Here is a 56,417-nt window from a genome sequence, read left to right as displayed (position 1 = left end):
ACATCAAGCAGATCCTGGCCCTGACCGGCACGCCGGCCGATCAGCTTGATGCGCAGTCCGCCCTCGTGCTGGACCTGGAGACCCGCCTGGCCCGGGCGTCACGCCCGCTGGACCAGCTGGCCAACCCGTTCAACAACTACGCACCGGTGGCGGTCAAGGACCTCAAGAAGCAGTACCGCAACCTGCAGCTGGACGATTTCCTGGAAGCCCAGGGGGTCAAGGACGACATGGTGTCCCTGGCCGACCCGGCCCTGTTCTCCCAGATCGACGGGCTGATCAAGAGTCTCTCGCCCGAAGAGTGGAAGGCCTACCTGCGCTGGCGCGTGGGCGATGCGATGGCCCCGTACCTGGCCAAGCCCTGGCGTGATGCCTCGTTTGCATTCCGTGGCCGCATCCTGGAAGGCAAGCAGGCGCCCGATCCGCGCTGGCTGCAGGTGCTGGACGCGATCAACACCGCGGCCGGCCCGATGCTTGGCCGCGAATACACCGCGCGTTACCTGCCCAAGGACAGCCGCGACAAGGCCGAGGCCATTGCCAGCGGCGTGCGCGAGGCGCTGGGCCGGGCGCTGGAGCGCAACGCGTGGATGAGCCCGCAGGCCAAGGCCGAAGCCAAGGCCAAGCTGGCCAAGCTGGACATCGAGATCGGCGCGCCCAAGCGCGACCTGGACTACAGCGTGCAGCCGATGGGGCGCGGCAGCTTCGGCGGCAACATGCTGATCGCCAGCACCTGGCGCCACCGCGAGGAGATGAAGCGCATCGGCAAGGGCAACGCCGAGCGTCGCTGGAACGTGCTGCCGCAGCAGCCCGCCCTGGCCTACGACCTGGCCCAGAACCGCCTGATCATCACCGCCGCGGTGATGCAGGCCCCGGTGTTCGACGTCAAGCGCGACACCTCGGCGCTGTACGGCGCCTTTGGTGGCCTGGTCGGGCACGAGCTCACCCGCGGCTTCGACGCCAAGGGCCGCATGATCGACGCGGCCGGAGAGCTGCGCGACTGGTGGACCCCGGCGGACCTGAGCGCCTGGAACGCACTGGGCGCACGGGTGACCAGCCAGTACAACGGCTACGCCTACCCGGGCTTGACCGCGACCAACGTCAACGGCGCCCTGACCCGCGATGAGAACCTGGCCGACCTGTCCGGCGTGGAGCTGGCCTGGGACGCCTACACCGCGTCCCAGTCGGCGCCCAACACCGGCGCCAAGCAGACCTTCTTTAACAGCTGGTCGCAGCTGTGGGGCCAGCAGGTCGCGCCGGAAGAGGCCACCATCCGCCAGGCCAGCGACACCCACGCGCCGGGCCCGGTGCGCAGCAATGGGCCGCTGCAGGATCTGCCCGCATTCGCCGAGACGTTCTCGTGCAAGGCCGGCACCCCGATGGTCCACCCGGAGGCCGACCAGATCAGCATCTGGCGCTGAACAGCGCTATCGGCAAGGCAAAAAAACGCGGCCGATGGGCCGCGTTTTCTTTCGATGACTAGAGCTTTCTAGGCTACTTCACCACCCGGAATCCCGGATTGCGGCGGCGCCCGCCGCCACGCCCGTTACGCCCGAACGGCGGCTGCCCGCGCCAGTAGCGGATCAGCAGCCAGCCGAACAGCATCCCGCCCAGGTGCACGAAATGGGCCACGCCCGGCTGGCGACCGGTGTAAGCGAAGAACAGCTCCATCGCGCCATAGATGATCACCAGGGTCTTGGCCTTGATCTCCATCGGGATGGGGAAAATGATCATCCGATGCTCGGGGAACAGCATCCCGTAGCCCAGCAGCAGGGCGAACACCGCGCCCGAGGCGCCCAGCACCGGTGCCGGGAACTGCCCCTGGTGCAGCAGCAGCGTCCCCACGATCACCTGCAGCACATTGGCTCCGATCAGGCTCACCAGGTAATAGGTGGTGAAGCGCTTCTGTCCCCATACCGCCTCCAGCGGCGAGCCGAACATCCACAGCGCAAACATGTTGAAGAAGATGTGGCCGATGTTGGCGTGCATGAAGCCGGCGGTGACCAACTGCCAGGGCATGAAGCCGCCACCCTGCACCATCTCTCCGCTACCGATCGGCCACAGCAGCATCGGGGTGGTCACCGCGTCGGGCAACACCATCTGCAGCAGGAACACCACCACGTTGGCGATCAGAAGGGCCTTGGTGGCCGGCTGCAATCGGGGAAACATCGTCGACAACCTCGTGCATGAAAATCGGGCTGCATCATACGTGCGGGCAGCCCAACGTCCTTGCAAGGCGCGGCTTTCGATCCTGTCAGGTGCGTGGGCGGGCCATTCCCCGGCCGGCGCGCGCCAGTCGCCGTCCTCGGCTCACTCCTGGCCCCAGATCTGCTCGTCGATCGACGCGGCGGCCTTCTGGCCGATCACCCGCCCCTTGACCACCTTGACCCCTTCGGCCCGCAGCCGCTGGCTTTGCTCACGGTAGCCGCGACTGCCCTCGGGAAAGGCCACCCGGCCGCTGGACAGCAGGATCCGGTACCAGGGCAGATCCGGCGCCCCGTACTTGCGCAGCACCTGCGCCACCAGCCGCGCCCGCCCCGGCAGCCCCGCCCGGCGCGCGATCTCCCCATACCCGGCCACCTGCCCGGCCGGCACGGCACGGATGGCCTTGAGGATGGCCGCGGCGCGGGCTTCGGGGGTGGAGAGGTCGGTGACCATGGATGGATTCTAGGCTGGGCTTGCTTTGTTGTTCGAGCGCATCCCGATTTGTTGGCTTAGTGCAGAAGCAACGGCTTTCGTGCGGCTTCGCCGCCCGACCTACCTTCTTTGCTTGTGCAAAGAAAGCTAGGCAAAGAGGCGCTTTTCAACAGACGCACGTCTGGTCAACACACTCCGGGCGGCACGCCTGCGCTTCGCGCAGGTTCGCTACGGGCCGATGGATTTTTGGATGGGACATCCTGTCCCGTCCAAAAACGACGTGCATCCATGCACGTCGCCCTGCGGGTCTTTGCCTCGCCCCTTCGCCGTGCCTCACGGAGGATTTCAGAGCGCAAGCAAAAGCCAGAGCCCTGGCTTTGGCTCTTTACTTTTGCCTTGCCGTTGCCGTTGCCGTTGCCGTTGCTGTTGCTGTTGCTTGAGCTTCACCTGTCTGAGCCGTAAAGCGAGCCGAGCATCGCAGAAGAAGATGGCCGCAGAGTCGCCCTGTCTGAGCGAAGCGAGTTTGGGCGACGTGCCATCTTCTTCGAGAAGCACAGGGCACCGCCGCGCAGCGGCGGCGAGTGTCCGGCGAGTGGCGGTTTTGCTTCCTTTTGCCAAGACAAAAGGAAGTCGCGCCCGCAGGGCGTGAAAGCTCTTGCCTTGCCTTGGCCCCAGCATCGCCACATCGACTGTCTAAGTCGTAAAGCATGCCGAGCATGCGAAGCGAAACAGGGCCGAAGAGTCTGAGCGAAACGAGTTTGGGCAACATCCCTCTGCAGGGAATAAATGTCATCTTCTTCGAGAAGCGCAGGGCACCGCCGCGAAGCCTCGGCGTGCGTCGTCGTTCCCTCTTGAGGAATCGGCGAGCCGCAGTTCCGCCTCCTTTTGCCAAGACAAAAGGAAGTCGCGCCCGCAGGGCGTGAAAGCGCTTGCTCCTGCCCCATCTCGAAAAAAGCCAATCCCCGAATGCAGAACGGGAAGCCCCAAGGCCTCCCGTCCCAGCAATCTGTCAGGCGACAAAAAGGCCTACGCCCACCCCATCACCTGCAACCCCTTCAACATCAGCCACGCAATGGCCCCCGCCGCCGGAATCGTCAGAATCCACGCCCACACGATGCGCTCGATCACGCTGACCTTCAGCGCCTTGGGATTCTTGGCATAGCCCACGCCCATGATCGCCGTGGAAATGCTGTGGGTGGTCGACACCGGCATGCCGAAGTGTGCGGCCGCGGTCAGGATGGTCGCCGAGCTGACCTCGGCGGCAAAGCCGTGGATCGGATGCAGCTTGACCATCTTGTGACCCAGCGTCTTGATGATCTTCCAGCCCCCCGAAGCGGTGCCTGCCGCCATCACCACCGCGCAGGTCAGCACGATCCACAAGGCGACGTCGGCGCCACTGGCCGCCGGGTCCGGATGCAGGAACGACAGCCACGACGGCAGGTCGTTCAGCACCCCGCCCTGCTGGGCGCCGAACAGGGTCAGGGCGATGATGCCCATGGTCTTCTGCGCATCGTTGTGGCCATGCGCATACCCCATGTAGGCGGCCGAAGCGATCTGTGCCTTGCCGAAGAACGCATTGACCCAGCGTGGCCGCGCCAGCCGGCGCAACATGCCGCCGGCGCGACTCATGCCGGCGATGATCGCCCACAGCAGCAGCATCATCAGCACGCCCAGGATGAAGCCGGCGATGGGCGAGGTGATCATCGGCACGAAGACCTTCCACAGCAGGCCCTTGTTCTTGAACCAGCTGCCGGCATGCTGCGACCAGATCAACGCATCCCAGTTGTTGTGTGCGGCGGCCAGCGCCGCGCCGCACAACCCTCCGATCAGGGCATGGCTGGAAGAGGAAGGCAGGCCTTTCCACCAGGTGATCAGGTTCCACACGATCCCGCCCAGCAGCGCGCACAGGATGACCTGGGAGCTGGCATCCACCACCTCGGTGTTGACGATGCCGGTGGCGATGGTGGCGGCCACCGCGGTCCCGGTCAGCGCACCGATCAGGTTCATCACCGCGGCCAGGGCGACGGCCCAGCCCGGGGCCAGCACCTTGGTAGCCACCACCGTGGCGATGGAGTTGGCCGTGTCGTGGAAGCCGTTGATGAACTCGAAGACCAACGCGGCCAGGATCACCACCAGCACGAGCGTCAGCATCGCGGCGCCTCCAGGGAGCACAGGGCGCGACCCGGGATGCCCCGGCCGCAGGGGGAAAGGAGCTGCCACATGACGATCAGGAGTTCTTCAGCACGATCTGGTACACCACCGCGCCGGCTTCCTGGCAACGGTCGATCGCCTTCTCCAGGATCTCGAAAAACTCCTTGAGCAGGAACATCTGCAGGCTGTCCAGCCGGCCCGAGTAGATGTCCCGGTACAGCTCCAGCATCAGCCGGTCGGCTTCGTTCTCCAGCGCGCGCAGCTTTTCGTAGAGCGAGGTGACCTGGTCCAGGTTCATCTTCGGCAGCACGGTGACCATCTGCTGGACCACGCCGGCGGCCTGCTCGAGCATCGCCGCGCGCGGGGCGAAGTCGATGTGCTCCAGGTGGGTCACCGCCAGCGAGTAGCGGTCGGCGAACTTCTCCACCTGCTTGGGGATCTTGTGCAGGGCCGACCCCAGCGCCTCGATGTCCTCGCGCTCGATCGGGGTGATGAAGCTGTCCACCAGCGCCTTGCCGATCTTGTCCGAAGCCTGGCGCTCGCGCTGCCTGGCCAGCTTGAAGGCGTCCAGCGCCGGCTGCCGGTTGGCGCCCTTCATCATGGTGTGCAGGGCCTTGGTGCTGTCGTGCGCGGCGTCGGCCGCCTCGTCGAGCAGGGTGTAGAACTGCTGGCCGGAGCCGAAGATGGTCTGCAGGGAAAACATGCGTCGGGGCACCTGTCGCCGGACGGGGCGACGTCGAAGCCGGCAATTATGACGGTTTGATGACCCCTCGTCACAGTCTGATCGCCTGACACCCTTGCAAGCGCTTGATTCACGTGAGGTTGCCCCACACTGGGTCCCTGACGCCCGCCTTTGCTAGACTCCTCCAGCGCCCTGAACGGGGCGCATCTTATGGACGACGACCCTTACCCCCCCGCGGCCCCCTCGCGCGCCGCCCTCGCCCGGATGACCTCCGCCCCCGCCACTGACCTGGAGGGCGCTGCGTGTTCGAGCTGTTGATCGTCGTTTTCCTGATCATCCTCAATGCCTTCTTCGCTCTGTCGGAGATGGCGCTGATGACCTCGCGCAAGCTGCGCCTGAAGCAGATGGCCATCGAGAGCCGCGGCGCGCGCGTGGCCCTGGCCCTGGCCGAGCATCCGGACAACCTGCTGTCGACCGTGCAGATCGGCATCACCCTGATCGGCGTCCTGGCCGGCGTGTTCGGCGGCGATGCCATCGGCGCGATCATTGCCGGCTGGCTGGCGGGCTGGTTCCCTGGCGCGGAGCACTACACCGTGCCCATCGGCGTCGGCACCGCGGTCACCCTGATCACCGCCGGCTCGGTGATCTTCGGCGAACTGATCCCCAAGCGCTTGGCCCTGACCAATGCCGAGAAGATCGCCGCCGTGGTGGCCATCCCGCTGGACTGGCTCTCGCGCTTCGCCCGCCCGGTGGTGGCCGTGCTCGGCGCGATCAACCGGGGCGTACTGCGTTTGTTGGGCATCAAGGACGACGCGCGCCATGCAGTGACCGAGGAAGAGATCCGCATGCTGGTGAGCGAGAGCCACGAGCAGGGCGTGATCGACGACGACGAGCGCAACATGGTCAACCGCGTCCTGCGCCTGGGCGACCGCACCGCCGACAGCCTGATGACGCCGCGCAAGCGCATCGTCTGGCTGGACGTGGCCGCCCCGTATGAGCACAACCTGCAGACCATGCGCCAGGCCCAGTATTCGCGCTTCCCGGTGTTCCGCGAGAACGACCAGGAGGTGGTGGGCGTGCTGGAGGTCAAGTCGCTGCTCGACCGCATCGCCGACCACTCGCCGGAGCTGTTCACCGAGCTGCGCGAACCGCTGTTCGTGTCCGAATCTACCCATGCGATGAAGCTGCTGGAGATCCTGCGCGAGGAGCAGCAGTCCCTGGCGCTGGTGGTGGACGAGTACGGCGAGATCCAGGGCATGGTGACCCTGGCCGACCTGATGAATGCGGTGATCGGCCGCTACCACCAAGCCGCCGAGAATCCCGATCCGGACGCCCTGGTGGTCACCCGCGAGGACGGCTCGCTGCTGATCGACGGCTCGCTGTCCAACGACGACCTGCGCGAGCTGATGGGCGGCGTGCAGCTGCCCGGCGCGGACGAGCGCGACTACCACACCGCCGCGGGCATGGTGATCGAGCAGTTCGGTCGCATCCCGCATACCGGCGAGCACTTCGAGTGGGCCGGCTGGCGCATCGAGGTGGTCGACCTGGACGGGGCGCGAGTGGACAAGCTGCTGCTGCAGAAACTGCAGGACGAAGACGATGACGACATCGTCGGGTGACGGTTCGGCCCAATCCCACCACGCCGAGACCACCCGCAGCCTGCTCGATGACATGGCGCGTGGCGATCCGGCCGAGCGGCTGCGCCTGGTCGACCTGCTGGCCGACCTGAAGCAGAGCGCCTTCGGCATGCTGCTGTTCATCGGCGTGCTGCCCTCCTTCATCCCCATTCCCGGCGTGGCCGGCGGCCTGAGCGGGCCGCTGGTGATGCTGGTCGGTGCACAGCTGCTGCTGGGCCTGCGTAAGCCCTGGCTGCCGCGCTTCATCGCCATTCGCGGCCCCCAGCGCCAATCGGTCGTGCGCTTCCGCAACGCGCTGGCCAAGCCGCTGCGCTGGTTGGAGAAGGTCGTGCGCCCGCGGTGGGCGGGCATGCTGGACAGCCGTCTGGCGGGCGCGTTCACCGGCCTGCTGCTGCTCCTGCTCGGCGTGCTGCTGGCCTTGCCGATCCCCTTCACCAACTACCTGTTCGGCCTGTTGCTGCTGGTGTATGTGTTCGCCCTGCTCGAGCGCGACGGGATGCTGATGCTGGGCGCGTGGGTCCTGGGCGCGGCGGCGGTCGTGGTGTTCGGCGTCTCGCTCAAGGAGCTGGGCCAGGTCGCGCTGCACTGGCTGCAAACCAGGATGTAGCGCCGTCCCGGCGCGGCGGTCAGACCAGCAACTGGGCGAACTCGCTGTCGTTGAGCGGATACCCCAGCCAGTAGCCCTGGGCCAGGTCGCAGCCGCGCTCGCGCAGCAGGTCGAACTGCCCCTGCTTCTCCACGCCTTCGGCGACCACCGCGATCCCCAGCGAGTGGGCCATGGCGATGATCGCCGTGGTCAGGGCCAGGTCGTCGGGATTGCGCTGCAGGTCGGTGATGAAGCTGCGGTCGATCTTGACCCCGTCCACCGGCACCCGGCGCAGGTGGCTCAGGCCGGAAAAGCCCGTGCCGAAATCGTCCAGCCAGACCTTCACCCCGGCGCGGTGCAGCTTGGCCAGCATCAGGCTGGCGTGGGCCTCGTCGCCGATCACCGCCGTCTCGGTCAGCTCCAGGTGCAGGCGGCCGGCGGACAGGCCGGTTTCCTGCAGCACGCGCGAGACCACCTCGGGCAGGTCGCCGCTGCGCAGCTGTCGGGGCGAGACGTTGACCGAGACGAACGGCAATTCGGCCCCCGACGCGCTGGGCAGGCCCCAGCGTGAGGCCGCGTCGCATGCCGCACGCAGGACCTGCGGGCCGAGCTGCTCGATCAGACCGCTCTGCTCAGCCACCTCGATGAACACCGACGGGGGGATCGCGCCCAGTTCGGGATGCTGCCAGCGCAGCAAGGCCTCGGCACCGACGATCAGGTTGTCGGCCAGTCGATAGAGCGGCTGGTAGACCAGCGAGAGCTCGCCGCGGTCCCACGCCCCGCGCAGCTCGGCCTCCATGCGCACGCGGCGCTCCACGGCCTGATCCATCGCCCGGCTGTAGAAGCGGTAGCAGTTCTTGCCCGCCATCTTGGCCTGGTACATCGCCACGTCGCCGTTCTTCATCAGCGCGGTGGCCCCGGTGGCGTCTTCCGGGAACAGGGTGATGCCCACCGAGGTGCCCAGGTAGACCTGCCGACCCTGCACGCTCAACGGCAGGCTTAGCGCCTGGACCATCTCTTCGGCCAGGGCCGAGGCCGCCTGCCGGACGTCGCCCCCCTGGATCAGGATGACGAATTCGTCGCCACCGAAGCGGGCCACCATGGCGTCGTCGCCGCCCAGACGCTGGACCGCTTCGCGGATGCGCGCGGCGAAATGCAGCAGGACCTCGTCGCCCGCCTCGTGCCCCAGCGAATCGTTGACCCGCTTGAAGTCGTCGATGTCGGCGAACAGCAGGGCCAGGTCGCGACCAGCGACGCGGCCGAGCATGATCCGGTGGTCCAGGCTTTCACGGAACGCCAGGCGATTGGTCAGGCCGGTCAGCGCGTCGGTATAGGCCATGTGCCGCACGTCGCGGTCGTGCCGGGCGATGCTGTCGCTCATTTCGGCGAAGGCGCGGACCAGTTCGCCCACCTCGTCCTGGCGGTCGCTGACCGGGCGCGGCACGTCGTAGTCGCCCACGCCGATGGCCCGTGCCGACTGCGCCAACAAGCGGATCGGCCTCACCAGACTGCGCTGCATGTAGGCCACCAGCACCACACCGACCAGCAACAGCAGGCCCAGCATCGTCGCGATCCAGCCAAAGTGGCGGCGCCCCAGCGCATCCAGCCGCGCGCGCAGCACCTCGGCGGCACGCTGCTCGCTCGTCCGTGCTTCGGCCAGCGAATAGCCCACCCGCACGCCGCCCAGGCGCGAGTCGCCCAACTCGATCACCTGCGAGACCTCCACCACCTTGTCCGACCACTGGGTCAGCAGCCCATTGCTGGCCAGGGCGCGCGCCGCCAGCGGATCCTGCATCGGCTGCCCATAGGAGGCCATGTCCCAGGAGCCGTCGGTGACCAAGTTGCCGTCGTCGTCGTAGACCAGCACGTAGGCCACGTCGGGCTGGCGGGTGGCTTCGCGCACCAGGGTGCCGATGGCGTCCAGGTCGGAGTAATACATGGGATTGGCCAGCGAATCGGCCAACTGCTGGGCCATCGCGGCACCGCGCCGGGTCAGGCCTTCGGAAGCCATCGACTGCACGGCCTGTCGACCGAGCTGGTCCACCTCTTCCTGCATGGCGCGCTGGCGCTGCAGCACCACGGCCATCAGCCCCAGGACCATGACCAGCGCCACGGACAGGCCCAGGGCCAGCTGCGCCTGCAGGCCGAAACGCGTCCGGCGCGTCATTCGATGTGCTCGCGGACGTGGGCCGCAGCCTGGCGGACCCGCTCCAGCGCGCGCAGCGACTCGGCATCCAGATCGAGGAAGCGCGTGGTACCGAAGAAGCGCTTGAGCGCGTCGCTCGCCTGGGGATCGCGCGCGGCGTCCAGCAGCACCTCATGCAGGCGCGCACGCACCTCGACGGGAAGCCCCGAGCGCACCATCTCCACCGCGCGCGGATAATCGTCGCTGCGCGCCAGCACCCGCATGTTGCGGCGGAAGCTCTCGGGCATGCGCCGCGGGTTGTCCCAGTCCAGGTTGCTCAGCGCACCGGCATCGACCATGCCCTTGTCCACCCAGGCGGCGATGTTCAGCTCCGAGCGCGCGAACACGTAGCCAACCGAATCGGCATCGGGCCGATCCTGCGGAGAGAGCAACAGCTCCATCGGCAGGCCGGCTTCCAGCGCCATCGACGCCGGGACCAGATAGGCGCTGGTCGAGCCCACGCCCTGCAGTGCCAGCGCATGGCCACGCAGGTCGGCGACGGAGGTCAGCCCCGAATCGGCGCGCGCGAAGATGATCGTGTGGTACGCGCTGGCCCCGCCGCGCTCGGTCAGCAGGAACGGCTCGGCCCCACCGCGGCGGGCCAGCTCCATGCCGGTGCCGGAGGTTTCGGTGACCCAGTCCACCCGGCCACGGCGCAGATAGCTGCTCATCTGGCGTGCGTCGCGGGCCATCAGGATGCGCCCCCCGGTGATGCCCACATCCCGCATGTGCGCCACGACGTAATCCAGCAAGGGCTTGAGTTGGGCGTAATGCGCCTTGGGGTCGTCGCTGATCCGCCCCAGGACCAGCACGTGGGGGTCGTCGCTGCCTGGCACCGGTGCCGCCATCACCGGCATCGCCATTACCGTCAACAACAGCAGGACACGGACAAACCAGGTACGCAAGGGACACATCGTGCGGCAAATGACGGGCCAGCCTAGCTGAAATGCCCGCTACCCGACAGCGTTTTTCACTCCACCTTCACCCGCGAGCCTGGCCATCCTTTGGGCGTCGGCCAGGATGCCGCGCAGCAGCCGGACCTCCTTCTCGTCCAGGTCGGCGCGCAGGTACAAACGGCGCAGCTTGCGCATGGCCGAGTCGGGCGCGCGCCCCTTGTGGAAATCGATCTGCTCCAGGGTCTCGGCCAGTTGCGCGAAGAACCCTTCAAGCTGCGCATGGGTGGCCAGGTCCGTTCGCGATTCGGGGACGGCGGGCGCAGCCAATACCGCCGGCGCCGCACCACCGCGCAGCGCCAGCCGGGTCTCGTAGGACAGCACCTGGACGGCGGCCGCCAGGTTCAGCGAGCTGTAGTCCGGGTTGGCGTCGATGTGGACCGCCGCGTGGCACAGCTGCAGTTCCTCGTTGGTCAGGCCCGTGCGCTCGCGGCCGAACAGCAGCGCCACCGGCGCCTCGGCCGCCACGTGGGCCAGCCGGCTCGCGGCCTGGCGCGGCGTGTGCTCCTCCAACTGCACGCGGCGACTGCGCGCGGTGCACCCCAGCACCAGGCGGCAGTCCGCCACCGCCGCGGCCAGATCATGGGTGACCACCGCGTCGGCCAGCAGATCGTCGGCGCCGGCGGCGCGACGGTAGGCCTCGTCACTGGGGAAGTCTTCCGGCTGGACCAAAATCAGCTGGGACAGGCCCATGGTCTTGAGCGCGCGCGCGGCCGCGCCGATGTTGCCGGGATGCTGGGTGCCGACCAGCACGAAACGAATGCGTGCGGCGGCGATCGGGTCGATGGAATCCATGGGCGGCAATTCTAGGGGCTGGCGTCCGCCGGCGCGTCCCTGCCCCAGGCGCCAATGCGGCGCCGGACGGCCCGGACCCGGCCGAAATGCTAGAATGCGCGGTCCGGCCGCCGCGCCGGTACTCGCTCTTTCCACCCGCCGCGTCCCGCGCCCTGCCTGTCCTCGAGGTTGTTTCGCATGTTGAATCCCGTCGTCACCGTCATGACCAAGGCCGCACGCATCGGGGGCAACGTGTTGCTGCGGAGCATCAACAAGCTCGACGCGCTCAACGTGGTCCAGAAGGGCCGCATGGACTACGCCAGCGAGGTCGATGCCGACGCGGAAAAGGCGATCATCAAGGAACTGCGCCGCGCCTACCCCGATTACGGCGTGATCGGCGAGGAAGGCGGCGTGGTGCCCGGCAAGAACCCGCGCTACCACTGGGTCATCGACCCGCTGGACGGCACCAGCAATTACCTGCACGGCTTTGGCCACTACTGCGTCTCCATCGCCCTGGTGGACAACGGCGAGCCGACCGACGCGGTGATCTTCGACCCGTTGCGCAACGAGCTGTTCACCGCCAGCCGCGGCGCCGGCGCCCAGCTCAACGAGCGCAAGATCCGCGTGGCCGACCGCAAGGACCTGGGCGCCACGATGATCCACACCGGCTTCCCGCCGCGCGAGCGGGCCCGCGTCGGCGCGCACCTGGAGTGCGTGCGCGAACTGCTCAACCACGCCGAGGATATCCGCCGCACCGGCTCGGCGGCGCTGGACCTGGCCTACGTGGCCTGCGGCCGCGCCGACGCCTACTTCGAGGCGGGCGTGAAGGCCTGGGACATCGCCGCCGGCGTGCTGCTGGTGCGCGAGGCCGGTGGCAAGGTCAGCGACTTCCGCGGCCGCACCCTGGCCCGTATGGACGACGGCACCCAGGCCGAAGGCCGCCAGGTCGTGGCCGGCAACCTGCGCGTGTCCGAGGCGTTGCAGAAGGCGGTGATGCAGTCGGGGTATGCGGCGGCGTTTGCTTGATGGGGGTTGCACGGGGCGCCTGGGCGCATCTGTTCCGGGTTGTTGATCGCGTCAAAGCAAGAGCTTTCGTGCCGCTGCGCAGCCCGACCTACTTTCTTTGCTCGCGCAAAGAAAGGTAGGCAAAGAAACACGCCCCGGGCGGCACGCCTGCGCTGCGCGCAGGTCCGCTGCGGGCCGAGGGATTTTTCGAAGGAACATCCTGTCCCCTCGAAAAACGCCGCACATCCATGTGCGGCGCCCTGCGGGTCTTATCCTCGTCCCTCCGCCGTGCCCTACGGCGGACCTGGAAGCACGAGCAAAAGCGAGGAGCGAAGACCAAAGTCCATGGATGACCAGACATTCGTCTGTTGTAGAGCAACTCCCGCTTTTGCGGGAATGACGATTTGAAAGGGTTGCTGTTGCTGTTGCTGTTGCTCAAGAGCTTCTGCTTTTGAGCCTCGCTTGACCTGTCTGAGCCGTAAAGCGAGCTGAGCATCGCAGGAAGGCGGGGCCGAAGAGGCGCCCTGTTTGAGCGAAGCGAGTTTGGGCGCCGTGCCCCGTCTTCCGAGAAGCGCAGGGCACCGCCGCGCAGCGGCGGCTCGCGTCCCGGCGAGAAGCGGTTTTGGCTACTTTTGCCGCGTCAAAAGTAGCTCGCGCCCGCAGGCGCGAAAGCTTTGCTTCTGCTTCAAAGCTTCTGATTCGGCCTTTGCTCGAAAGCCTTTGCTGCAGAGCCCTTGCCTGAAGGCCTCCAAGCGCCCAACGCGGCGCGACGCCTCAAGCCACGCCCAACCCAGGAATCGCCACGATCGCCTCCGGATCAAACCCCGCGATCCGCGCGAAATCCTTGCCGCGCTCCACGTAGTCCCGGTACATACCGAAGCTCGGCGCACCCGGCGACAGCAGCACCACGCCCTGCCCGCCCAGCATCGCCTCGGCCTGGTGCATCGCCATCGCAAGGTCAGGCGCGGACGCCAGGGCACAACCACCCTCGCCCGCAACCTGCTCCAGCAAGGCGTGGATGCGCGGCCCGTTGGCGCCCATGGTCACGATGCCAAGCGGTGCCTGCGTACGCATCGCATCGGCAAAGCCGTGCCAGTCCAGGCCGCGATCATGGCCGCCGACCAGCAGCGCGATGCGCTGCCCGGCGAAGCACTCCAGCGCCGCCAACGTGGCGTGCGGCGTGGTGCTGATCGAATCGTTGACGTAGGTGACGCCAGCGCGCGCGCCGAGCGTCTGGAGGCGGTTGGGCAGCGGTTGGAAGCTCACCGCCGAAGTCGCCAGCGACGTGGCCTCGATATCCAGCGCCTCGATCGCCGCCAGCACCGCGCACAGGTTGCCGCGGTTGTGGCGGCCGGGCAGCGGCACCGCGCGGGTGTCGAACACCTCGGCATCACCGCGGAACAGCACATCCCCACGCAGATGCCAGCCATCCTCGCGGTTGAACCAGACGATGCGGCTGTCGGGCAGGTCGAGCCGCGCCAGCACCGGATCACGCGCGTTGAGCACGGCCGTGCGCGGCGCCGCGCGCGTCACCAGCGCCAGCTTGTCCTCGATGTAGCGCTGCTCGCTGCCGTGCCAGTCCAGGTGTTCGGGGAACAGGTTCAGCACCACGGCGACTTCCGGCCGCACGCCGCCATCGGCGACCGCGCCGGTCTGGTAACTGGACAGCTCGATCGCCCACAGCTCCGGTGCGGGCTGCGGGTCCATCACCTCCAGCAGCGGCAGGCCGATATTGCCGGCCAGCGCGGTGCGATGGCCACCAGCGCGCAGCAGGTGGGCCAGCAACGCGGTGGTGGTGCTCTTGCCCTTGGTGCCGGTCACGCACACGGTGCGCGCGTCGGGATGCTCTGCGAACCACAGCGCCGTGCCGCCCAGCAGGTGCGCACCGGCGGCCTGCGCCTCCAGGGCTTGGGGCGAATACGGGCTGATGCCCGGCGACTTGATCACCACATCGAAGCCGCCAAGCGCCGCGCCGCTGACGTCAGACCGCGGAAACAGCAGCGCGTCATCCAGCGCTGCGGCCTGCTCGGCTTCGGCGGCGCTGCAGAACAGCGTCAGCGGCTGGGCGGGCAGCCGGCTGCGCAGCAGGGCATGGGCGGCGCGACCTTCGCGCCCCCAGCCCCACAGCGCGATGCGCTGGCCCTCAAGCTGCGAAATTCGCACGCAGTTGGTCCCACAGCGCAGGCGGGATGCGGTGCTCGCCTTCGGGCTGCAGCAGCGGGGCGATCTGCAGTTCGGCCGCGTCCAGCTGCGGGGCGATCTGACGATTGAAGCGCGCCACCAGCGCGTCTTCGCGCCACTCCGGTCGCTGGCCCAGCGCGGCCATCGCCGCGCGCGATTCGCGCCCTTCGCCCACGCACTCGAACGGCTTGTGGTCCTGGTATTCCAGCAGCGCGTCGAAACCGGCCGTCTGCGCCACATCGTCCAGCAGATTGCGGCCGAAGATGTTCAGCAGGCGCGGCTTGGGCATGAAGTTGCTCAGCGCCAGGAACACGAAATGGCACTTGGGACACATGCCGCACCAGCGATTGACCGGACGCTCGCCGAGGATGTGGAAGTTGCGATTGCAGCTGGAGAAATGCGCGTCGTAATGATCGGTCTTGGCGAACTGCCGCGCCACCGCCAGCTCGGACAGCGGCCGCAGCAGCGAGTAGTACGCCAGGTTGGCGGCCACATGACGCTGCACGTGCGCACCGAATAGAGACTCGAACGCCCAGCCCTTGGACCACTGGTGGTTCACCTCGCCCGTGCCGGGGATCAGGCTGCCGTAGCTGGCCGAGCGCTCGTTGGAAAACACCACCTGGTCCACCCCACGCAGCAGCGCGGCCACCACCAGGATCGCCGAGTTGATCGCGGTGACCGGGATGTGGCCGTTGTAGGCGCCCTGACGATTGAGCTCGAACAGTGCCGGCGCCAGCGCGCGGGTGATGTTGAGCGTCGGCAGGCCGGTGCGTGCGGCGCAGGCGGCGATCAGCTGCGAACCGCCGACCCAGCTGACGGTCTGGGCCACGCCCGCCTGGCGCAGCGCCTCGATCGTCACCAGCGAATCCTTGCCGCCGCCGATGGCCACCAGCGCATGCGACGCCAGCCCCAGGGCGGGCGCTGGCACGGTGTCGGCGGCCTCGCTGGCCGGAAAGCGGATGCGCCCGTGCAGGTCCAGCCCGTTGCGGTAGGCGAACTCACCCAGGCCGTGGGTGTAGATGTCCTCCATCATCGCCGCGGTCTCCGCGCCGATGGGCTCGCCTTCGATCACCAGCTCCGGCGGCACGGCCGCCTTGTAGTAGCTGACGCCGGCGATCAGGTGCAGCAGGCGCAGCGCCCGCTGCACGGCGCGCGCGCGCGCGTCGTCCAGCGCGAACGGCGCGCCGGGAAAACGCACTGTTTCCACTAGCTCCGGCCCTTGGTCGAAGGCGTAGCGCAGCCGTGCCTCGCCCGTGGCCGCATCGAAGTCGCAGCCGACGAAACGGAACTGTTTGACGCTCTCGCGCTGGAAGGTCCACTCAGACATCAATGATTGCTTCCTTGGGCAGCTCGCGCTGGTTGTAGGTACTGGCCATGCTGTAGCCGTAGGCGCCGGCATCGGCGATGAGCATGACATCGCCCGGCGCGGTCGCCACCGGCAGCGCGCGACGGCGGCCGAACACGTCGGAGGACTCGCAGATCGGCCCGACCACGTCGAAGGTCGTCGTGTCGGCCTCGTCCAGGCGGCTGAGGTTGAGGATGTCGTGCCAGGCGTCGTACAGCGCCGGGCGGATCAGCGCATTCATGCCCGCGTCCAGGCCCACGCGGCGTACGCCGTCCTTCTCGATCACCTGCGTGGCGCTGGCCAGCAGGACGCCCGACTCGGCCACCAGGTAGCGGCCCGGTTCGATGGCCAGGCGGAACGCCGGATGCACGGCCTTGACCTCTTCCAGACCGCGCGACCAGGCGTCCAGGTCGAAGGGCTCGTCATCGGCGTGGTACGGGATCGGCAAGCCGCCACCGATGTCGATCACCTCGATGGTGCCGATGCGGCGGGCAAAGCCGGCCAGCTCGTCGCACATCAGGCGCCAGTGGCCCTCGGCCTCCACGCCGCTGCCCAGGTGTGCATGCAGGCCGGTGATGGTGATCCCCAGCGTCTGCGCCAGTGCGACGAACTCGTCGATGCGCGCGGCGGACAGGCCGAACTTGGACGCCTTGCCGCCGGTGTTGACCTTCTCGTGGTGGCCATCGCCATGGCCCAGGTCCACGCGCAACCACAGCGTGCGGCCTCGAAAGATCTCTGGCCAGCGCTGCAGGGCCTCGACATTGTCGAGCGTGACATTGACGCCGAGGGCGAAGGCGGCCTCGTACTCGTGCCTGGGCGCGAAGCTCGGGGTGAACAGCACGCGCTTGGGATCCAGCTCCGGCACCGAGGCGAACACCAGCTTCAGCTCGCCGTGCGAAACGCACTCCAGGCCGAAGCCTTCCTCGACCAGCGTGCGCAGGATCGCCGGGTGCGAATTGGCCTTGATCGCGTAGTAGCGATGATCGATCTGCGGCATCGCGGCCAGCGCGCGGGCGCGCGCGCGCACGGTCGGCAGATGGTAGGCGTAGGTCGGCGTGCCGGCCGGGGCCAGCCCCAGCAGCGCCTCGCGCTGATCGCGCCACCACGGCGTCGGGCGCGGACGCACCGCGCCGTTGAGCTCGCGCCAGCGCAGGCCGAACACGCTGGTCTCCTCCACCGGCATGGCGCCGCTGTCGATCAGTTCGCCATGCAGGATCGGCAGCAGGCCGTCGGCATCGGCCTCGTCGATGACGAAGGTCAGGTTCAAGTCGTTGGACGACTGCGAGATCAGGTGCACGCGCTCCTTGCCGAACGTTGCCCAGACATCGGACAGCTTGTGCAGCAGCGAGCGCATGCCGCGCCCGACCAGGGTGATGGCCGCGCACGGCGCGATCACCTTGACCCGACAGATCTCGGCCAGGTCCGAGGACAACGCGGCCAGCACGTCGGTGCTGACCAGGTTCTCGGACGGGTCCAGCGACACGGTGACGTTGGTCTCCGACGAACCGATCAGGTCCACCGACAGCCCATGCTTGCGGAAGCGGTCGAACACGTCGGCCAGGAAGCCCACCTGCTGCCACATGCCGATGCCTTCCATCGACACCAGCACGATGCCGTTGCGGCGGCTGATCGCCTTGACGCCCGGCACGGTCAGCGCCTCGCCGTCGATGCTGGTCCCGGGCAGCTCGGGGCGCTCGGTGTCCAGGATCGCCATCGGCACGCCGGCGTCGCGGCACGGCTTGATCGAGCGCGGATGCAGCACCTTGGCGCCGGTGGTGGCGATTTCCTGGGCCTCGAAGTAATCCAGGCGGGTGAGCAGGCGCGCGTCCGGCACTTCCTTGGGATTGGCGCTGAACATGCCCGGCACGTCGGTCCAGATCTCCACCCGCCGGGCCTTGAGCAGGGCGCCGAAGTAAGCGGCCGAGGTATCCGAGCCACCGCGGCCCAGCACGGCCGTGCCGCCGTCGCCGTGGCGGGCGATGAAGCCCTGGCTGATTAGCAGCCGCGTGGGCTGGGTGTGGAAGCGCGCGCGCCAGTCGTCGCTGCCGCGCGGATCGCACGACACCGACAGGCGCTGCGCCCAGGCGCTCTGGTTGGGGATGGCCATGGCGTCGAGCCAGTCGCGCGCATCGCACCAGCCGATATCCAGGCCGCTGGCCGCCAGGTAGGCGGCACCAATCGTGGAGGACAGCAGTTCGCCCTGGCCCAGCACCTCGGCCTGCCAATCCAGCGCACGCGCGGCCGCGCGCGGATCGACCGCCAGCGCGCGCAACGCGGCCAGGCGCTGCCCCAGCACCGCCTCGGCATCCAGTTCCAACTCTGCCAGGAACTCGCGATGGCGCAGCTCCAGCGCGGCCACCCGCGCCTCGGTATCGGCGGCGCCGTCGGCGATCGCGGTGAGCTCGTTGGTCACCCCGGACAGGGCCGAGACTACCACCAACACCCGCGCGTCATGCTCCTGCGCCCGTTTTTTCGCCAGCATCCCGATGGTGTCCCAGCGATGACGACGCGACACCGAGGTGCCGCCGAACTTGAGCACGATCCAGCGATCGTTCGGGGGGGAAGCTGACATGGGGTGAGTGGGGTTCACGATTGGGGAGGAAAACCCGCCCGCGTGGGCGGAACCCCCGATTCTAATGGAACCTCCCGACCGGGGCGTGCTATCAACCACCACAGGGCGTTCCGCGCGCCCGACCTTCCCGCTCCGCCGACAGGATCCACCGCATGATCCAACGCCGCTACCTGCAACTGGATGTCTTCGCCGACCGCCCCGGCGCCGGCAATCCGCTCGGCGTGGTGGTCGATGCGCATGGATTGGACACCGCCGGCATGCAGGCCCTGGCCGCCTGGCTGAACCTGTCCGAGACGGTTTTCTTCCAGCCGCGCGGTGGCTATGGCGCGGACTATCACGTGCGCATCTTCACCCCGAAGGGCGAGTTGCCCTTCGCCGGACACCCCAGCGTGGGCGCGGCCTGGGCCGCGCTGGAACTGGACCTGGTCAACCCACAGAATCGTCAGCCCGGCGCGACCACGGTGGATCTTGTGCAGCAATGCGGTGCCGGCCTGCTGCCGGTCCGGGTGTCGGTCGTTGATGGGAGGCGCCAGATCGCCGTGCGCACGCCGCGCGCGGTGCATCGGCGCGATGTCCCCACGCCGGCCTGGCTGCTGGCATCGACGATGTTCGGCGCCGAGCGTGGGTCGCTGGCGCCGGTGCTCTACAACAACGGGCCGAACTGGTGGCTGCTGGAACTGGCCAGCGAAGCGGCACTGCGCGCCCTTGAACCCGATCTGGCCCGCATCGCCCAGTTGCCCGGCAAGGGCAAGCTGGCGCTCTTCGCCCGCTGCCAGGACCAGCCCTACGCGCTGGCCGTTCGCGCCTTCGCGCCTGGGGTGGGGGTGGCCGAGGATCCGGTCACCGGCAGCGCCAATGGCGCCATTGCCGCCTATCTGCACGCTTCCGGCAGCCTCCCGGGCCAGGAGGGTCGCTATGTGGCCAGCCAGGGACGCGAGTTGGGACGCGACGGCGTTGTGCAGTTGCACGTCGATCATGAGGACGAGGTCTGGATCGGCGGCCAGGTGCAACCGGTGATCCAGGGCCAGTTGGTGTGGTGACCGCCGCGCCGCGATCGCGACGCTACCTCCAGCTGGGTGTCTTCGCCGACCGGCCAGGCGCGGGAAATGCCCTGGGCGTGGTGGTGGATGCCGAAGGTCTGGAGACGGCCGACATGCAGGCCATCGCCGCGTGGCTGGCCCTGCCGGAAACCGTGTTCTTCCTGCCGCCAGGCGCGGATGCGGACTACCACATCCGTATCTTCACCCCAGGCTGCGAACTGCCCTTCGCCGGGCACCCCAGTGTCGGCTCGGCCTGGGCCGCCCTGGAACTGGGGCTGGCACACGACCGCGCAGGCGCCCTGGTCCAGCGCTGCGCCAAGGGTCTGCTGCCGGTCCGCGTGCAGCGCGAGGGCGACACCCGACGCCTGCACGTGCGCGCACCCCGCGCGTTCCAGCGCCGAACGGGAGCCGAGCACGTCGCTGCGCTGGCCCGCATGCAGCAGGCATGGCCTGCGTCGGCACATCCGCCGGCCCTGTGGGACAACGGCCCGGGCTGGTGGCTGGTGGAGCTGGCCGACGCCGCCGCGCTGCGCGCCCTGCAGCCGGACCTGGCCGCCATCGGCGCCCTCTCGCGCGACAGCGATGCCACCGGCCTGGCGTTCTACGCGCTGGAACCGGACGACGACCATGACATGGTCGTTCGCGCGTTCTGCCCGCTCGACGCGCCGGGCACGCCGGAAGACCCGGTCACCGGCAGCGCCAACGCCTGTATCGCCGCACGCTTGCATGCCGAAGGCCGCCTGCCGGGCCATGCAGGCCGCTATCGCGCCAGCCAGGGCCGCGAGGTCGGGCGCGACGGCCGCGTGGACGTCCAGATCGACGACCAAGGCGAAGCCTGGATCGGCGGTCAGGTGCTATCGGTCCTTCAGGCCCGGCTGACTTGGTAGACCGCCCGGGTGCGTCCGGCTTGCTACCCTGCACGCCCGTTCCAAACCGATCATCCCCCCGATGCCTCTGCACCGTTTTCTCCAGGTCGATGTGTTCTCGCCGCGCGCGGGCTGCGGCAATCCCCTGGCCGTGGTGCTCGATGCCGAGGGGCTGGACGAGGCCGCCATGCAGGCCATCGCCCGCTGGACCAAGCTGCCGGAAACGACCTTCGTGTTCCCCGCATCCGACGACGGCGCCAGCTATCGGCTGCGCATGTTTGCCCCACAGAAGGAAGTCCCCTTCGCCGGGCATCCCAGCGTCGGCACCGCGCATGCCGCGCTGGCCGCGGGTATCGCCCAGGTGCGGGACGGAATGCTGGTGCAGGACGGCATCGCCGGGCGCTTGCCCTTGCGGGTCGACACGATCGACGGCATCCAACGCATCGCCATCCGCGTGCCACGCGCCTCGGTGGCGGAAATCGTCGATACGGGCGACGTGCGTCTGGCCCCGGCCATCGCCGGCTGGCCGCTGGGTACGCTGCCGCCCGCGCTGATGGACGGCGGCCGCAAGTGGTGGGTCGTGGAACTGGCCGACGAGACCACCCTGCGCGGCCTGGCGCCGGACTGGGACGCCATCGCCACGCTGGCCGAGTCCACTGGCGCGATGGGCGTGTTCGCCTACGCCCGCGCCCCCGGCAACGCCGACTATCAGCTGGCGGTGCGCGCCTTCGTCGGCAATGGCCGGCGCTTCGAGGATGCGGCCTCCGGCGCGGCCAACGCGGTGCTGGCCGCGTGGCTAGACAGCCGCGGCGCGCTGCCCGGGCGCGATGGCCGCTACGTGGCCAGTCAGGGTCGTGAGGTGGGCTTCGATGCCTTGTTGGAGCTGCACATCGACGGCGACGGCGAGGTCTGGTCCGGCGGCCAGGTGCAGACCGTCGTCAGCGGCCACCTGGACTGGTAACCCGCCGCGCAGTGCCCCTCCTGCATGCCCGATCCGACGGCCACGATGCCGAAGACGCATCGCCAACACCCGACGATTTCGCCCACAATGCGCACCGCCCCATGACCCGCGGGCGCCCCCTTCACTGCCCCACATCGGCCGATCGGCCAGGATGACCGGCGACATGAGTGATCACCCGCGCAAGGCGACCGGCACCATCGAGCGTGCGCTGGACGTGCTGGAGGCCATCGGCACCTCGCCCAAGGGTGTCACCTTCGCCGAGATCGCCCAGCAGGTGCAGCTGCCGCGCACCACCGCCTACCGCATGCTCAGTGGCCTGATCGAGCGCAACCTGGTCCGGCGCGAGTCTTCGCGCCGCGCCTACCGGCTGGGTTTCGGCGCATTGCAACTCAGCCGCGAGTCGCATCCGGCGCCGCAGCTGGTGGTGGCCGCCAACATCGAACTGAACTACCTACGCGCCATCACTGGCGAAACGACCTGCCTGTGGGTGCGCGATGGCGTGGAAGTCATCGCGCTGGAGCGCACCCCGGGCGCGCACCGCTCGCAGGGCGACACCCACGTCGGCCAGGGCCGGCTGCTGCACGTCACCGCCGCCGGCAAGGCCTTGCTGGCCGCCATGCGCAACGGCGAGCGCAACCCACTGCTGACGCGCCTGGACATGACTCCGTTCACGCCTAACAGCGCCACCAGCCGCGACCAGGTCGCCGCGATGATCGCCAAGGTCAAGGACGCCGGCTACGCCATCGACGACGAGGAGAGTCGCCTGGGCGCCCGCTGCGTGGCCACTGTCGTGCGCGACATGCAGGGCCAGGTGCGCGGCGCGCTGAGCCTGTCCGGGGCCACCGCGCGCTTCACGCCCGAACGCATGGCCCAGTTCGGGACCGAGCTGATGGAGGCCGCGCAGCGCATCGGCGAACGCCTGGCCGGCACAGTGGAAGTCACCTATGACGATCAGGTTCAGCGCGTCGCCGGCGCGCCGGCACGCGGGGCGGACTTCGTCACCTGGTCGGCGAGCCGCGGCTGCTGGTACTGGGTCGATGTCCACAGCGGCACCCTCCATCGCGCCGATGCCGGCGGCGACCGGATCCTGGCCTCGCTCCCGGTCCAGGCGCGCGGCCTCAATGTGACGCCGAGCGGACTGGAAGTGATCCACGGCGAAGGCATGCTGCGCCTGGACTTCGAAGGTGCGCTGGCGCAGCGCCAGCTCGAATCCCGCGGCCATGCCGCCCCCATCGCCGCGTGCGTGCAACCGGACGGACGCGAATGGCAGGTCACCCCCGATCCGGCCGGCGGCTATCGCATCGCTACCTGGCTGCATATCGGCATCGCCGTCCCCGGCTGGCGGATCGACGACCGCATCGACGCGCTGTGCTGGAATCCCGACGGCACCCGCCTGTTCGCCGCCAGCGCCACCTCCGGCACGCTCTACGAGATGCGCCCGGGCGATGCACGCATCCGCCGCCTCGCCGTCATCCCCAAGGCGTCGGGCGAAGTGCGTGGCCTGGCGGCCGACGCGCACGGCGATGTCTGGGTGGCCCTCTACGGGGGCTGGGCTGTGGCCCGGTTCTCTGCAGAGGGCGGCATGATGCAGGAAGTGGTGGGCTTGCCGATGGCGTGGCCGACCAGTCTGGCCGTGGGTGGCGATCGCCAGCTGGCCATCACCGCTGCGGCAGGACCGGACCCGGACGCGCCCGAGGAGGCCACCGGGTTATATCTGCTGACCCGCCCCGCTCCCTGAGACGGGCAAAAGCGAGGGGCCTTGCGGCCCCTTGGTACGGCAGATCCCCCGTACTTGCTGGATTTGCTCAGTCCTGCACGGCGACAACGTCCACGTGGACGCGGATGCGGTTGCCCGGGTGATAGGCGGTGCGAGTGTGGTACTGGCGGCCGGCGTATTCGTAGGTCACATCATAGCCTTCGACCTCGCCATCGCGGCGGTCGGCGACCGGCTCACAGACCCGAACCGTGCCGCGGGAGGTGTGGGTATTGTCGTAGACCGATTGCCCCGCCACGGTGCCGGCGGCAGTGCCCACGGCCGTGCCGAGCAATTGACCCGTGCCACCACCGAAGCGGCTGCCCACCACGGCGCCAACCACACCGCCGACAATGGTCGCCGCGGTTCGCCCACCCTGGGTGGGTTGGCGGTCATTACCGCCATCGTAGTAATCCCCGCCGCGCGTGTAGGTGTCGTCCGCAGGCCGGTCGTAGCACTGCTGCGAGGGCGGAGGCGGCGGCGCGATGATCGGGTCCACGCGCACCACGCGGGCATAGTCGTCGGCGCCGCTGTCACGATCGTCATACCCATCGCGCGCGTCGCCGCGTTGCGCGTCGCCGGCCGCGTAATGCTGGCTGTAGTAGTCGGCGTAGCGAGACTGGGCCGATGCCGGGCCAATGCACACCAGGCCAAGCAGGAGAACGGAACAGGTCGAGCGGATCATGGTGGAGTCTCCAGCGCCAGTTTGGCGCCGGAGCATCGTCGATCCAGCGGGGTGAAACGGTCCTGAACCGGCCAGGCCCGCGCTGCCGCATTCAACCCTGCGACAGCTGCCGGCGCCCGGCAACGTGGTTTGCCTTAGCTGGCGAACTCGGTTTCCAGGCTCATCGGCACCGCCTTGAGCGCCTTGGAAACCGGGCAGTTCTCCTTGGCGTTCTCGGCGATCTCCTTGAACTTGGCCGCATCGATGCCTGGCACCACGCCCTTCACCTTGAGCCGGATGTGCGACACCGTCGGCCCGCCTTCCATCGACAGATCGACCTCGGCACGGGTATCCAGCGAGGTCGGCGGCGAGCCTGCCTCGGTCAGCATGTTGGACAGCGCCATGGTGAAGCAGCCCGCGTGCGCTGCAGCAATCAGTTCTTCGGGATTGGTGCCCTTCTGATCACCGAAGCGGCTATTGAAGCCGTACGGGGTTGCGTCCATCAGGCCGCTCTGCGGCGTGGAGATGCTGCCCTTGCCGGACTTCAGATCGCCTTCCCAATGTGCGGTGGCCGGACGTGAAATACCCATGGCGTTACTCCTGTTTGGAACGAGAGAAAGGAGCGGCAGGCTAACGCCCAGGATGTGAGTACACCGTGCGCCACGCGTGGCATCGCACATGCGCGGCGCGATGCTCCTGGCGCGCCGCGGTCACGACCATGCACGTGCTGCGCGCGCCGGCGATTGCCCCATTAGTCGAAAAATCGCTGGAAAGACCCGAAAAAAGCCGTTTTTCCCCTTGGCGCGCGCGGACTCTTGCCCTACATTCCGCATGCCGACCGTTTCGGCCCGAATACTTCACCCAACACGGGACATCAGGACACATATGGCAAAGACCACCAAGAAGGTAGCGCCGAAGAAGGCCGCCAAGACCGCCGCCAAACCCGCCGCTCCCAAGCCCATCAAGGAAACCCTGACCAAGTCCGGCCTGGTGGCGCACATCGCCGAGACCAGCGGCGTGGCCCCGAAGGACGTCCGCGCGGTGATGAGCTCGCTGCAGGCCACCGTCCAGGGCTCGGTCAGCAAGAAGGGCGCAGGCAGCTTCACCCTGCCAGGCCTGCTGAAGATCAAGACCGTCAGCGTCCCGGCCAAGCCCAAGCGCAAGGGCATCAACCCCTTCACCAAGGAAGAGCAGTGGTTCGCCGCCAAGCCGGCCTCCACCAAGCTCAAGTGCACCTTCCTGAAGACCCTGAAGGATTCCGCCGCCTGATCCACAGGCGCGTTTCCAACAGGCTTCCAGAACGGGATGGCGCGAGCCGTCCCGTTCTTCGTTTGGGCGGCGCTACAACGGATTGATCGGGCACTCATCGTCTCTGGGCCAGGCTGTGGCGCATGTCCACCGTCTCTCACGACACCTCCCCGGCCCGACAGGCGTGGCGCGCCATTCGCCCGCTGCTGTGGATGGGCGCGCTTGGCCTGGCCGCTGCGTGGGCCTGGCGCCAGCCGTTCCTGGAGACCCCGCGCATGCTCTGGCGCATCTCGCGCATGGAACCGGCCTCGGCCCTGCCCTCCCCGGTCGATGGCGTCAGCGCCCGCCGTATCGCGGACACCTTCGGCGCGCCGCGCGGCCGCACGCGCACCCATGCCGGCGTGGACATCTTTGCCCCACGCGGGACACCGGTGCGCAGTGCGACACCCGGCGTGGTCACCTCGATCCGCGATGGCGGACTCGGTGGGCGCCAGGTCTGGGTGCTGGGGCCCGGCCGCGAGCGCTATTACCACGCGCATCTGCAGGGATGGGCCGATGGCCTGCATGAAGGACAGAGCGTCCTGCCGGGGACTTTGCTGGGTTACGTCGGCGACAGCGGCAACGCGCGCGGTACGCCGACCCACCTGCATTACGGCATCTACGGTGCCGCCGGCGCGCGCGACCCGCTGCCGGCGCTGCGTGCCGGCGCGACGCGGGAAAGGCTGGAACACTGAGTCGCGCCCCGCCCGCTCGCCGCCGGCTCTGTGGTTTCCTAACGTGGGCGCATGCCTTCACCGCCGTGAGCGACATGCACGAGCAACGCCCCCATCGCTACCGCATCACCATCACGCCCGTTCAGGACGACGGTTATCCCTGCGTCGACCGTTGCAGCATCGAGTTCGAACACCGCGCCAGCCAGGACTGGCTGCGGCTGATGCACCACTCCCAGCGCCACCGTCAGCTCAGTGCCGATGAGCGCGCCGCGACGCTGGTCGCCAGTCGCGTCCTGCGCGACCTGGCCCATGCCCATCGGAACGCGCAGGAAGATCCGTTCGACACCCTCGAACCGGTGCTCGACCGCTTCATCGCCGGGATCGACCCACGCCGTTGAACCCAGCGCGGCGGCGCCAGGCCGCTGCCGCTAGACTGCGCCGCATCGTCGCTGACGGAACTTTCGATGCGCATCGCGCTCCTCCTTGCCTTGAGCCTGTCGCTTGGCGCCTGCTCATGCAGCCGCAAGCCCGACCCGGACGCCATTCACCGCGAGGCGAGCCCACAGCCGCCAGCGGCCGCGCCGCAAGCCGTCGACGCAGCTGAACTCAAGGCGCGCCAGGCCCGGACCGAGGCCCTGCAGGCGCAACGCAGCGCGATGTCGGAAGCCGGCGATCTGATGCAGCGCTACCTCGGTGCCCTGGCGACCGGTGACACGGCGGCCGCAGACGGGCTCTGGGTGGGCGGCAAGCCGCCGCCCGTCCCGGATGATGCCGCCCTGCGCGCGCTGGGGCCGCGCTCGATGCGCATCAACACCGACGCACCGGTTCCGCTCGATCCGGACCAGGTCCCGTCCCCGTCATTCGAGGTCCCGGTGCGGCTTCGCGTCGCCGATCGCGATGGTGGCGTGCAGCAGTGGCGCGGCTGGTATCGCGTACGCCGTGCGGCGGACGCCAGCCACTGGGAAATCACCACGGCGTCCCTCCATCCGCAGCTCGATTGAGGCCCGGTTCACCGCGCGTGCTTATCGTGTCCAGCACGAATCCAAGCGCAGCCACTCGGGATACTCGCATGAAGCCATCGATCGTCACGCGCATCCGCGCCGGCGTTGTCGCCTTGGCGCTGGTGGCCGTCAGCACTGCGGCGGCCGCCTGGGCACAGGGCAAGCCTTCCCAGGATCTGGCCGTCTCGGCCGAGCAGGTGCAGGGTTACCTGCAGTCCGAGTTCCCACGGCAGTTCCAGGCCCTCGGCGGGCTGGTCTCAATGACGGCGAGCAACCCGCAGCTCACCATCCCCGCCGACGGCGATCGCGTCCAGATGCAGTTCGATGCGAGTGCCAGCGGCAATCCACTGGGCCGGGTGTGGCTGAGCAGCGGGCTGCGCTACGACGCCGACAAGATGGCCGTCTTCCTGGACGCGCCCAGTGTCGATCGCGTGGTCCCGACCCATGGCGGCGAGCTGCGAAGCCGCGACCGCCAACTGGTCAGCCTGTTCCTGCAGGACTACGCGAGCACTGAACCGCTGTATCAACTCGATCCGAAACTGCTGGCCAACTTCGGCAACCTGCGTGTGGAGTCCACGCGCGTGGAGGGCGGAAAGATCGTGGTCCATTTCAACCAGCCTGTCGGCATGCCGGAGTTGAGCGATGCGCCGTGACCGAATCCGGGGGCGTCTGGCCCTGCTTGCCGTGGGCGCGACGGCGCTGACTGCGCTTGCCGCGTGCGGCCCATCCGCCAGCACCGCCAGTCCGACATCGACGCCCGCAACGCCCGATGCGTCCGTCGCCGCGATCACCGAGCCGCAGGCCTCGCCGGTGCCGGCGGCCATCATGGACAAGGCCGAGGGCGACCTCACCGCTCCCGACCAGGATCCCAAAGCCGCAAGCATGGCCGCCACGCCCGAGGCGGCCGAGGACACGGTGCGGCGCTACTACGAGGCCATCAACGACAAGGACTACCCACTGGCCTACGCCCAATGGGGCAACGATGGCGCGGCCAGCCGCCAGAGCTATGAGGTCTTCTCCAAGGGCTATGGCAAGACCGCGTCCGTGCAGGCCCAGGTCGGCAAGGCGTTCGACCAGGAAGGCGCGGCGGGATCGCGCTATATCCGGGTGCCGGTGGAACTGGCCGCCGCCCAGACCGACGGAAGCGTGCGCCATTACCGCGGCAGCTTCACCCTGCGCGCAGTGATGGCCGATGGCGCCACGCCCGAACAGCGCCGCTGGCACCTGGACTCGGCCGAACTGGAAGGCTTCGAGCCGGACGCCGTCGCCTCGGCGGCTCCCTCGAAGGACACAGCGCAGTAGCTTCGAGCGGAGCTTGGAGCAAAGAAAAGGCGCGATCGGAAGATCGCGCCTTTTGGTCTTTGAGGGCACCGCGTTCTGGTCGGCCCCCCTATGCGGATTCAGCTCGCCAATGCGTCGGCGATCGCCTTGCTGAAAGCAGGGATATCGTCGGGATTGCGGCTGGTGATGAGCTTGCCGTCGACCACCACCTCGCTGTCCTCCCAGCGTCCGCCGGCGTTGGTCAGGTCGGTCTTCAACGACGACCACGAGGTCAGCCGGCGGCCCTTGGCCAGCCCAGTCTCGGCCAGCATCCAGGGGCCATGGCAGATCGCCGCCACCGGCTTGTCGTCGGCCGCGAATGCCTTGACGAAGGCCACGGCCGCCGCCTCGCGACGCAGGTGGTCGGGATTGATCACCCCGCCCGGCAGCACGAGCGCGTCGTAGTCGCCTGCATTGGCCTTGCCGAGCTGTCGATCGACCTTGACCGACTCGCCCCAGTCCTTCTTGTCCCAGCCGCGGATGCTGTCCTGCCCGTCCAGCGCCACCACATCGACCTTCGCGCCGAGCGCTTCCAGGCGACGCTTGGGCTCGATGAGCTCGGATTGCTCGAAGCCGTCGGTGGCCAGCATGGCGACGGTCTTGCCTGTCAGGTCGGTCATGGGAAAACTCCGGTTGAAAGAGGATCTTCATGCTGGTCCTCCCGGCATTCGATGCCCATGAACATCGGCGGCATGCGCGCAGACGCGGCCTGAACGTCTGCGCTCACCCCATGTGCCAGCCGTGGCTGACCAGGATGCTCTGCCCGGTCAGCGCATTGCTCGGAAACGCACACAGGAACTCCACCGTGGTGGCCACGTCTTCCAGCGTGGTGAACGCGCCATCGACGGTATTGCCCAGCATCACCCGCTTGACCACCTCGTCCTCGCTGATGCCAAGGCGCTGTGCCTGTTCGGGGATCTGCTTTTCCACCAGCGGGGTCCGCACGAAGCCCGGGCAGACCACGTGGCTGCGCACGCCATGCGGCCCGCCCTCCTTGGCCAGGGTCCGCGCCAGGCCCAGCAGGCCATGCTTGGCGGTGACGTAGGCCGACTTGAGCGGCGAGGCCTCGTGCGAATGCGCCGAACCCATGTAGATCACCGTGCCGCGCTTGCGTGCGTACATGCCGGGCAGCACCGCCTTGGTGGTCAGGAAGGCGCCATCCAGATGGATCGCCAGCAGCTTCTTCCATGCCTCGAAAGGAAACGCCTGGATCGGATGGACGATCTGCACACCGGCATTGGCGATGAGGATGTCCACTGGCCCCAGCGCCTGCTCGACCTGGGCCATGCCGGCGTTGACGGCCGCCTCGTCGGTCACGTCCATCGCCACGCCAAGCGCACGATCGCCATCGGCCTGGATCTGCGTGGCGGCTTGCTTCGCGCCTTCCAGGTTGAGGTCGGCGATGGCAACGGCGGCACCGGCGCGCGCCAGGGACTGCGCCAGGGCCTTGCCGATGCCGCTGGCAGCACCGGTGATGACGGCGACCTGGCCTTCGAGGGAACGGGACATGACACGACTCCAAGGAGGATTGCACGGCAGTGTCGCGCATGCGACGCCGCCCGCCTATGACAGGCGTGCCGGCCTAGAGTTCGAAGCGGTAGCTGAACTTCACCAGCAGCTGCTCGTCGTCGTGCAGCCGCAGCGCGTCGCTCAGCAGACTTCCGATGGCGTCGCTGCGATCGGTCTCGTCGTAACCACCGCGGGCATAGACCACGTACAGGTCCGACATGGGCGCCACTTCGTAGCGATAGCGCACCTGGAAGCCCAGGTTGCGCACGCTGAAATCCGACACGTCCTCGTCGCTGCGCAATGCCCGCGTTCCCACCACGCGGTAGGCACCGCTGGCGTCGGCGTCGATGGCCAGCGCCTGCAGCTTCACCCGCAGCTCCTGGCGGTTGGCCAGGTTCCAGGTCAGCCCGGCGTTGAGGTGCCACTCGCGCCCGCTGTACAGGCCGACCAGATTGTCGCGCTGCCACACAGACCAGGCCGGCGTATGGTCGGCGTAGCCCCCCAGGTACACGCTGAAATCGTCATTGATGAAATAGGTCGCCGTGTAATCCACGCTATAGCTCAAGGCGCCCGGATCGGAGATGGCACCACGCCTGGTCCACAGCTCCAGCTCATGCGCCCAGGGTCCTTTTCGCGGACGGCTGTACTCGTAGACCAGCTGGGTATTGAACGGCTGCTCGACCGAACCATGCCCGCGGGTCAGCAGGTCGTCGACGCCGGCATCGTTGAAATTGGCCTGGACGTATTCGACGCTGCCATCGCGCAGGCGCCCCTGGCGGCTGATGCGCAGCTGCTTGTTGAGCACCTCGCCGTGGTCGTTGTTGACCTGGCTGATCCGCCAGCGCCAGTCCTTGGACGAATAGCGCGAATCGGCCGGCTGGTCCGGGAAGCGCCGACGCACCTCCCAGTGCGCGTAGTTGAGGCTGTTCTGCGACAGGTAGCCCGCGTCGTTGAGCTGCAGGTCGTTGCCGAAGTGCATGGCGATCCACTGCTGTCGCCAGCCATGGTCCATCTCGTAATCGGCCCACACCGTGGCCCCGCTGTCGCGGCTGGTCGCGCCCTGCTCGTCGATCTGGCTGCCGATCAGGCGCGTGCGCACGTTCCAGCGCGCGTTGGGCCGCCAGTTGTGGTCCACGCCCAGCACCGTCGCCTTGCGATCCAGCCACGGACGATCGACCTGGGTCAGCATCAGCCCGAGGTTCTGGTCGGAGAAATCGCGCACCAGCCGCAGCGCGCGGAAACTGCGCCCTGCCTCCCCGTCCTCGTCGGCGTAGAACACGCCGTACTTGGTCGCCCCCAGGCTGCCATTGATCTTGACCGCCGCGGTGATGTCGGCCGCCCCGCGCCCATCGTCCGAGGGACCGCCGATGCGCCGGGTATAGAGCAACTGACTGAAATCCGAGGGGGTGGTGAATTCGAACAGCCCCTGGTTCTCGGTGAAGAACGGGCGCTTGTCGCTGACGTAGGTTTCGGTGGCGCCGAAGTTGACGACAAGGTCGTCACTCTCGACTTGGCCGAAGTCCGGGTTGACCGTGGCGGTCATCTGGAACTGCCCGTTGGGCTTCCAGAACACGTCAACTCCGCCGTCGAATGCGGTGTCCCCGTGCGCGCGGTCGTACAGGCCCGAGACATAGGGCGTGACCGCCAGCAGCGATTGCGCGTAGTCGGCGACCTCCACCGGGGCGAACTCGGACAGGAAGCGCGGCCGGTCGAAGCTGGCCGCCGGCCACGCCATGCGCTCGCCGGTCGCGCCGATCACCCGGTCCACGTAGAGCTTCATCCGGCGCGTATCACCGGAGGCCTTGTGCATCGGCGCGGTGTACCAGGGGATCAGCACCTCCACCGACCAACCCTGCGCGTCCTCGCTGACGGCATGACGCCAGCTACCGTCCCAGTCGTCGCTGAAGGTGTTCTCGTTGGTGATCACCGCGTCCTTGATGCCATCGGTGGAGGAGACCACGAAGTTGTAGCCGGTCCTGCCATCGCCATCGAAGTCGATCATCAGGTTGACCCGGTCGACCTGATCCTCGAAGTCGCGGCGCACCTTCTGATGGGTGCGCGGCACGCCTGGCGGCTGCACGCAGCGCACGGCCACGGCCAGGCCATCGGGGGTGGCCAGGATCCACGCCTCGGTCGGCTGGCTGCCCGGCGCGCGCGTCAGCGGCTGCACCTGGCGGAAATCGGTGACGTGGCGGGCCCCGGCCCACTCGTCCGGATCGATCCGTCCATCGATCTCCACGGCGCCGGCCTGCCAGGCCAGCGCCAGCCCGATCCCACCGGCCAACATTGCGATGCGCATGCGCGCCTCCTTCCTTTGGGCCGATGCCCGTCGGGGGAGAAGACTAGGCACCGGTCGGCAGGACGCCGACTGGCATCAGTCATTGCAACCTTTTACCGTCCCGACGCATCTGTGCGGTCACGGCAGGCCAGAGGCCGGCGCCGGATGGCGAGCAAAGTCCCTACTCAGCGCTTGGGCTGGAGCATGGTCCCGGTGCAGTTCTTGGAGCCGCAGCGACAGGCCCAGATCTTCTTCAGGCGCGCGGTGTGCGGCTCTTCCAGGGTGATGCCGTAGTTGTAGGTCAGCTCTTCGCCGGCCTTGATGTTGCGCAGCGCCTCGACCACCACCTGATCCTTGCGCCGGTCCTTGCCGTCGTGCTCGACGATCAGCGCCTCGCAGTTGGGATCGCAGCTGTGGTTGATCCAGCGTGCGCTGTTGCCGCCGCGCGCGCCGTCGATGACGTATTTATCGTTGAGCGTGAACAGGAAGGTATGGCCGCTCTCCACGTCACCGCCACTGTCGCGGTCCGCCTGTGCGTGGGTCCGCCGCTCGCCCTTGTATTCGATCAGCCGCTCTCCCTTCTTGATCGGGGCCACGGCGAACATGCCGTTGCCGTGGATGGCGGATTTGCGGGTGGCGATCTTGCGCGGCATCGAAAGGTCCGGTGGGTAAGTGACGGGGCATTGTGGCCGCGGTGCCCGCTTCGTGCCACTGGCGCCGCCCTTGGCCGATCGCAACCGTGCGCCACGTCTTGAGTTTCGAGATCCCGGCCGAGACCGCGCCCATGCAGACACGTCAGATCTTCGCTCCCATCGTGGCCCTGGCCAGCGTCCTGTGCCTGGCCGCCTGCCACGAAAGCGCCGCAACCCCCCAGCCCGACACGCAGGCCCAGGCCAGGGACCTGGCCGCACGCGGCGAATACCTGGTCCGCATCGGCGGCTGCAACGACTGCCACACTCAGGACTACGGCGCGCGTGGCGGAGACATTCCGACATCGCAATGGCTGCTGGGCAACCGCGAGGGCTTCGTCGGCCCCTGGGGCACCAGCTACGGCACCAACCTGCGTCTGACGGTGGGCCGGCTCGATGAGGCCGGATGGCTCGCCTACACCGCCACCCTGCAGGCGCGCCCGTTGATGCCGGCCTACATGCTGCGGCAGATGCATGAAGAGGACCGGCGCGCGATCTATCACTTCATCCGCGCATTGGGCCCGGCCGGGACGCCGGCGCCCGCCGCGCTTCCGCCTGGCCAGACGCCCGCCCCGCCCTATCTCCAGTTGGTGCTACCGACGCGGGAAGCGCCCGCCTCCTGAACGGGCCCGACCCCGCCGTTTGAGCCGCGCGGACCGAAAGCGTACAATTTCGGTCCAGTTTCGATCTGTCGCCCCGCGCGACCCACTCCCATGCTGCGCGTCACCAAACTCACCGATTACGCCACCGTACTGCTGACCGTCCTGGCCGGCCGTACCGGCGAAGTCCTCAGTGCCACCGAACTGGCCGAGGCGTCCGGCCTGGAAGCCACCACCGTGAGCAAGGTGCTCAAGCCGCTGGCCCAGGCAGGCCTGGTCGAAGGCCTGCGTGGCGTGCATGGCGGCTACCGGCTGGCGCATCCGGCCGTCGATATCTCCCTGGTCCAGATCATCGAGGCCATGGAAGGACCGCTGGCCATCACCGAGTGCAGCCAGCAGGACAGCCAATGCGGCATCGCCCACCAATGTGGGGCGCGCGCCAACTGGCGCCTGATCAACGACGTGGTCGCCGACGCCCTGCGCGGCATGACCCTGGCGCAGATGCTCCAGCCTGCGCCGCCCTCCCCTTCCACCGAGACACGCCGGCGCTCCATCGCCGCGCGCGTCGCCAGCTGAAACCGTAGGCAGCCCACATGGCCACCGAAGCAACCCAACTTCCCGAAGCGCCGCTGCGCAACGCCGAGATCGTCCAGCAGCTCGGCCGCCGCTATGACGCCGGCTTCATCACCGACATCGAGTCCGACTCGCTGCCCGCCGGCCTGGACGAGGACATCGTCCGTGCCCTGTCGGCCAAGAAGGACGAACCGGAGTGGATGACGCAGTGGCGCCTGGAGGCTTACCGCCACTGGCTGAAGATGCCGATGCCCGAGTGGGCCAAGCTCAAGATCGCCCCGATCGACTTCCAGGCGCTGAGCTACTACTCCGCGCCCAAGGGTCCCAAGTACAAGTCGCTGGACGAGGTGCCGCAGGAGCTGCTGGATACCTACGACAAGCTGGGCGTGCCGCTGCACGAGCGCGCCAGGCTGGCCGGCGTGGCGGTGGACGCGGTGTTCGACTCGGTCTCGGTCGGCACCACCTTCCGCAAGGAACTGGCCGAGAAGGGCGTGATCTTCTGCTCGATGTCCGAGGCGATCAAGGAACATCCCGAGCTGGTCAAGCAATATCTGGGCTCGGTGGTGCCGGTCGGCGACAACTACTTCGCCGCGCTCAATTCGGCGGTGTTCTCCGACGGCAGCTTCGTGTTCATCCCCAAGGGCGTGCGCTGCCCGATGGAGCTGAGCACCTACTTCCGCATCAACGCCGGCCACACCGGCCAGTTCGAACGCACCCTGATCATCTGCGAGGACAAGGCCTACGTGTCCTACCTGGAAGGCTGCACCGCGCCGATGCGCGACGAGAACCAGCTGCACGCCGCGGTGGTCGAGCTGGTCGCGCTGGAAGACGCCGAGATCAAGTATTCCACCGTGCAGAACTGGTATCCGGGCGACGAGGAAGGCCGTGGTGGCATCTACAACTTCGTCACCAAGCGTGCCGAATGCCGCGGCGATCGCAGCAAGGTCACCTGGACCCAGGTCGAGACCGGCTCGGCGATCACCTGGAAGTACCCATCCTGCGTGCTGCTCGGCGATGACGCCTCCGGCGAGTTCCACTCGGTGGCGCTGACCCACCACCGCCAGCAGGCCGACACCGGCACCAAGATGATCCACATCGGCAAGCGCACCAAGTCCAAGATCGTCAGCAAGGGCATCAGTGCCGGCCGCGGCCAGAACACTTACCGCGGCCTGGTCAAGGTGGACAAGGGCGCCGACGGCGCGCGCAACTACACCCAGTGCGATTCTTTGCTGATCGGCAAGCAGTGCGGCGCCCACACCTTCCCCTACATCGAGGTGAAGAACCCCGGCGCCACCGTCGAGCACGAGGCCACCACCTCCAAGATCAGCGACGACCAGCTGTTCTACTGCCGCGCGCGTGGCATCAGCGAGGAGGACGCGGTGTCGATGATCGTCGACGGCTTCTGCAAGCAGGTCTTCCGCGAGCTGCCGATGGAGTTCGCCGTCGAGGCCAAGAAGCTGCTGGAAGTCTCGCTGGAAGGCAGCGTCGGCTGACGTGTTTCCTTCTCCCTGAGGGACTCGGTGCCCTCAGGCAGAAGGTGGCGCGAGGTGAGCCTGCAATTGCAGGTTCGGGATCAGAACACGGACCAAGCCTCGTGATCCGATTCCGCCAGACTTCGCCCGCCCCCTCACCCCAACCCATCTCCCGCCGGGAGAGGGGCCAAAAGAATCAGATGGACATCATCATGCTGAAGATCGACAACCTCCACGCCGCCGTTGCCGGCAAGGACATCCTCAAGGGCCTCTCGCTGGAGGTGAAGCCGGGCGAAGTGCACGCCATCATGGGCCCCAACGGCGCGGGCAAGTCCACGCTGGGCAACATCCTGTCCGGGCGCGATGGCTATGACGTCACCCAGGGCAGCGTGCAGTTCGAAGGCGCCGACCTGCTTTCGCTGGAGCCGGAAGAACGCGCCGCGGCGGGCATCTTCCTGGCCTTCCAGTACCCGGTCGAGATTCCGGGCGTGAACAACACCTACTTCCTGCGCGCGGCGCTCAATGCCCAGCGCAAGGCGCGCGGGGAATCTGAGCTGGATTCGATGCAGTTCCTCAAGCTGGTGCGCGAGAAGCTGGCCGTGCTGCACCTGAAGGACGAGCTGCTGCACCGTGGCGTCAACGAGGGCTTCTCCGGTGGCGAGAAGAAGCGCAACGAGATCTTCCAGCTGGCCGTGCTGGAGCCGAAGCTGGCGATCCTGGACGAGACCGACTCGGGCCTGGACATCGATGCGCTCAAGGCCGTGGCCGAAGGCGTCAACGCGCTGCGCAGCGCCGGCCGCTCGTTCCTGGTCATCACCCACTACCAGCGCCTGCTGGACTACATCAAACCGGACGTGGTGCACGTGCTGGCCGACGGCCAGATCGTCCAGACCGGCGGTCCGGAACTGGCCCTGGAGCTGGAAGCCCACGGTTACGCCTGGCTGAAGGACCGCGTGACCCCGGAAACAGCCGCATGAGCGCCTTGCTGGACTCCCTGGCAGCGGCCTTCGCGGGCGATGCCGCGCGCCGTTCTGTGCTGGATGACGCTCTGGCCGCCGGCCTGCCGAGCCAGCGCGATGAAGCGTGGAAGTACACCTCGCTGCGCATGCTGGAGCGTCGCAGCTTCGCGCCGGTCGAGACAGCGCCGAAGGTGGATGCCGCGCTGCTGGCGCACATCCCCACCCCGCGCCTGGTATTCGTCAATGGCCGCCACGCCGCATCACTGTCCGACCTGTCGGGCCTGGGCGATGGCGTCAGCGTGCAGCGTTTGTCGCAGGCGCTGGCCGACGGCGGCGATGCCGCGCGCTTCCTCGCGCGCCGGTTCGAGCGCAACGACGAGATCTTCGCCCGGCTCAACGCCGCGCTGGCCGCCGAAGGCGTGCTGCTGCGGGTCGAGGCCGGGGCGCAGGTCGCCGCGCCGCTGCAGCTGGTCTTCGTGGGCGCGAGTGACACCACCGACCGCGCCTGGCACCTGCGCAACTTGATCGAACTGCGCGCCGGTGCGCGCCTGCAGGTCGTCGAGCATCACCTCGCCACCGGCGAGCACGCGCACCTGTCCAACGCGCTGACCCACGTGCATCTGGCCCAGGGTGCGCAGCTGGTCCACGCGCGCGCCCAGCACGAGGCCGAAAAGGCCACCAGCCTGCTGCGCACCGATGCGGTGCTGGCACGTGAGGCGGTCTACAAGCGCGTCGATCTGGAACTGGGCGCGACGCTGTCGCGACATGAACTCAACGTGCGCCTGGAAGGCGAAGGCGCGCGTCTGGATGCCAATGGCGTCCTGCTGGCCGGTGGTCGCCGCCACGTCGATACGCGCCTGGGTATCGACCACATCGCCCGCGACACGAGCTGTGGCCTGACCTGGCGCGGCCTGGGCGCCGGCCGCGGTCGCGCGGTGTTCCATGGCGGCATCCTGATCCGCGAAGGCGCCGACGGCACTGACGCCCGCCTGTCCAACAAGAACCTGCTGCTGTCCGACACCGCCGAGATCGACACCCAGCCGGTGCTGGAGATCCACGCCGACGAGGTCCAGGCCGCGCACGGCGCGACCGTGGGCCGGATGGATGCCAATGCGCTGTTCTACCTGCGTTCGCGCGGGCTGCCGCAGGCCGATGCCCAGCGCCTGCTGACCGCGGCCTTCTGCCGCGAGCCGCTGGCCGTGCTGGAAGATGAAGCCCTGGGCGCGCAGTTGACCGGCATCCTGGACACGGCGCTGCGCCAGGCTGGTGCCGCGTGAACATCGTGCAGCAACCCACCGCAGCCACCACGGCGCAGTCCGGGGCGCCGGACTGGAATCGCATCCGCCTGGATTTCCCGCTGCTCACCCGCGCGGTCAACGACAAGCCGCTGATCTACTTCGACAACGCGAACACCTCGCAGAAGCCGGTCGAGGTGATCGCGGCGGTCGATGGCTTCTACCGCCGCCAGAACGCCAATGTCAGCCGCGCCGTGCACGCACTGGGCACTGAGGCCACCGACGCCTACGAGGGCGCACGCAAGACGCTGGCGCGTTTCATGGGCGTGCGCGCCGACGAGCTGGTGCTGTGCAGCGGGACCACGTTCGCCATCAATCTGGTGGCCTATTCCTGGGCGCTGCCGAACCTCAAGGAAGGCGACGTCATCCTGGTCTCGCGCATGGAGCACCATGCCAATATCGTGCCGTGGCAGCTCATCGCCCAGCGCACGGGCGCTAGACTGGAGGTCGCCGAGATCCTGCCCGATGGCAGCCTGGACCTGGACGCGCTGTACAAGGCCATGACCCCGCAGGTGAAGCTGCTGGCCGTGGCCCACGTTTCCAACGTGCTGGGCACGGTCAACCCGGTGCGCGAGATCTGCCGGGCCGCGCGCAAGGCCGGCATCGTCACCGTCGTCGATGGCTCGCAGGCCGCCCCGCACATGGCGCTGGATGTGGCCGCGATTGGCTGCGACTTCTATGCGATGACCGGGCACAAGGTCTGCGGCCCCACCGGCACCGGCGCGCTGTGGGCGCGGCGCGAGCTGCTCGATGCGATGCCGCCGTTCATCGGCGGCGGCGAGATGATCAAAGAGGTGAGCTTCGAGCGCACCACCTTCAACGAGGTGCCACACAAGTTCGAGGCCGGCACGCCCAACATCGCCGGCTTCGTCGGCCTGGGCGCAGCACTGGACTACCTGAGCACCATCGGCATGGACGCGATCCGCGCGCGCGAGTCCGAGTTGCTCGCCCACCTCACCGAAGAACTGCAGCGCATCCACGGCCTGCGCATCTTTGGCACCGCGCCGGACAAGGCCGCGGTGGTGTCCTTCCTGATCGATGGCGCCCACGCCCACGACTTGGCCACTCTGCTCGACCTGGATGGCGTGGCCGTGCGCTCCGGCCAGCACTGCGCGCATCCGCTGCTGCAGTATTTCGGCGTGGCCGCCACGCTGCGCGCCTCGCTGGCCTTCTACAACACCCACGAGGAGATCGAGGGCTTCGTGACCGCACTGAAGAAGGCGCGCACACTGCTGGGCTGAGCGCAGGCGCCGTTTGCGCCTGTCGAGGAAGGCTCTCGTAGAGCGGAGCTTGCTCCGCTGGAGCTTTCTTCCTGACTTGGTCGGAGAGAAGCGGAGCGAGCTCCGCTCTACAGGCTGGGGACTTTCCTGTGACCCGGTCGGAGAGCAGCGGAGCAAGCTCCGCTCTACGGATCCGCCTGGCCTTAGGGTGTCATCGACGCAGCTGTTCGCCAGCCGGCGTTTTACAATGCGCCCATGCACATCCTGACCTTCCGCGACGCCACCGTCGCCGATATCGACGCCATCACCGCGCTGGTGACCTCCGCCTATCGTGGCGAGGCGAGTCGCGTCGGCTGGACCACCGAGGCCGACCTGCTCGACGGCAACCGCATCGACCGCGAGGTGCTGGCCCACGACCTCACCCGTCCCGACAGCCGCGTGCTGCTCGCCCATCGCGACGGCGCGCTGGTCGCCTGCGTGCATGTCGCGCGCGAGGACGGGGCCGGCTATTTCGGCATGTTCTCGGTGCGACCGGAGCTGCAGGGCGCGGGCATCGGCAAGGACGTGATGATCGAGGCCGAGCGCGTGGCGCGCGAGGAGTTCGGCGTGGACCGCATGCGCATGACCGTGATCGATGTGCGCGAGAGCCTGATCGCTTTCTACGAGCGCCGAGGCTACGTGCGCACCGGCACCTTCAAGCCCTTTCCCTACGGCGATGCACGCTTCGGCACGCCGCTGCGCGATGACTTGCGCTTCGAAGTCCTGGAAAAATCTCTTGCCTAGGAGCGGCCTGTGAGCGAGACCTGGACCTTCGTTTGTTCCACCGAAGAACTGCTGCCGGGGGAGATACGCAGCACCTTTGACGAGGTGACCGGCACGCCGATCGTGGTGTTCAACCTGGACGGGGACCTCTATGCGCTGGAGGATCGCTGCAGCCATGCCGAGTTCGAGCTGAGCGCGGCGGGCACCTTCGATGCGGAGGCCGGCAGCGTGGAGTGCGTGCTGCATGGCGCGCGCTTCGACATCCGTGATGGTGCCCCGCTGTGTGCACCGGCCTACGCGCCGGTGCCGAAGTTTCCGGTCAAGGTCGAACACGACGGCGTCTGGTCGCGCGACGACCGCGACTGAAGCGCGAAGCGAAGCAAGGCGTCGATCCACCGACACACGTCCAGACGATGCGGCACCGCCTGTACTGAGGCGTAGGCCCCTTCCACCGCGGGCGCACGCCACGCCCTTCCGGGGCGCGGTGTCTCACGTCTTGTTAACGCTAATCATTCTCATTACAATCCGGACCGGCAGCGGCGGTCGCCCGCCTGCGCCCCGGTAGACGGGAGCCCGCAGGCCACGCCCGCCCGCCATTCGTGCCACCTCGCATCCGGGCATTGCCCGGCTCGCACCGGCGCGCCGTACTCCCGTCAGCCATCGCCAATGGGGGCAATTCGAAAGAGCCATTGGACGACCACCACCCATGTCGCAGATCCGTTCCCGCAAGCACGCGCCTGACGCGCGCCCCCTTGCCGCCGCCACCCTTCTCACCAGCCTGGCCCTGTCCCTGCCAGCCGTCGCTGCCGACACGCCGTCACTGGCCGAGTCCGCACGTGATCCGCAAACCCAGCGCGAGGACGCCACCACGCTTCGCGAGGTGCAGGTCACCGCCTCCAAGGTGAAGGACTATGCGGCCCGCAACGTGTCCTCGCCCAAGTTCACCCAGCCCATCCTGGACACGCCCCAGACGCTGCAGGTGATCACCAACGACCTGTTCACCGAGCAGGGCGCGACCACGCTCACCGAAGCCCTGCGCAATTCGCCCGGCGTGGGCACCTTTTACTCTGGCGAGAACGGCAGCACCAACACCGGCGATGCGATCTACATGCGCGGGTTCGACACCTCCAGCAGCATCTTCGTGGACGGCATCCGCGACCTGGGCTCGATCTCGCGGGATGTGTTCAACATCGAGCAGATCGAGGTCGAGAAGGGTCCGGCCGGCACCGATACCGGTCGCTCGGCGCCGACCGGTTCGATCAATCTGGTCAGCAAGGAGGCCTTCCTGCGCAATGCGGCCGCTGGCACGGTCACCGGCGGCATCGACGGGCAGCGCCGCGTGACCGCCGATACCAACCTGGTCCTCGACGATGCATCCGGCACCGCGCTGCGTCTCAACGGTCTGTGGCAGGACAGCGATGTCCCCGGCCGCGACAAGGTCGTCAACAAGCGCTGGGGCTTCGCGCCCTCGCTGGTGACGGGGCTCGGTAGCGACACCCGCATGATCCTCAACCTGCTCTACGTCAAGCAGAACAACATTCCGGACGGCGGCGTGCCGACCATCGGCCTGCCCGGCTGGGAACCGCAGGCGGGGCTGGAGCAGCTCGCCGGCCATCCGGTGGATCCGGAGAACTTCTATGGAACCCGCGCCGACCATGACGACGTCACCGCGCAGATGGCCACCTTCCGCTTCGAGCATGATTTCTCCGACACGCTCAAGCTGACCAACACCGCGCGCTGGGGGCAGACCCGGCAGGACTACCTGTTGACCTCGTTCATGACCACCGGAGGGGCCACTGGCAACGTGCAGTACAGCGATGCCGACGACCTGTCCACTTACACGGTCAACCGCAGCCTGCCCACTTTCAAGGACCAGAAGAACACCATCCTCACCGACCAGCTCAACCTGCGCGCGGACATCACGACCGGCGCGGTGGTGCACAACCTCAGCACCGGGCTTGAATTCACCCGCGAGGAACAGGACCAGCGTGGCCAGGCCGTCACCAACGACAGCAGCTGGACGGCGGCCAACCTGTACGACCCGGACTGGAACGCCACCGGCCTGACCTGGGCGCACAACGGCGCCGACAGCCACGGCAAGACCACGACCAGCTCGCTCTATGTGTTCGACACGCTGAAGTTCGGCGAGCGCTTCCTGCTCACCGCCGGCCTGCGTGCCGACCATTACCGGACCGAGTTCAACAGCCTGGCGGTGTGCGGCGGCCGGCGTGGCCCGGCCTGCGGCGATGCGCCCACTGGCACGGTGGTCCCCTCCGTGGACGCCAAGGCCTCCGACACCCTGATCAACTGGAAGCTGGGGGGCGTGTACAAGGTCGGCAACGTGGTCAGCCTGTACGCGAACTACGCGCTGTCCCAGCAGCCTCCAGGCGGCAGCTCGTTCCAGCTGAGCAGCTCGGCCAGCAGCGTTGACAACCCCAACCTGGACCCGCAGAAGGCCCGCACGGCCGAAATCGGCACCAAGTGGAACCTGCTCCAGGACAAGCTGCTGCTGACCATGGCGTTGTTCCGCACCGAGGTCACCAACGAGATCAACACAACCGTCCTGGACGACCTGGGCAATCCCACCCAGACCGGCGAGAAGCGCGTGCAGGGCATCGAGCTCTCCGCGGTGGGCAAGCTGAGCGAGAACTGGGCGATCTCGGCCGGATATACCAGCATGGACACCCGCGTGGTCGAAGGCGCCAACACCGCCCAGGACGGCAGCAACAACCTGACCTATACGCCAGACGATGCCTTCACCGCCTGGAGCACCTACCGGCTGCCCTTCGGCCTGACCCTGGGCGGTGGCGTGCGCTATTCCGGGCGGATGCACCGCGGCACCGATGGCGCGGCGGGCACGCCAACGTTCACCAAGTCCTACACGGTGTGGGACACGGTGGCCACCTACTCGGTCAACGATCACCTGGACCTGCGCCTGAATGGTTACAACGTGTTCGACAAGCGCTACGTGGCGGCGATCAACAAGAGCGGCTACCGCTATACGCCCGGTGCGCCGCGCACGGTGATGCTCAGCGCGGACTTCCGCTTCTAAGCGGTGGCCCTGCCGCCAAGGTGACACCACCGCACGGGAAGGCGCGCCTTCCCGTGCCTCATTGCAACAAGGTCCATCGCGATGCTGCTGCACATTCCCCATGTTCTCGATGCCGGCCAGCTCCGGCAGATGCGACAGGCCCTGGCCGCGGCGGACTGGACCGACGGGCGCGAGACCGTCGGTGCGCAAGGGGCGCAGGTCAAGCGCAACGAACAAGTGCCCGATGCATCACCGCTGCGCGAGCAACTGGGGCAGCAGGTGCTCGACGCGGTGGGACGCAACCCCCTGTTCTTCGCCGCCGCACTGCCGCTGCGCATGCTGCCGCCGCGCTTCAACCGCTATGCCGGCGGCGGCGAATACGGCTTCCATGTGGATGGTGCGGTCATGGCCCTGGACCGTCCCGGGCAGGCACGCGTGCAGGTGCGCTCGGACCTGTCGTGCACGCTGTTTTTGTGCGAGCCGGACGAGTACGACGGCGGCGAACTGGTGGTCAGCGACACCTACGGCGAGCACGAGGTCAAGCTGGCGGCGGGCGACCTGATCCTGTATCCGTCCAGCAGCCTGCACCGGGTCACCCCGGTCACCCGCGGGGCACGGCTGGCGGCGTTCTTCTGGATCCAGTCGATGGTGCGCGACGAAGCCCAGCGGCGCCTGCTGCTGGAGATGGACACCGCCATCCAGACCCTGTCGCGCACCGGCGGCGATGCGCAGGCGGTGCTGCAACTCACCGGCGTGTATCACAACCTGCTGCGTGGGTGGGCCGAGACCTGAGCATGCGGGCATGCGCTGCCATCGGATCAATTGAGATCGATTCTCATTCGTGATGTAATCCAGATCTTGTTTTGCGCCGAGCCTTCCTCCCTCTTGTCCCAGGCTTCTTCTCCCCTGTCGGCCCAGCAGCGCCGCGGCTTCTGGCTGCGCACGCTGCACCAGTGGCACTGGATCAGTTCGGCGGTGTGCCTGATCGGAATGCTGCTGTTCGCGGCCACCGGCATCACCCTCAACCATGCGGCCAGCATCGAGACCCAGCCGGTCGTGACCCAGCGCACCACCACCATGCCGGCGGCACTGCTGAAGTCGCTGGGCCATCGCCAGGACGGCAACGCCCCCCTGCCGCGCGTACTGGCCGACTGGCTGGACAGCGAGCTGGGGATCAGCACGGTAGGGCGCAACGCCGAATGGTCGGCCGACGAGGTGTACCTGTCCCTGCCCCGTCCCGGCGGCGACGCCTGGCTGGCCCTGACCCGTGACACCGGCCAGGTGGAGTACGAATCCACCGACCGCGGCTGGATCTCCTATCTCAACGACCTGCACAAGGGCCGCAACGCCGGAACCGCGTGGAGCTGGTTTATCGACGTGTTCGCCGTGGCCTGCCTGGTGTTTTCGCTCACCGGCCTGCTGCTGTTGCAACTGCATGCGCGCCAGCGCCGCCTGACCTGGCCGATGGTCGGCCTGGGCCTGTTGTTGCCGCTGTTGCTGGCGCTGATCTTCATCCACTGATTCGACAAGGACTGGCGTGCCATGACCAAGACCGTTCCGATCACCCTGACCATCGCGCTGAGCGGTGCGCTGGCCCTTCCCGCGTATGCCGCCGAGCTGCAGGTCAAGGTGGAGATCCCCACGCTCAATGTCGCCGAGTACCACCGCCCTTACGTGGCCGTGTACGTGGAAGGCGCCGACGGCAAGGCCGCCGCCGATCTGGCGGTCTGGTATCAGACCAAGGACACCAAGGAAGGGCACGGCACCAAGTGGTTGCCGGACCTGCGCCAGTGGTGGCGCAAGTCCGGGCGTGCGCTGGACCTGCCCGTCGATGGCGTGACCGGCCCGACCCGCCCGGCCGGCGTGCAGACCCTGGACTTCGCCAGCAATGCGCCGCAGCTCAAGAACCTGACGCCTGGCCAGTACAGCCTGGTGGTGGAAGCCGCGCGCGAGGTCGGTGGACGCGAGCTGCTCAAGATCCCCTTCACCTGGCCGGCGACCGCCGCCCAGGCCGGCAAGGCCCAGGGCAAGACCGAGCTGGGCACGGTGTCGCTGGCGCTCAAGCCCTGAGCCCATCCCTTTCCCGTTCCTGCTTTCCTCTAGGAGTCATCCGCATGAAGCGTCCCCTGATCCTGGCGTTGGCCCTGGCTGCGGCCACGGCCTCGTTCTCCGCCGCCGCGCACAAGATGTGGCTGCTGCCCTCGGGCACCACCTTCGCCGGCGCCGATCCGTGGCTGTCGGTCGATGCGGCGGTGTCCAACGACCTGTTCTACTTCGACCATGTGCCGTTGCGCCTGGACGAACTGTCCATCACCGCCCCGGACGGCAGTACGGTGCAGGCGCAGAACGAGAGCACCGGCAAGTACCGCAGCGTGTTCGACGTCCCGCTCGCGCAGGAGGGCACCTACCGGGTGGCCATCGCCGGCGACGGCCTGTTCGCCACCTGGCGCGACGCCGATGGCAAGCGCAAGCGCTGGCGCGGCGACGCGGCCGGTTTCGCCACCGAAGTCCCCAAGAACGCCAAGGACCTGCAGGTCTCGGAGAACGCGATGCGGGTGGAAACCTTCGCCACCCGCGGCGCGCCCAGCGACACCGCGCTCAAGCCCAGTGGCAAGGGCCTGGAGCTGGTGCCGGTCACCCACCCCAACGACCTCTACGCCGGTGAGGCCGCAAGCTTTTCCCTGCAGATCGACGGCAAGCCGGCCGCGGGGCTGGAGGTCTCGGTAATCCGCGGTGATACGCGCTACCGCAACGCCCAGGAAGAAATGAAACTCACCACCGACGCACAGGGCCGCTTCACGGTGACCTGGCCGCAGGCAGGCATGTACTGGCTCAACGCCAGCAGTGAGGACGACAAGCCGTCCCTGAAGCAGGCCAGCCGACGTCGGCTCAACTACGTGGCCACCCTGGAAGTGCTGCCGCAGTAGAACCGCACCGCGCATGCCTGCCATCTGCTCCCCCCACGCGCCCGTCTCGAGGCCCGCCGTGCCTGCCGATGTCCGTCCCCGGGAACTGGTCCGGCTGGGGGGCCACACCATGGGCACGACCTGGTCGGTGCGCGTGGCCGTGCCGGTGGGACATGACCTGCACGCGCTGCATGCGGCGCTGCAGGTGCCGCTGGACCGGGTCATCGCGCAGATGAGCACATGGGTTTCCGACTCGGACCTGTGTCGCTTCAATCGCGCCGCGCCGGGCACCTGGCATCCGCTACCGGACGAATTCGCCAAGGTCATGCGCTGTGCGCTGCGCATCGCGCAGGCCACGGACGGCGTGTTCGATCCCGCCTGCGGGGCGCTGGTGCAGGCCTGGGGGTTCGGCGCCGGCGGCGGCATGCCGGGCGTGCCATCGCCGGCACGCCTGGCAGTCGCGCGCGCCCGGCCCGGCTGGCGACAACTGGCCTGGCAGGCAGACGACCAGGACACCCTGCTGCAACCCGGCGACGTGCAGCTCGACCTGTCGGCCATCGCCAAGGGCTACGCGGTGGACCTGGTGCTGGACACGTTGCAAGCCCGCGGCCTGCCCGACGCGCTGGTCGAGGTCGGCGGCGAACTGGCCGGCCGCGGTCGCAAGCCCGATGGCACGCCGTGGCGCGTGCTGGTGGAAACCGGCAGCGACGAGGACGCCTTGCTACCTCCGCGCGTGCTGGCCCTCGACCATGCCGCGGTCGCCACGTCTGGCGATCGCTGGCATCGCTTCGATCAGGCCGGCAGGCGCTACGCACACACGCTCGACCCGCGCCGCGCCCATCCCGTCGAGCACGCAGCCGCGGCCGTCACCGTGCTCGGCAAGAGCGCCATGGAAGCCGACGCGTGGGCCACCGCACTGACCGTGATGGGCCCGGAGGCCGGCCTGGCCTTCGCCCGAGCGCACGGGCTGGCCGCGCGTTTTGTGGTCCGCGGCCGGCAAGGGGTGGAAGAACACCTGAGTCCGGGTTTCGAAGCGGCGCTGGCCCCGTGACCCCGGCCGCGCGCGCCTCCGGCCCGTGGGCGGCGCTGGGCAATGGACTGGTGCTGCTCCTGCTCGTCGCCCTGGCCGTGGCCTTGTCGCGCTGGCAACCCGGTGCATGGTGGCAAGGACCGCCGCCGCCGAGCCGTTGGGCCTGGGCAGCGCTGGGCTTGGCGGCGTATGCCGCCTTTGCCGGCTGGACGCTCTGGCGCACGCGCCGTGCGCCACTGCCGCAGGCCGATACCATCGACGCGCAGACGCTGCTGCTCGTCCATGCCAGCCAGACCGGCTTCGCCCTGCAACTTGCCGAGCGCAGTGCGCAGGCGCTGCGCTCGGCCGGCCTGGATGTGCATGTGCAGCCGTTGTCAGTCGTGGACGCCGCAAGTCTGGGGCGCTATCGTCGTGCGCTGTTCGTGGTCAGCACCACCGGAGAAGGCGACCCGCCTGACCCGGCCCTGCGCTTCGTGCGCGAGGTCATGGGCACTGAGGTGCCGGTGCCGCACCTGGCGTACGCTGTCCTGGCGCTCGGCGACGCCAGCTATGCGCAGTATTGCGGCTTCGGGCGGCAGCTGGACCAGTGGCTGCGGGCGCAGGGCGCGACCCCGCTGTTCGACCGGGTCGAGGTCGACAACGCCGATGACGGCGCCCTGCGCCATTGGCAACACCATCTGGCGCGGCTGTCCGGCAGCGAGGAACCCGCCGACTGGCTCGCGCCCCGCTATGGTGCCTGGACGCTGTCGGCGCGCACACATCTCAATCCGGGCAGTTTGGGCGGCGCGGTGCACCACGTGGCGCTGCGCGCAGATGGCCCGTGCCCCGACTGGCAGGCCGGCGATCTGGTGGAACTCGGCCCCGAGCACCCGGCCGCCGAGGTACAGGCCTGGCTGAGTGCCCATGGCCTGGACGGCGCGCACTCCGTCCATGTCGATGGACTCACCGTGCCGCTGGCACGCGCGCTGGCCCGTCGCCAGCTCCCGGCACAGGTGCCGACCCAGGCGCCGCAGACCCTGGTCGAAGCCCTGCCGCTGATGCCGCACCGCGAATATTCGATCGCCTCGTTGCCCGCCGACGGCGAGGTCCACCTGCTGGTGCGCCGGATGCTGCGGCCCGATGGACGTCCAGGCCTGGCCAGTGGCTGGCTGTGCGAGTCCGCGCCGCTGGGCGCCAGCATCGCGCTACGCCTGCGCGCCAATCCCAATTTCCATGCGCCCGCTCCCGAGGTGCCACTCATCCTGATTGGCAACGGCACGGGCATGGCCGGACTGTTTGCCCTGCTGAAGGCGCGCATCGCCGCAGGCGCCCGGCGCAACTGGTTGCTGTTCGGCGAACGCAGCGCCACCTGTGACCTGCACTGCGGGCAGACGCTTCGGACCTGGCAGGCGGACGGCTGGATCGAACGCCTGGACCTGGCGTTCTCGCGCGACCACGATGCCCCACACCACTACGTGCAGGACGCGCTGGCGGCCTGCGCGGAGACCCTGCAGGCTTGGCTGGACGCGGGCGCGTGCGTGATGGTCTGCGGCAGCCTCAAGGGCATGGCGCCGGCGATCGATGCCTGCCTGGAACGCCTGATCGGGGCGGATGGCAGGCAGGCGCTGATCGAACAGGGACGCTACCGGCGCGACGTCTACTGATCCGCAGGAAATTCACCGACACGCGGCCGATCTGTCACAGGCAAACGGCTGGTCGCTTCACCCGCCGGCCAAGACCGCCCCGGGACCACCCCGACGCCAACTGCAGGCGCGTGGCCAGCCCATGCGTGAGCGCGTCCAGGATGCGGGCCGCCGCGCAGCGCTCGCCGCATGCGTCCGCCTCAGGCGGGCGTGCTGAACTTGATCGCGATCAGTTCCCCGCCCCCTTCCAGGGCATAGCGCACCCGGCCCGGCGTGCCGTACAGCAGCGCGGTGTCACCCGCCCACAGCGGTGGGAGGCCGGAGGCGGCATCGAAGCGCGCCTGGCCGGCCAGCAGGTGGATCGCCCAGGACGTGCACGCATCGGCGAAGAAGAACATCGACCCGACCAGTGGCCGCAGCAGCAATTCGGCGTCCACCGCTTCGGGGCGCCACATCAGGTTGAAGTCGTGCGTCGGCCCATCCACCAGTTCACCCCGCAATGGGCGCGCCCCACTGAAGCGATGGCGGTCGTGCGGAGGCAGCAATGCGACCTGCTCGCCATCGTCAAAGCACAGGCGCACGCCGTTGCCGTGCAACAGGACCAACTCGCGTTCGATACCGGGAAAGGTCGAAAATCCGGCATCCCGCTCGATCTCGGCGATGGACAGGCGCCAATCCCAGACCTCACCCGGATGCGAGGCGGCGATCTGCCGGGTCCAGCCCTGGCCGTTGCGCCAGCGCTCGCGACGGTATTCGTTGGCAGGGATCACCCGTGTGACCTGCGCGGGAAACGGCGTCTGGATCATGCCTGCCAGTGTAACGGCGGGACACAAACGCAGAACCGCCCGGGTGCGTGCGGCGCACCCGGGCGGCGTACTTCCGTGTCGGCATCCAGCCTGTCTTCCGGCATCCAGCCTCCCCTCTTCCGCCATCCAGCCGGTGGCGTCGAGGTCCTACTTCCCTGTCGGCATCCCTGCCCTGTCAGTCAGGCGTCCTGCCCCATACAGGGTGACGTCGGTGCATCCTGCTCCGGCCACCCTTGACTCGTCCGTGGATCAGCGGCGCGCCACCGGCTTGGCCGGCGTCGCCGTGGCAGCAGCGGCCGGGCGCTTGGGCGCGGCGGCCGAACGACCCACTTCAATGCGATCGCGGTTCTTCTCCACGGTCTTCAGGCCAATGCCCTTGACCATGGCCAGCTCCTCGGCGCTCTTGAACGGGCCGTTGGTCTTTCGGTAGTCGACGATGGCCTGGGCCTTGGCCGTGCCGACATTGACCAGCACGGCATCCAGCGTGGCCACATCGGCCGTATTGATGTTGACGCGGTCGGCTGCCTGCGCAGCGGTGGCCAGCAGCAGGGACAGCAACAGCGACTTGATGAGGATCGAAACGGACTTCATGGCAACACTCCTTGTAAGCGATGAGGTGATGGGACCGCAGCCGGTGGCGCTTGGCTGCGTCCCGGTGTGCACAGTCTCCTGGTCTCGCCGGGCCCACCCTATCGGCGTAGCGCGTCCACCTTTGCCGGAGGACGCCCCGTCGGGGAGTAGGAAAACTCCTACGCCGACGCATTGCCAATGTCCTGCCCAGAGGGCGGGCGTAAAATGGCCTCCTATTTCCCGCTTCAGGATTTCCCATGGACAGCGCACGCCTTGATCAGTTTGTCGACGGACTGTGGGACGAGCAGATCGTTCCGCAACTGGTCGATTACATCCGCATTCCCAACAAATCGCCGATGTTCGACGCCGACTGGGTCAAGCACGGCTACATGGACCAGGCCGTGCGCCTGATGGAATCCTGGGCCCGTGCGCAGCCGATCAAGGACCTGCAGGTCGAGGTGGTGCAACTGGAAGGGCGCACGCCATTGATCTACCTTGAGATTCCAGCCTCGGGCGCCGACACCGGCGAGGACTGCATCCTGCTCTATGGGCATCTGGACAAGCAGCCGGAGATGACCGGTTGGGACGATGACCTGGGCCCCTGGATGCCGGTGATCAAGGGGGACAAGCTCTACGGGCGCGGCGGCGCGGACGATGGCTATGCGATCTTCGGCTCGCTGGCCGCGGTCATGGCGCTGCAGGCGCAGGGCCTGCCACATGCACGCTGCGTGGTGCTGATCGAAGCCTGTGAGGAATCAGGCAGCTACGACCTGCCCGCCTATGTCGATCACCTGGCCGAGCGCATCGGCAAGCCGTCGCTGGTGGTCTGTCTGGACTCGGGCTGTGGCAACTACGAGCAGCTATGGTGCACGACCTCGCTACGTGGGCTGGCCGGCGGCAACCTCACGGTCAAGGTGCTCAGCGAAGGCGTGCACTCCGGCGATGCTTCCGGCGTGGTGCCCTCCAGCTTCCGCCTGCTGCGCCAATTGCTCTCGCGCCTGGAGGACGAAGACACCGGCCGGATCGTGATCGAAGACCTGCACGTGGAAATCCCGGCCGAGCGCCTGGAGCAGGCCGCCAAGGTGGCCGAAGTCCTGGGCGATGAAGTCTTCACCAAGTTCCCGTTCCTGCCCGGCATGTCCCCGATGAACCCGGAACGCACCGAACTGGTCCTCAACCGGACCTGGCGACCGGCCCTGTCGGTGACCGGCGTGGACGGCATGCCGCCGCTGGCCTCGGCCGGCAACGTGCTGCGCCCACATACGGCGGTCAAGCTCTCGCTGCGCCTGCCCCCGACACTGGACGGCAAGCGCGCCGGCGAAATCCTCAAGGACGTGCTGCTGCGCGACCCGCCCAACGGCGCCAAGGTGGAGCTGACCCTGGAGAAATCATCTTCGGGCTGGAACGCACCGGCGCAGGCGCCCTGGCTGAGCGAGGCTATCGAAGCCGCCTCGCAGGCGGCCTTTGGCAAGCCGGCGATGTACATGGGCGAAGGCGGCTCGATCCCGTTCATGGGCATGCTGGGCGAGAAGTTCCCCGGCGCGCAGTTCATGATCACCGGCGTGCTGGGCCCGCACTCCAACGCGCATGGCCCCAACGAATTCCTGCACATTCCCATGGGCAAGCGCGTGACCGCCTGCGTGTCGCACGTGATCCACGCCCACCACGCCGCCAGCGTGGCAGGCCTGACCACCGGTGTGGCGGCGGCGGCCAGCACCCAGGAGCGCGGGGAACACGGCTGCTGCTGAGTCCGACAGCAACCGAGGAATGACGAACACGGCCGCCGCCAGCGCGGCCGTTTTCACATCCCGCAGGCGCCGCGCTGGGCACCCTCCGCCTCGGTGACACCGGAAGGAGAACGCGACAGATGGATTCCCTCTTCGGCAGCGACAGCTGGCTCTACATCATCCTGGTGGGCTTCGTCGTTGGCCTGCTCGCGCGCGTGATCACGCCGCACAACGCCCGCATGGGCTGCCTGCTGACCATCCTGCTCGGCATCGCCGGCGCGGTGCTGGCAGGATGGTTTGGCCGCAGCATGGGCTGGTATGCGCCAGGCGAACCGGCCGGCTTTATCGGGGCGCTGATCGGCGCGGTGGTGATCCTGGGACTGACCAGCCTGTTCACCCGCCCCATCCGCACTGGCAGGCGCTGACGCAACGAGGGCGTATACACAAAGACAAAGGGGCCATCCCTGACGGATGGCCCCTCGTTCGCTTGCTTGACCGCGCGATCGCTAGTGATCGTTGTGCAGATAGGACGGGGTCTTGGGCAGGCGCAGACTGACCAGGAAGGCAATCAGCATCATCACAGTGACATAGACGAAAAACCCACTCTCGTGGCCCAGGTCCTTGAACTGCAGGCCGACATATTCGGCCGAGCCACCGAAGATCGCGTTGGCCACCGCATAGGACAGTCCCACCCCCAGCGCACGCACTTCCGGCGGGAACATCTCGGCCTTCACCAACCCGCTGATGGAGGTGTAGAAACTCACGATCGCCAGCGCCAGCACGATCAGCGCAAAGGCCACCACCGGGCTGTGGGTGCCCTTGATCACCGCCAGGATCGGATAGGTCGCCAGCGTGCCGAGCCCACCGAACAGCATCATCGAATTCCGGCGCCCGATGCGGTCGGCGATCATGCCGAACAGCGGCTGCATGCACATGTAGAGAAACAGCGCGCCGGTCATCACCAGGCTGGCGGTCTTGGCCTCCAGCCCGGTGGTGTTGACCAGGTACTTCTGCATGTAGGTGGTGAAGGTATAGAAAATCAGCGAGCCACCGGCGGTGTAACCCAGCACGGTGAAGAAGGCGCCCTTGTGATGGCGGAACAGGCTGCGCAGGGTGCCGGCCTCCTTGTTGTCGCGGTCCTCGGCGCGGCTGGTCTCGTGCAGCGAGCGGCGCAGCATCAGCGACACGACCGCGGCGATAGCGCCCACCACGAACGGCACCCGCCAGCCCCAGGCCTTCAATTCGGCCTCGCTAAGGAATTGCTCCATGATCACCACCGTCAACACCGCCAGCAGCTGGCCGCCGATGAGCGTGACGTACTGGAAGGAAGCAAAGAATCCGCGTTGGCCACGCAGAGCGACTTCGCTCATGTAGGTGGCGGTGGTGCCGTACTCGCCGCCGACCGACAGTCCCTGGAACATGCGGATGACCAGCAGCAGGATCGGCGCGGCCACCCCGATGCTTGCGTAGGTCGGCAACACCGCGATGCCCAGGGACCCGGCGCACATCATCAGCACCGAGATCAGCATCGCGCGCTTGCGGCCCAGCCGGTCGGCGATGCGCCCGAACATCCAGCCGCCAATGGGTCGCATCAGGAAGCCGATCGCGAACACGCCGGCGGTCTTGAGGTACTGCACGGTGCTGTCGCCACCGGGAAAGAACGCGCTTGCGAAGTACAGCGATGCGAAGGCGTAGACGTAGAAGTCGAACCATTCGACCAGGTTGCCGGAGGACGCGCCGATGATGGCGAAGACGCGCTTGCGCTTCTCCTCGGCCGAGTAATGCGGATGGGACGTTGCAGTCATACAGTGCCTCGTGGGGGTGTTGCAGGAAGCGACGCTCGCGGCAGCCAACGCCCGTTTTGCGCCATGCCTGGCTGAGAAATGCGCGCATGATCGAGCGCGCTGGGTGAGCGCGCCGCGACGATGGGCAGCGTAAACGTCGAAGGCCCGCCAATTGGCGGGCCTTCGACCATCAGGTGATTCGATCTTCGGAAATTCCGGGCGATGTTCGCACATCGCCACGGACATTCTTCGCGGATCAGCCCCCGGCGCGGCCGTACTGGTCCTCGAAGCGCACGATGTCGTCCTCGCCCAGGTAGCTGCCGGACTGCACTTCGATCAGCTCAAGTGGCAGGCGCCCGGGGTTCTTCAGGCGATGCGTCACGCCCAGCGGGATGTAGGTGCTTTGGTTCTCGGTCAGCAGGATGACCTCATCGCCGCGCGTCACCTCGGCGGTGCCACTGACGACGATCCAATGCTCGGCACGGTGGTGGTGCATCTGCAGGCTCAGCGTTGCACCGGGATTGACCGTGATGCGCTTGACCTGGAAGCGCGCGCCCATGTCGATCGAATCGTAGGCGCCCCAGGGACGATAGACCTTGCGATGTAGGACCGCCTGACTGCGCTGGTCATGCTTGAGCTGGGCCACGACCTTCTTGACGTCCTGCACGCGGTCCTTCTTGGCCACCAGGATGGAATCGTCGGTCTCGACCACGACCACGTCATCCAGGCCCACCAGCGCGACCAGGCTTTCGGCGTAGACATAGCTGTTGTGCGTGTCGATGGTGATGACATCGCCTTCGCAGGCGTTGCCATTGTCGTCCTTGTCGGTCACGTCCCACAGCGCCGACCAGGAGCCGACGTCGTTCCAGCCAACGTCCAGCGGGAGCACCTTGGCATCGGCGGTCTTTTCCATCACCGCGTAGTCGATCGAATCGGACGGCGAGGCAGTGAAGGCCTCCTTGTCCAGGCGGATGAAATCGCCATCGCGCTTGGCCTGCTCCAGCGAGGCCCTGACCGCGGCCACCATCTCCGGGTTGAACTTCTGCAGTTCTTCGATGTAGCGGCTGGCCTTGAACAGGAACATGCCGCTGTTCCAGTAATAGCCGCCCTCGGCCAGGTACTTGGCCGCCGTCTCTGCATCGGGTTTCTCGACGAAGCGCTGCACCGGCTGGACGCCGGTGCCACTGGCCGCCTGGATGTAACCGAAGCCGGTTTCCGGATGGCTGGGCACCACGCCGAAGGTCACCAGCGCGCCGGACTCTGCCTCAGGGGAGGCCTGCTCCACTGCATTGCGGAAGGCCTCCGGATTGGTGATCACGTGGTCCGAAGGCAGCACCAGCAGCAGCGGATCCTCGCCGTCCTCCAGCGCGCACAGCGCGGCGGCGGCGATGGCCGGTGCAGTATTGCGCCCGACCGGTTCGAGCAGGATGCGCGGCTGCGGTGCGCGGATCTCGCGCAGTTGCTCGGCCACCAGGAAGCGGTGGTCCTCGTTGGCTACCACCAACGGCGGCAGCGAGGTCAGCGGCTCCACCCGGCGCCACGTCGCTTGCACCATGGTGTCCTCGCCGCCCAGCGGCAGGAACTGTTTTGGATAGGCCTCGCGCGACAGCGGCCACAGGCGTGTACCGGAGCCGCCCGAGAGCAGCACGGGTTGAAGCTTCGTCATGTTCAGGAATCTCTCGCGTGGGGGGATGCGACTGCGCAGTGTACCCTGCGCACCCGAACCTTAATGCGACATGGCGCATGAACAACATGTCATTCCCCCCGCCAGACAGCGCGCGCCAGGCGCAGCGACTGGCCTGGGCGCGCGGTGCGCTGGATGCATCGGACGCCGGTCTGATCCGCGCCAGCATCGACGCAGGCCAGCGCAGCTACTGGCGCACCACCGGGTCCCCCACATCCCGCATCGTGATGGATTCCCCGCCGGGCCTGGAGGATGTCCGGCCATGGCTGCACTGGCACGCGGTGCTCGATGCCGGCGGCGTGCGCGTGCCGCAGATCCTCTCCCGTGACGTGGAGGCCGGTTTACTGCTGCTGGAAGACCTTGGCCAACCGACGCTGGCCCAGCGCCTGGCTGCCGATCCGGCCGATGCCGACGTGTGGTTCGACGCGGCCATCGACCAGTTGCTGCGCCTGCAGACGATCACACCGCCAGAGGGCACCGGCGTCTTTGGCGAGGCCCTTCTGCAACGGGATGCGGGACTGTTCGAGGAATGGTTCCTTGGCCGGCATCTGGGCCTCACCCTGGACTGCGCGACCAGCGATGGTCTGGAGCTGGTGCAGCGGCGCCTGATGGACAACGCGCTGTCCCAGGCCAAGGTGTTGACCCACCGCGATTTCATGCCGCGCAACCTCATGCCCGTAACGCCGGGACCGGCCGTGCTGGATTTCCAGGACTGCGTCTGGGGCCCGGTGGCCTACGACGCGGTCAGCATGCTCAAGGACGCCTTCCTGAGCTGGCCGCTGGCGCGCGCCGACGGCTGGCTGCTGCGCTACCACGCGCGCGCCGTGGAGGCCGGCGTTCCCGTGCCGGCCTCGCCGGAGGTCTTCCTGCGCGATGCGGACTGGATGGGGATCCAGCGTCATCTGAAGATCCTGGGCATCTTCTGCCGGCTGCACTATCGCGACGGCAAATCGCAGTACCTGCCGGATCTGCCACGCTTCATCGCCTACTTGGACGAAGTGCTGCCGCGACACCCCCAGCTCGCCCCGCTGCAGGCGCTGCTGGACACACAGATCCGCCCCGCCCTGGAGCGCCGTCCCGCATGAAGGCGCTGGTGTTTTCCGCCGGGCTGGGCGAACGCATGCGGCCACTGACCGACACCACGCCCAAGCCTCTGCTGCAGGTCGGGGGTCAGCCCCTGATCGCCTGGCACCTGCGCAAGCTGGCGGCGATGGGCATCACCGAGGTGGTGATCAATCTGAGCTGGCTGGCCGAGCAGTTCCCGCAGGTCCTGGGCGACGGCAGCGACTACGGCGTGCGCATCGCCTGGTCGCACGAAGGCCCGGTGCCCCTGGAAACCGGCGGCGGCATGCTGCACGCCCTTCCGCTGCTGGGCCACGCGCCCTTTCTGGCGGTCAATGGCGATGTCTGGACCGACCTGGACTTCGCCACGCTGCCGCGCGAACCGGCCGGCGAAGCGCACCTAGTGATGATCGACAACCCGCCGCACCACCCCCGCGGGGATTTCCATTTCGAAACCGGCGACCGGCTGCTGCCCCGCAGCGACGGCGCGGCGAACTTCACCTATTCCGGGATCGGGGTCTATCGTCCCAGCCTGCTGCGCGACTGGCACAAGGTCTTCGAGGCCAGCACC

53 protein-coding genes (2 of these 53 cut by a window edge) are annotated in these 56,417 nt (G+C 67.9%); 33 read left to right on the top strand and 20 right to left on the bottom strand.

What is annotated here, in order from left to right; genetic code table 11:
- Positions 1–1,415, top strand: the 3' portion of a protein-coding gene (locus tag ACORQU_RS15070; RefSeq protein WP_491641909.1) for a M13 family metallopeptidase. The gene continues 610 nt to the left of window position 1, outside the view; only the last 1,415 of its 2,025 coding nucleotides appear in the window; the start codon falls outside the window, past its left edge; it ends in the stop codon at positions 1,413–1,415.
- 73 nt (positions 1,416–1,488) lie between these two features.
- Here ACORQU_RS15070 and ACORQU_RS15065 read toward each other — a convergent pair whose 3' ends face one another.
- The 4 genes from ACORQU_RS15065 to ACORQU_RS15050 all read right to left on the bottom strand — a co-directional run bounded on the left by ACORQU_RS15065 (position 1,489) and on the right by ACORQU_RS15050 (position 5,485).
- Positions 1,489–2,163 (bottom strand): rhomboid family intramembrane serine protease, encoded by a 675-nt coding sequence (locus ACORQU_RS15065; RefSeq protein WP_491641908.1) that lies wholly within the window; start codon positions 2,161–2,163, stop codon positions 1,489–1,491.
- Between the two features lie 141 nt (positions 2,164–2,304).
- Positions 2,305–2,652: an MGMT family protein gene (locus tag ACORQU_RS15060; RefSeq protein WP_491641907.1), complete on the bottom strand. Its 348-nt coding sequence runs from the start codon at positions 2,650–2,652 to the stop codon at positions 2,305–2,307.
- Between the two features lie 1,005 nt (positions 2,653–3,657).
- The gene (locus ACORQU_RS15055) at positions 3,658–4,782 is read right to left on the bottom strand and encodes an inorganic phosphate transporter (protein ID WP_491641906.1); all 1,125 of its coding nucleotides are present in this window, start codon (positions 4,780–4,782) and stop codon (positions 3,658–3,660) included.
- Positions 4,783–4,858: 76 nt separating this feature from the next.
- Positions 4,859–5,485, bottom strand: a complete 627-nt coding sequence (locus ACORQU_RS15050; protein WP_271646383.1) for a DUF47 domain-containing protein — start codon at positions 5,483–5,485, stop codon at positions 4,859–4,861.
- A gap of 281 nt (positions 5,486–5,766) precedes the next feature.
- Here ACORQU_RS15050 and ACORQU_RS15045 point away from each other — a divergent pair, with 281 nt between their 5' ends.
- Together ACORQU_RS15045 and ACORQU_RS15040 are read left to right on the top strand one after the other, a co-directional pair.
- A complete protein-coding gene (locus ACORQU_RS15045; RefSeq protein ID WP_491641905.1) occupies positions 5,767–7,083 on the top strand; it encodes a hemolysin family protein in 1,317 nt (438 codons plus the stop codon).
- Positions 7,064–7,708 (top strand): exopolysaccharide biosynthesis protein, encoded by a 645-nt coding sequence (locus tag ACORQU_RS15040; RefSeq protein ID WP_491641903.1) that lies wholly within the window; start codon positions 7,064–7,066, stop codon positions 7,706–7,708. Before ACORQU_RS15045 ends, ACORQU_RS15040 begins: the two co-directional genes overlap by 20 nt.
- Positions 7,709–7,727: 19 nt before the next feature.
- Here ACORQU_RS15040 and ACORQU_RS15035 read toward each other — a convergent pair whose 3' ends face one another.
- The 3 genes from ACORQU_RS15035 to ACORQU_RS15025 are packed head-to-tail and all read right to left on the bottom strand — an operon-like array spanning position 7,728 to position 11,620.
- Positions 7,728–9,854: a putative bifunctional diguanylate cyclase/phosphodiesterase gene (locus ACORQU_RS15035; RefSeq protein ID WP_491641902.1), complete on the bottom strand. Its 2,127-nt coding sequence runs from the start codon at positions 9,852–9,854 to the stop codon at positions 7,728–7,730.
- Positions 9,851–10,786, bottom strand: coding sequence for a phosphate/phosphite/phosphonate ABC transporter substrate-binding protein (locus ACORQU_RS15030; RefSeq protein ID WP_491641901.1), 936 nt, complete (start codon positions 10,784–10,786; stop codon positions 9,851–9,853). Before ACORQU_RS15030 ends, ACORQU_RS15035 begins: the two co-directional genes overlap by 4 nt.
- A gap of 39 nt (positions 10,787–10,825) precedes the next feature.
- On the bottom strand, positions 10,826–11,620 hold the full coding sequence (locus ACORQU_RS15025) for an RNA methyltransferase (protein ID WP_491641900.1): 795 nt from the start codon (positions 11,618–11,620) through the stop codon (positions 10,826–10,828).
- Between the two features lie 177 nt (positions 11,621–11,797).
- Between ACORQU_RS15025 and ACORQU_RS15020 the strand changes: the two genes are divergently transcribed.
- Positions 11,798–12,625 (top strand): inositol monophosphatase family protein, encoded by an 828-nt coding sequence (locus ACORQU_RS15020; RefSeq protein ID WP_271646388.1) that lies wholly within the window; start codon positions 11,798–11,800, stop codon positions 12,623–12,625.
- A 753-nt stretch (positions 12,626–13,378) separates the two neighbouring features.
- On the opposite strand, the gene murD is transcribed toward ACORQU_RS15020, so the two are convergent.
- Genes murD through ACORQU_RS15005 form a run of 3 tightly spaced genes read right to left on the bottom strand, consistent with a single transcriptional unit; the run spans position 13,379 to position 18,702 of the window.
- Complete coding sequence (gene murD / locus ACORQU_RS15015; RefSeq protein WP_491641898.1) at positions 13,379–14,767, bottom strand: UDP-N-acetylmuramoyl-L-alanine--D-glutamate ligase; 1,389 nt, start codon at positions 14,765–14,767, stop codon at positions 13,379–13,381.
- On the bottom strand, positions 14,748–16,112 hold the full coding sequence (murL, locus tag ACORQU_RS15010) for a UDP-N-acetyl-alpha-D-muramoyl-L-alanyl-L-glutamate epimerase (protein ID WP_491641897.1): 1,365 nt from the start codon (positions 16,110–16,112) through the stop codon (positions 14,748–14,750). The genes murD and murL overlap by 20 nt, the downstream gene beginning before the upstream one ends.
- Positions 16,105–18,702, bottom strand: a complete 2,598-nt coding sequence (locus ACORQU_RS15005) for a bifunctional aspartate kinase/diaminopimelate decarboxylase (protein WP_491641896.1) — start codon at positions 18,700–18,702, stop codon at positions 16,105–16,107. Before ACORQU_RS15005 ends, murL begins: the two co-directional genes overlap by 8 nt.
- A gap of 152 nt (positions 18,703–18,854) precedes the next feature.
- Between ACORQU_RS15005 and ACORQU_RS15000 the strand changes: the two genes are divergently transcribed.
- The 4 genes from ACORQU_RS15000 to ACORQU_RS14985 all read left to right on the top strand — a co-directional run bounded on the left by ACORQU_RS15000 (position 18,855) and on the right by ACORQU_RS14985 (position 23,307).
- Positions 18,855–19,742 (top strand): PhzF family phenazine biosynthesis protein, encoded by an 888-nt coding sequence (locus ACORQU_RS15000; protein ID WP_491641895.1) that lies wholly within the window; start codon positions 18,855–18,857, stop codon positions 19,740–19,742.
- Positions 19,739–20,629, top strand: a complete 891-nt coding sequence (locus tag ACORQU_RS14995; protein WP_491641894.1) for a PhzF family phenazine biosynthesis protein — start codon at positions 19,739–19,741, stop codon at positions 20,627–20,629. Before ACORQU_RS15000 ends, ACORQU_RS14995 begins: the two co-directional genes overlap by 4 nt.
- Positions 20,630–20,690: 61 nt before the next feature.
- Positions 20,691–21,569 carry a PhzF family phenazine biosynthesis protein gene (locus tag ACORQU_RS14990; protein ID WP_491641893.1) on the top strand — a complete coding sequence of 293 codons (879 nt, stop codon included), beginning with the start codon at positions 20,691–20,693 and terminating at the stop codon, positions 21,567–21,569.
- A 163-nt stretch (positions 21,570–21,732) separates the two neighbouring features.
- Positions 21,733–23,307, top strand: a complete 1,575-nt coding sequence (locus ACORQU_RS14985) for an IclR family transcriptional regulator domain-containing protein (protein WP_491641892.1) — start codon at positions 21,733–21,735, stop codon at positions 23,305–23,307.
- A gap of 67 nt (positions 23,308–23,374) precedes the next feature.
- On the opposite strand, the gene ACORQU_RS14980 is transcribed toward ACORQU_RS14985, so the two are convergent.
- Positions 23,375–24,007 carry a glycine zipper 2TM domain-containing protein gene (locus ACORQU_RS14980; RefSeq protein ID WP_491641891.1) on the bottom strand — a complete coding sequence of 211 codons (633 nt, stop codon included), beginning with the start codon at positions 24,005–24,007 and terminating at the stop codon, positions 23,375–23,377.
- Positions 24,008–24,141: 134 nt separating this feature from the next.
- Complete coding sequence (locus ACORQU_RS14975) at positions 24,142–24,576, bottom strand: OsmC family protein (protein WP_491641889.1); 435 nt, start codon at positions 24,574–24,576, stop codon at positions 24,142–24,144.
- A gap of 295 nt (positions 24,577–24,871) precedes the next feature.
- On the opposite strand from ACORQU_RS14975, the gene ACORQU_RS14970 reads away from it, so the two are divergent.
- The 6 genes from ACORQU_RS14970 (at position 24,872) to ACORQU_RS14945 (ending at position 28,250) form a co-directional block, all read left to right on the top strand.
- Positions 24,872–25,255: an HU family DNA-binding protein gene (locus ACORQU_RS14970; RefSeq protein ID WP_491641888.1), complete on the top strand. Its 384-nt coding sequence runs from the start codon at positions 24,872–24,874 to the stop codon at positions 25,253–25,255.
- Between the two features lie 191 nt (positions 25,256–25,446).
- Positions 25,447–25,968: a M23 family metallopeptidase gene (locus tag ACORQU_RS14965; RefSeq protein WP_491645144.1), complete on the top strand. Its 522-nt coding sequence runs from the start codon at positions 25,447–25,449 to the stop codon at positions 25,966–25,968.
- Positions 25,969–26,042: 74 nt separating this feature from the next.
- Positions 26,043–26,345 carry a DUF3861 family protein gene (locus ACORQU_RS14960; protein WP_271646399.1) on the top strand — a complete coding sequence of 101 codons (303 nt, stop codon included), beginning with the start codon at positions 26,043–26,045 and terminating at the stop codon, positions 26,343–26,345.
- Between the two features lie 66 nt (positions 26,346–26,411).
- Entirely contained in the window at positions 26,412–26,948 is a 537-nt protein-coding gene (locus tag ACORQU_RS14955) for a hypothetical protein (protein WP_491641887.1), read from the top strand.
- 68 nt (positions 26,949–27,016) lie between these two features.
- Complete coding sequence (locus ACORQU_RS14950) at positions 27,017–27,601, top strand: YceB family lipoprotein (protein WP_491641886.1); 585 nt, start codon at positions 27,017–27,019, stop codon at positions 27,599–27,601.
- Positions 27,591–28,250 (top strand): hypothetical protein, encoded by a 660-nt coding sequence (locus ACORQU_RS14945; protein WP_491641885.1) that lies wholly within the window; start codon positions 27,591–27,593, stop codon positions 28,248–28,250. Before ACORQU_RS14950 ends, ACORQU_RS14945 begins: the two co-directional genes overlap by 11 nt.
- 98 nt (positions 28,251–28,348) lie before the next feature.
- Here the strand turns inward: ACORQU_RS14945 and ACORQU_RS14940 are convergent, their stop codons facing one another.
- From ACORQU_RS14940 to ACORQU_RS14925, 4 genes are all read right to left on the bottom strand, one after another.
- Positions 28,349–28,888, bottom strand: a complete 540-nt coding sequence (locus ACORQU_RS14940; RefSeq protein WP_491641884.1) for a type 1 glutamine amidotransferase domain-containing protein — start codon at positions 28,886–28,888, stop codon at positions 28,349–28,351.
- Positions 28,889–28,991: 103 nt separating this feature from the next.
- Complete coding sequence (locus ACORQU_RS14935; RefSeq protein ID WP_491641883.1) at positions 28,992–29,777, bottom strand: 3-hydroxybutyrate dehydrogenase; 786 nt, start codon at positions 29,775–29,777, stop codon at positions 28,992–28,994.
- Between the two features lie 73 nt (positions 29,778–29,850).
- Positions 29,851–32,076: a DUF5916 domain-containing protein gene (locus ACORQU_RS14930; RefSeq protein ID WP_491641882.1), complete on the bottom strand. Its 2,226-nt coding sequence runs from the start codon at positions 32,074–32,076 to the stop codon at positions 29,851–29,853.
- 164 nt (positions 32,077–32,240) lie between these two features.
- Positions 32,241–32,708 carry an SET domain-containing protein gene (locus ACORQU_RS14925; protein ID WP_491641881.1) on the bottom strand — a complete coding sequence of 156 codons (468 nt, stop codon included), beginning with the start codon at positions 32,706–32,708 and terminating at the stop codon, positions 32,241–32,243.
- Positions 32,709–32,794: 86 nt separating this feature from the next.
- Between ACORQU_RS14925 and ACORQU_RS14920 the strand changes: the two genes are divergently transcribed.
- The 15 genes from ACORQU_RS14920 to ACORQU_RS14850 all read left to right on the top strand — a co-directional run bounded on the left by ACORQU_RS14920 (position 32,795) and on the right by ACORQU_RS14850 (position 48,234).
- Positions 32,795–33,367: a cytochrome C gene (locus tag ACORQU_RS14920; protein ID WP_491641880.1), complete on the top strand. Its 573-nt coding sequence runs from the start codon at positions 32,795–32,797 to the stop codon at positions 33,365–33,367.
- Positions 33,368–33,457: 90 nt separating this feature from the next.
- Positions 33,458–33,919, top strand: coding sequence for an SUF system Fe-S cluster assembly regulator (locus ACORQU_RS14915; RefSeq protein WP_271646408.1), 462 nt, complete (start codon positions 33,458–33,460; stop codon positions 33,917–33,919).
- 17 nt (positions 33,920–33,936) lie between these two features.
- On the top strand, positions 33,937–35,409 hold the full coding sequence (gene sufB, locus ACORQU_RS14910; RefSeq protein WP_491641879.1) for a Fe-S cluster assembly protein SufB: 1,473 nt from the start codon (positions 33,937–33,939) through the stop codon (positions 35,407–35,409).
- Between the two features lie 191 nt (positions 35,410–35,600).
- Positions 35,601–36,365, top strand: coding sequence for a Fe-S cluster assembly ATPase SufC (gene sufC, locus ACORQU_RS14905; protein ID WP_491645143.1), 765 nt, complete (start codon positions 35,601–35,603; stop codon positions 36,363–36,365).
- Positions 36,362–37,624: a Fe-S cluster assembly protein SufD gene (gene sufD / locus ACORQU_RS14900; RefSeq protein ID WP_491641878.1), complete on the top strand. Its 1,263-nt coding sequence runs from the start codon at positions 36,362–36,364 to the stop codon at positions 37,622–37,624. The genes sufC and sufD overlap by 4 nt, the downstream gene beginning before the upstream one ends.
- 5 nt (positions 37,625–37,629) lie before the next feature.
- Positions 37,630–38,883, top strand: a complete 1,254-nt coding sequence (locus ACORQU_RS14895) for a cysteine desulfurase (protein WP_491645142.1) — start codon at positions 37,630–37,632, stop codon at positions 38,881–38,883.
- A gap of 234 nt (positions 38,884–39,117) precedes the next feature.
- Positions 39,118–39,645 carry a GNAT family N-acetyltransferase gene (locus tag ACORQU_RS14890; RefSeq protein WP_491641876.1) on the top strand — a complete coding sequence of 176 codons (528 nt, stop codon included), beginning with the start codon at positions 39,118–39,120 and terminating at the stop codon, positions 39,643–39,645.
- 9 nt (positions 39,646–39,654) lie between these two features.
- Positions 39,655–39,990, top strand: a complete 336-nt coding sequence (locus ACORQU_RS14885; RefSeq protein ID WP_491641875.1) for a non-heme iron oxygenase ferredoxin subunit — start codon at positions 39,655–39,657, stop codon at positions 39,988–39,990.
- Positions 39,991–40,330: 340 nt separating this feature from the next.
- Positions 40,331–42,676 carry a catecholate siderophore receptor Fiu gene (locus tag ACORQU_RS14880; protein WP_491641874.1) on the top strand — a complete coding sequence of 782 codons (2,346 nt, stop codon included), beginning with the start codon at positions 40,331–40,333 and terminating at the stop codon, positions 42,674–42,676.
- 81 nt (positions 42,677–42,757) lie between these two features.
- Complete coding sequence (locus ACORQU_RS14875) at positions 42,758–43,447, top strand: Fe2+-dependent dioxygenase (RefSeq protein ID WP_491641873.1); 690 nt, start codon at positions 42,758–42,760, stop codon at positions 43,445–43,447.
- Positions 43,448–43,540: 93 nt separating this feature from the next.
- Complete coding sequence (locus ACORQU_RS14870; protein WP_491641872.1) at positions 43,541–44,176, top strand: PepSY-associated TM helix domain-containing protein; 636 nt, start codon at positions 43,541–43,543, stop codon at positions 44,174–44,176.
- Positions 44,177–44,197: 21 nt separating this feature from the next.
- A complete protein-coding gene (locus ACORQU_RS14865; RefSeq protein ID WP_491641871.1) occupies positions 44,198–44,725 on the top strand; it encodes a DUF2271 domain-containing protein in 528 nt (175 codons plus the stop codon).
- Between the two features lie 44 nt (positions 44,726–44,769).
- Entirely contained in the window at positions 44,770–45,582 is an 813-nt protein-coding gene (locus ACORQU_RS14860) for a DUF4198 domain-containing protein (RefSeq protein WP_491641870.1), read from the top strand.
- A 109-nt stretch (positions 45,583–45,691) separates the two neighbouring features.
- The gene (locus ACORQU_RS14855) at positions 45,692–46,612 is read left to right on the top strand and encodes an FAD:protein FMN transferase (RefSeq protein ID WP_491645141.1); all 921 of its coding nucleotides are present in this window, start codon (positions 45,692–45,694) and stop codon (positions 46,610–46,612) included.
- On the top strand, positions 46,609–48,234 hold the full coding sequence (locus ACORQU_RS14850; protein WP_491641869.1) for a flavodoxin domain-containing protein: 1,626 nt from the start codon (positions 46,609–46,611) through the stop codon (positions 48,232–48,234). Before ACORQU_RS14855 ends, ACORQU_RS14850 begins: the two co-directional genes overlap by 4 nt.
- A 179-nt stretch (positions 48,235–48,413) precedes the next feature.
- Here ACORQU_RS14850 and ACORQU_RS14845 read toward each other — a convergent pair whose 3' ends face one another.
- Both ACORQU_RS14845 and ACORQU_RS14840 read right to left on the bottom strand, forming a co-directional pair.
- A complete protein-coding gene (locus ACORQU_RS14845; protein ID WP_491641868.1) occupies positions 48,414–49,019 on the bottom strand; it encodes a HutD/Ves family protein in 606 nt (201 codons plus the stop codon).
- A gap of 249 nt (positions 49,020–49,268) precedes the next feature.
- Positions 49,269–49,682 (bottom strand): ComEA family DNA-binding protein, encoded by a 414-nt coding sequence (locus ACORQU_RS14840; RefSeq protein ID WP_491641867.1) that lies wholly within the window; start codon positions 49,680–49,682, stop codon positions 49,269–49,271.
- A gap of 164 nt (positions 49,683–49,846) precedes the next feature.
- Here ACORQU_RS14840 and ACORQU_RS14835 point away from each other — a divergent pair, with 164 nt between their 5' ends.
- Both ACORQU_RS14835 and ACORQU_RS14830 read left to right on the top strand, forming a co-directional pair.
- On the top strand, positions 49,847–51,337 hold the full coding sequence (locus ACORQU_RS14835; protein ID WP_491641865.1) for a M20 family metallopeptidase: 1,491 nt from the start codon (positions 49,847–49,849) through the stop codon (positions 51,335–51,337).
- Between the two features lie 119 nt (positions 51,338–51,456).
- Positions 51,457–51,741 (top strand): GlsB/YeaQ/YmgE family stress response membrane protein, encoded by a 285-nt coding sequence (locus tag ACORQU_RS14830; RefSeq protein WP_491641864.1) that lies wholly within the window; start codon positions 51,457–51,459, stop codon positions 51,739–51,741.
- Positions 51,742–51,822: 81 nt separating this feature from the next.
- Here the strand turns inward: ACORQU_RS14830 and ACORQU_RS14825 are convergent, their stop codons facing one another.
- The gene (locus ACORQU_RS14825; RefSeq protein ID WP_491641863.1) at positions 51,823–53,121 is read right to left on the bottom strand and encodes an MFS family transporter; all 1,299 of its coding nucleotides are present in this window, start codon (positions 53,119–53,121) and stop codon (positions 51,823–51,825) included.
- Positions 53,122–53,356: 235 nt separating this feature from the next.
- Positions 53,357–54,766, bottom strand: coding sequence for a mannose-1-phosphate guanylyltransferase/mannose-6-phosphate isomerase (locus ACORQU_RS14820; RefSeq protein WP_491641862.1), 1,410 nt, complete (start codon positions 54,764–54,766; stop codon positions 53,357–53,359).
- 86 nt (positions 54,767–54,852) lie between these two features.
- Between ACORQU_RS14820 and ACORQU_RS14815 the strand changes: the two genes are divergently transcribed.
- Positions 54,853–55,869 (top strand): aminoglycoside phosphotransferase family protein, encoded by a 1,017-nt coding sequence (locus ACORQU_RS14815; RefSeq protein ID WP_491645140.1) that lies wholly within the window; start codon positions 54,853–54,855, stop codon positions 55,867–55,869.
- On the top strand, positions 55,866–56,417 hold the 5' portion of the coding sequence (murU, locus tag ACORQU_RS14810; protein ID WP_491641861.1) for an N-acetylmuramate alpha-1-phosphate uridylyltransferase MurU. It continues 192 nt past the right edge of the window; only the first 552 of its 744 coding nucleotides appear in the window; the start codon lies at positions 55,866–55,868; its stop codon lies beyond the right edge, outside the window. Before ACORQU_RS14815 ends, murU begins: the two co-directional genes overlap by 4 nt.

The organism is Pseudoxanthomonas sp. JC1303, assembly GCF_058448525.1.
Note: the sequence above shows the minus strand (reverse complement) of the source record. Positions and strands in the feature narration are given on the sequence as shown.

Coding starts and splice junctions, on each gene's coding strand:
- ACORQU_RS15040 (WP_491641903.1), top strand. CDS start 7,064: ATGACGACATCGTCGGGTGACGGTTCGGCCCAATCCCACCACGCCGAG.
- ACORQU_RS14830 (WP_491641864.1), top strand. CDS start 51,457: ATGGATTCCCTCTTCGGCAGCGACAGCTGGCTCTACATCATCCTGGTG.
- ACORQU_RS14985 (WP_491641892.1), top strand. CDS start 21,733: ATGAGTGATCACCCGCGCAAGGCGACCGGCACCATCGAGCGTGCGCTG.
- ACORQU_RS14820 (WP_491641862.1), bottom strand. CDS start 54,766: ATGACGAAGCTTCAACCCGTGCTGCTCTCGGGCGGCTCCGGTACACGC.
- ACORQU_RS14855 (WP_491645141.1), top strand. CDS start 45,692: ATGGGCACGACCTGGTCGGTGCGCGTGGCCGTGCCGGTGGGACATGAC.
- ACORQU_RS15055 (WP_491641906.1), bottom strand. CDS start 4,782: ATGCTGACGCTCGTGCTGGTGGTGATCCTGGCCGCGTTGGTCTTCGAG.
- ACORQU_RS15050 (WP_271646383.1), bottom strand. CDS start 5,485: ATGTTTTCCCTGCAGACCATCTTCGGCTCCGGCCAGCAGTTCTACACC.
- ACORQU_RS14945 (WP_491641885.1), top strand. CDS start 27,591: ATGCGCCGTGACCGAATCCGGGGGCGTCTGGCCCTGCTTGCCGTGGGC.
- sufD (WP_491641878.1), top strand. CDS start 36,362: ATGAGCGCCTTGCTGGACTCCCTGGCAGCGGCCTTCGCGGGCGATGCC.
- ACORQU_RS15035 (WP_491641902.1), bottom strand. CDS start 9,854: ATGACGCGCCGGACGCGTTTCGGCCTGCAGGCGCAGCTGGCCCTGGGC.
- ACORQU_RS14965 (WP_491645144.1), top strand. CDS start 25,447: ATGGGCGCGCTTGGCCTGGCCGCTGCGTGGGCCTGGCGCCAGCCGTTC.
- ACORQU_RS14815 (WP_491645140.1), top strand. CDS start 54,853: ATGTCATTCCCCCCGCCAGACAGCGCGCGCCAGGCGCAGCGACTGGCC.
- ACORQU_RS14875 (WP_491641873.1), top strand. CDS start 42,758: ATGCTGCTGCACATTCCCCATGTTCTCGATGCCGGCCAGCTCCGGCAG.
- ACORQU_RS14825 (WP_491641863.1), bottom strand. CDS start 53,121: ATGACTGCAACGTCCCATCCGCATTACTCGGCCGAGGAGAAGCGCAAG.
- murL (WP_491641897.1), bottom strand. CDS start 16,112: ATGTCTGAGTGGACCTTCCAGCGCGAGAGCGTCAAACAGTTCCGTTTC.
- sufC (WP_491645143.1), top strand. CDS start 35,601: ATGCTGAAGATCGACAACCTCCACGCCGCCGTTGCCGGCAAGGACATC.
- ACORQU_RS14935 (WP_491641883.1), bottom strand. CDS start 29,777: ATGTCCCGTTCCCTCGAAGGCCAGGTCGCCGTCATCACCGGTGCTGCC.
- ACORQU_RS14880 (WP_491641874.1), top strand. CDS start 40,331: ATGTCGCAGATCCGTTCCCGCAAGCACGCGCCTGACGCGCGCCCCCTT.
- ACORQU_RS14890 (WP_491641876.1), top strand. CDS start 39,118: ATGCACATCCTGACCTTCCGCGACGCCACCGTCGCCGATATCGACGCC.
- ACORQU_RS15025 (WP_491641900.1), bottom strand. CDS start 11,620: ATGGATTCCATCGACCCGATCGCCGCCGCACGCATTCGTTTCGTGCTG.
- ACORQU_RS14860 (WP_491641870.1), top strand. CDS start 44,770: ATGAAGCGTCCCCTGATCCTGGCGTTGGCCCTGGCTGCGGCCACGGCC.
- ACORQU_RS14990 (WP_491641893.1), top strand. CDS start 20,691: ATGCCTCTGCACCGTTTTCTCCAGGTCGATGTGTTCTCGCCGCGCGCG.
- ACORQU_RS14975 (WP_491641889.1), bottom strand. CDS start 24,576: ATGGGTATTTCACGTCCGGCCACCGCACATTGGGAAGGCGATCTGAAG.
- ACORQU_RS15000 (WP_491641895.1), top strand. CDS start 18,855: ATGATCCAACGCCGCTACCTGCAACTGGATGTCTTCGCCGACCGCCCC.
- ACORQU_RS14940 (WP_491641884.1), bottom strand. CDS start 28,888: ATGACCGACCTGACAGGCAAGACCGTCGCCATGCTGGCCACCGACGGC.
- ACORQU_RS14915 (WP_271646408.1), top strand. CDS start 33,458: ATGCTGCGCGTCACCAAACTCACCGATTACGCCACCGTACTGCTGACC.
- ACORQU_RS15060 (WP_491641907.1), bottom strand. CDS start 2,652: ATGGTCACCGACCTCTCCACCCCCGAAGCCCGCGCCGCGGCCATCCTC.
- ACORQU_RS14845 (WP_491641868.1), bottom strand. CDS start 49,019: ATGATCCAGACGCCGTTTCCCGCGCAGGTCACACGGGTGATCCCTGCC.
- ACORQU_RS14865 (WP_491641871.1), top strand. CDS start 44,198: ATGACCAAGACCGTTCCGATCACCCTGACCATCGCGCTGAGCGGTGCG.
- ACORQU_RS14835 (WP_491641865.1), top strand. CDS start 49,847: ATGGACAGCGCACGCCTTGATCAGTTTGTCGACGGACTGTGGGACGAG.
- ACORQU_RS14970 (WP_491641888.1), top strand. CDS start 24,872: ATGGCAAAGACCACCAAGAAGGTAGCGCCGAAGAAGGCCGCCAAGACC.
- sufB (WP_491641879.1), top strand. CDS start 33,937: ATGGCCACCGAAGCAACCCAACTTCCCGAAGCGCCGCTGCGCAACGCC.
- ACORQU_RS14960 (WP_271646399.1), top strand. CDS start 26,043: ATGCACGAGCAACGCCCCCATCGCTACCGCATCACCATCACGCCCGTT.
- ACORQU_RS14955 (WP_491641887.1), top strand. CDS start 26,412: ATGCGCATCGCGCTCCTCCTTGCCTTGAGCCTGTCGCTTGGCGCCTGC.
- ACORQU_RS14950 (WP_491641886.1), top strand. CDS start 27,017: ATGAAGCCATCGATCGTCACGCGCATCCGCGCCGGCGTTGTCGCCTTG.
- ACORQU_RS15030 (WP_491641901.1), bottom strand. CDS start 10,786: ATGTGTCCCTTGCGTACCTGGTTTGTCCGTGTCCTGCTGTTGTTGACG.
- ACORQU_RS14980 (WP_491641891.1), bottom strand. CDS start 24,007: ATGATCCGCTCGACCTGTTCCGTTCTCCTGCTTGGCCTGGTGTGCATT.
- ACORQU_RS15005 (WP_491641896.1), bottom strand. CDS start 18,702: ATGTCAGCTTCCCCCCCGAACGATCGCTGGATCGTGCTCAAGTTCGGC.
- ACORQU_RS15020 (WP_271646388.1), top strand. CDS start 11,798: ATGTTGAATCCCGTCGTCACCGTCATGACCAAGGCCGCACGCATCGGG.
- ACORQU_RS14925 (WP_491641881.1), bottom strand. CDS start 32,708: ATGCCGCGCAAGATCGCCACCCGCAAATCCGCCATCCACGGCAACGGC.
- ACORQU_RS15065 (WP_491641908.1), bottom strand. CDS start 2,163: ATGTTTCCCCGATTGCAGCCGGCCACCAAGGCCCTTCTGATCGCCAAC.
- ACORQU_RS14930 (WP_491641882.1), bottom strand. CDS start 32,076: ATGCGCATCGCAATGTTGGCCGGTGGGATCGGGCTGGCGCTGGCCTGG.